Raw genomic sequence first — 56,624 nt, 5'->3', positions numbered from 1 at the left:
CACAGACTCCCGCACCCCCTCAACTCCCCCTACCCGGAGGGGGTGCGGGGCCATGCCGGGGGCGCCGCCAGGCCGGGCGGCGCCCCCGGCCTGTCCGTGACCTGAAGGAGAGGACGAGATCGTGAATGCAGAGGAGATGACCAAGGCCAGAGTCGAGATGACGGTGACCGAAGAGGTGACGGACGACTTCCCGGCCACCGTGGAAGTCCCCACCGACGTGGCCGACGATCCGCAAGCCCTGACGGAGTATCTCGCCGACAACGAAGACCTGTGGCTCGACGACCTGCCGATCACCGGCGGCATCAACGTCTCTCTGGCCGTGAACGAGCGAGACGTCGAGGAAGTCAAACTGCTTGACGAGGCGGAGTGATCTCTGTGACCGCGTTCACCACATTGACGCCGGAACGGTTCGACACGCCGCTGTACGAACTGCCGCAGGAGGAGTGGTCCGAGGAACCCCGGGACTACACCGTCACCGTGGCCGGACCCGAGCGCTACGACGGCGAGCAGCCGTACACATACGTGGTGCGCGACCACAGCACCGAGCAGGCCTGGATCCAGGCCCTGACCTGGCACATGCGGGAGAACGAAACCCTGGATGCCCACGTGGTCGCCGCCGAATCGCATGCAGGGCTCCCGCCTGACGACGCGGGATACCACTGGAACGACCTGCGGCCGGAAGCAGAGCACGCCGAGCTGATCAAGGCTGTCGAGCAGGCCCGGGACTTGATTGACCGGTACCAAGCGGCCATCGCCCGCTTCCGCACCGAGGACGGCGACGACATCGATCCCGAGTGGTACGGCCGCTACGACGAAACCCGCGCCGACTTCGCCGAGGACGCCCTGGACCTGGTCGGCAGCCTCGCCATAGCGGCATGAGCCGTCACAACCCGCTGCGCAGGCGTGCGAACGAACTGACACAGCGTGAGTGATCACGGTTCGAGCCGTAGCCCGAACTCAGCTTTGCGGCATCGCCCATTGAGCCCGCCACTGACCAAGGAGGTAACGCATGCCCCACAGCTCACCGATCGCGACGCACGACCAGTTCACCGTCTGGGACATTGCCCGCGCTGCCCTTGCGGGGCTCGACGGGCAGTGGAGTGCCGAACCCGGCCCCTGGTGGGTCAGCAGCAAGGTCCAGGACACCGCGGGCCACTCATTCACCGTAGGTGTGGACGACGAAGGCATCCTCTACGTCTGTCCTGAGGGCTACGTGTTCGACAGGAATACCGCCTTCATGTATCGCCTGACCAAGGACGACGGTCTTGCCGTAGCCGCCGAAGCCGTAGCTGACGCCATCCGCAGGCTCCTTCCTCTCGTCTGACTGTCCCTGGCTCGGCCCGGCGGTCCGGCCGCTGGGCCAGCGCCTGGGGGAGCGGACCTCATTCCACTGCCGGTCGAGCAGGTAACGACCCGGCAGGCCCACGGGAGGTCAGGCCAGATCAGTCGACGCCGCCAGCGCGTGGCAGCCGTACGCCGCGCGCACGCCCCGAACCGAGTCCCTCTGCGACCTGGAGGTGTTTCGCCGTGACCATTGCCAGCAGGGCAGCATCTGCCAACGCCTACGTGCGGCAACACTCCACCCATCCACTGATATCCCGGCGGAAGGCTGCAGACATCGCCCGGGCGGCTGTGCGCCTGGCGGCGCTGCTGGGCATCGACCCAGTGCACGTACAGCCGGACCACAGCTGGAATTACCTGTCTCTGCCGCTGGCTCCCCTCACGCTGCACGCGAGTGACCCGGACGATCCGCAGCAGGTCTACACCTTCTGGTACCGCGATCCGCTCTATGACGACGAGCCGTTCTACCTGCTCGGCCCTTGCCCGGTCTGCGAAGCCATGGTGCCGCTCGCCGAGATCCGCAGCTTGGCGGACCTCGGAGCCTTCGCTGCCGACGGCCCGGCTCCCCTGCCGGGCAACGGAATTGTGCCCAGCAGCTATCCCGACGAATTTGACCGGAACCCTGCCCATTCCTCCACCTGCCCGTTCTGGGATTCAGAGAGCTAACCCCGAATCAGGTCACAAGTCCTGTCTCAAGATCGGTACTTGGTGGCTTTCCGGAACCGTATGTGACTGAGTTGCCACGCAGGCCAAACGCGGAATACGCGCCAGCGAACCGTCGCATGACAGGCAATCAGCGCATCCGAAAACCACCTCTTCGAGTGTGAACCAAGCCGACGCGGTCGCCGGTCCCGTACCGGGAAATGGCCATGCCACGTTTCCCGTCTGCGAGCACCGCGCCCTGTCCGCTCATTCGGCAGGTGGTGCAGTCCCGCGATCCGCACACGGAACTTCCCGGCAGCCGCGGCTCCCGTATTCCGGCCGTCGGCCTATCGCCCCGGTCTCACCGGACGACGGCCGTTCATCCGGCAGGCCATGCCATCGCCGGTCCCTCCAAGGGCGCCACGGGGCGTGGCCGTTCACGATCCGCCGGCCGCCGATGAGGACGACCGATCTCACCCCACACGCGCCGGAGGGAGGCACGTCGTGATCTCTGTCAACGCGTCGGAGGAGACGCGCGAGCACTACGTACGCAACATCATCACTACGTGGCGGGCCGCCACTCCGGAGCAAATGCAACGCGGCCGTACGTGGTACCGCACCGCCCACGACCTGGCCTCGCTGATCACCAACGGCGACGCACGCACCGGTGCCGGTGTGATCGCCGCCCTGTCCGCGAACAAGTCCTGGTCGGAGAACAGCCGGTTAGCCCGCCAGGCATACGAAACCGGCGTCCCCTCCGGCCACTTCCAAGACGCGCTGACCAAGGTCGCCAAGATCATGGCGGGGGCAGACCCCGTGGAGGTACTGCCCATGGAGCGTAAGACAGGGATGTTCTTCCGCTGCATCGCCGACCCGTCCGACCCCGATGCGGTAGTGATCGACCGTCACGCCCACGATGTAGCGGTGGGCGAGACCTATGGGCAGCGTGACCGGGGCTTGGGAAGCGCTCGTCGGTACGCGCTGCTGGCGCACTGCTATCGCGAGGCCGCTCTGCGGCTGGGCGAACTGCCCAGCACGGTGCAGTCCGTCACCTGGGTCGTCCACACCGAACGCATCGCGGGCACCAGTACTCGCGGCCCCCGCCGGGCAACGTGACTGGCCCCACCACCCGCTGCTCCGCACGCGGCACTGTAGGCTCGCATTTCCGATGTCCCTTTCTCATTGACGGTGGCCCTCTTCTGGCCCAAGGGACAGGACAGTGAGACGAACTCCGGTCTGATCGTTCGCCCGCAGTAGTGCTGATCCCGGTGTCGATCTGTGCAACGGCACGGACGAGATGATCGACGAGGCCCGGGCCTGGCCGACGACGGGTGCCGATGTCTTCGAGACCTCGGTGCTGTGGCGTACGTTTCGCTGGCGGTGCGGCCTCGGTGCGGCTGCGGACGTGGTGCCACCGCTGCCGTGCGCCGTCCTGGCAGCAGCCGCTGATCGCGTCGGCGGCGGACGCTACGCACAGCTGCAGCTGTATGCGCGCCAGGTCGACGTTCGTGAGCAAGGCGTGGTGCACGGAGCGCATGGCCTGGTAGGCAGCCTGACCCTGGAGTCCCTCGGCCGCCTGGTCCAGGTGGTGCTGGATCTCATGCGGGCAGTGCCCGGCGGCGGGGAAGAGCGCCTCTTTGCTGGGGACGAGGCGGAACAGGTGGGGCTGCGGAATGCCGGCGCGTGCGGCAGTCGCGATGGTGCGGGTGCCGTGGTGGCCGCCGTGCGCACACTCCGCCACCGCCGCACGGCTGACCGCCTCCCGCCGCTCGTCTGCGCTCGCTGCTGCGGCTGTGCCGGCCGCGGGCGGCGCGGGGTGAGGAGTGCGGGCTCTTCATCGGATCAGGCCGAGGTGATGGCCGGGGCGGCGGCCTCGTCGACGCCGTGGGCGGCCAGACGGACAAGGGTGTCGTCGATGGCCCTCACGTCGTTGAGGTAGGCGTGGAAGGCCACGATCTTGCCGTTGCGGAGGGTCAGGATGTGGGAGCCGGTGTTGGTGTAGGTGCTGCCGTCGAGCAGGGTCGCGTGGTTGGTCCACTCCACGCCGACGGTGGTGTGCCACGGCCAGCCGTCAACAGCGACGGCTCGGACCTGGAATTCCAGGCCGGGCAGGATCCGGTAGAGCCGGGCCAGCCATGCGGCTACGGCGTCGCGGGAGGTGCGTTCTCCGCCGAGGGCGCCGCGGCCGGCGAAGGTGTGGTGCACATCCGGTGCCATGTTGTCGATCAGCGACATCTCTCCCCGGGACAGTGCGGCGAAGGCCGCGCGGACGTTGCGACGAACGAACCAGCGGTACATGGTTCCCCTACCTTTCTGGGAGGGATTGGGAGGTGGTCGGCGGGCGCTGCCCGCGCCGGCGGGCCACGGTGAGCAGCCGGCGGATGCGTGCCTGCTTCCACAGGAGCAGGCCGGTCAGGCTCACCACGGGCACCACGGCCAGCTGCAGCCAGGGCCGCAGCGCGAGGGCGAGATCGGCAGGGCCGTAGACGTACAGCAGCAGCACCCCGGCGGCGCCGAGATGGACCGCGCGTGAGGCGTCCCGCAGCCCCGCGGCGACCGGCCGCGACGCCCCGGAGGACGCGGGGACCGAGCAGGACGGACTGCCATGGTGACTGACGAAACCGGCATGACAAACTCCCTTCTTTGACACTGTCAAAGTAGATTGCTACCACTGTGTCTCGATACTTTGACGATGTCAAACTGATCTGCGAACATTTCCTCATGCCTCCTGCGTCCGACACCTCCTACCCCTCCGACGTGCGTGCCGCGCTGCTTGCTGCCGCCCGCGCCGAGCTGCTGGAACACGGCACGGGAGGGCTCAGCCTGCGGGCCATCGCGGCGCGGGCCGGGGTATCACGGGCCACCCCCAAGTGGCATTTCGGCAACCGCGCCGGTCTGCTCACCGCCCTCGCCGTCGAAGGATTCGCCGAGCTCCACAGCGACCTCCGTGGCGCGATCAAGGACTCCACCGATCCCGCGACACGGTTCACCGCCCTCGGCCGGGCCTACATGGACTTCGGACTCCGCAACCCCGACCTCTTCGAGCTGATGTTCCGATCCGCGGAACTCGACCGCGACGACCCCACCCTCATCTGCGCCCACCGTGAAGCGTTCTCGACCCTGGTCGACACCGCAGCCGAGACCACAGGCGAGACCGCCGCACACGGCAGCGACGCCTCGGCCGTACCCGGCGACATCCCGCTGCTGGCCTGGGCGGCCGCCCACGGGCTCGTCCTCCTCGTGCACGGCGGCACACTCCAGACGCTCGCCGGCCTCGCCACCCCAGAGGAGGCAAGCGCACTCGCCCACCGACTCGCCCACACCTTCACCGAGATCATTCCGGCAAGCCCGTGAGCCGCGAGGTCCGCTGCAGCCGGCCACGACGTCACGCATGCGAGATTCAAAGAAGCGGGTTTCTCGGGGCAGCTTCACTGCCATTCCTCACGAACCAATACCCCGCAGGACCAGCACGGGACGAAGCGGACTCCGACGAGGCCCCACGCCTCATGCGCCGCGTACGCCCGGGTCGCGCCCCGCTACACGTCCACAACGTCCGCCTTGTTGATGCCACCGCCCACAGCGCAGGCGAGACCATCACCCGGCAGAACCTCGCCAAGACCCCGCCCGGTCACGCTGCGGAGCAAACGTACACAGGCAGACGAGCCCTCAGGGGACAAGACCGTGAGACAAAATGCCGTGACCCCTCAATGAGACAGCCGGAAAAGCCCAGGTAGCCATCACGGAACGGGACATTCCAGACGCGAGTCTACAGGCACGCCGAGCTGGGCATGACCGGGTTGTGCCCCAGGCGAGGCGCAGTGGCGCTCTGAGCGGGGCTCAAGGCGCCCAAGAATCGGTGGCCATATTTCACTGAAGATCGGTAATTGGAGGCTTTTCTTCGCCGTATCTAGGTGAGCGTTCGGTGCGCAATGCGACGCAGCAGTTGCTGCTCGGCTCAGTAAAAACGAGCGCCGACAATCCCAGTTTCACTGCCGCGCTCCGCCCCCATTCTTTTCGGTGCGGGGCAGCCTGCACGGTTGCGTAGCTCAGTTGGTAGAGCGCCGGTCTTATAAGCCGTTGAGGTCGCTGGGTTCGAGTCCCGCCGCAACCACCACCCGACCACCGATACAGCGGTCAGCCGCATTGACCGAAATTCCCGTCCCCTTCCACGTGCGCTCCGGAGGGGGTCGACCGCATGTCCCGTAGCGCCCCACGCCCGCACGCCTGCCCCGTGCCCTCCCCACACCGACGGGGCCGGGCATGCGGGTCTGCGGCCCTACGGGGCCCGCTCTGGCCCTTTCGAGTCTGTGGAGAGGAGGCCACCAGGCATGGCCAAGAGCGCGACCGCCCTGCTCCGGGAGGCACAACAGCTCGGCGCGGTGATCCGAGAGACCGTGTCGAACGCTCCGGTGCGCTACGCGCCCCGGAGCGCCCACGATCCCCGCCCCTGGGTGATCCACGAACCCAACCTCGACCGTGACTTCCGGCTGACCGGCCGTGAGTGCACCGCCACCTTCCCCGACCAGGCCCGCACGGTGCCCGCCGATCTGCCACCGGCCCCGGCCAAGCAGTCCACATCCGCCTGACGAGGTCACTCAGGTGGCCCTCGGTAACCACATTCTCAAGCAGATCAGGAAGGAGTCGAACCATGACGACTGACGTCAACGCCGCGTTCGCGCAGGAGAAGGCGGACCAGATCGGGGCCGTGCGTGAGGAGGCGCGCGCGTTCCAGGAGCGCCTCGATCGGGGGGAGATCGCGCCGATCGGCGGTGACCGATACCGCGTCCTCACCGGCTGGGACAAGGGCGAGACCTTCACGGTGCGACGCAACACCGAGGGGCGGATCGAGCAGATCCTCGCCCAGCACGGGCTGGACACCACTACTGGCGGGGCCGCCCTCTACACCACTACCCCGGCCTGGCACGGCCTGGGCGCCGTGATCCCCGGCGGGACCACGGACATCGACGAGGTGGTGAAGCTGGCCCGGATCGACTGGGAGGTCAGTAAGCGGCCCGTGCTGTACGAGTGGGACGACGGCCCCCGCGCTGCAGCCGACCGCTACGTCACCGTCCGCAGGGACACAGGCGACGCCCTCGGCACGGTGGGCGATCGGTATGAGGTCTTCCAGAATCGCCGTGTCTTCGAGTTCCTGCAGGACCTGGTGCAGCGCTGCGACGCGGTCTGGGAGTCGGCTGGCGCGCTGCGCGGGGGCCGGAAGGTCTTCGTGACCATGCGGATCCCCCACTCGATCGTGATCGACCGCGGCGGCCTGGACGACGAGATCGTCCTCTACCTCGTCGCGATCAACTCGCACGACGGGACGTCCTCGGCCGAGTCTGTCGTCACGCCCTGGCGGATCGCGTGCGGCAACACCGAGCGCTTCGCGACCCGGGACGCCGTGCACCGCTGGGGCATCCGGCACACCAAGGGCGGCCTGTCTGCCCTGGAAGAGGCCCGCCGTACGCTCGGCCTGACGCTCGACTACGCGAAGGCCTTCGAGGCCGAGGAGAACCAGCTCGTCCGCACCGGCCTGCTGATCGACGATTTCCACAAGCTGATCGACGGCCTGTGGGCGGTCGACGAGGACGCGAAAGACCGGGCCAAGGCCTTCGCCCGGCAACGGCACGACGAGCTGGAGGGCATGTTCCACGACGAGGCCCGGAAGTTGGGACGCACCGCGTACGCCGCAGAGCGCACCATCACCGACTATCTGGACCACCGGATGGGGGTCGTGCCCCGCAACCTCAGCGAGGACCTGGCGCGTGCACAGCGGTCGCTGGAGGGGAACAGCGACGACCTGAAGTCCAAGGCCCACCGCAAGCTGCTGCTCCTGGCGCGGTGACCCAGTCCGCGGCGCCCGTCCGGGACGTGCCACCGGACAGGGGGCGCTACCACGCGCGCGGTGGCCGTAGCCCGTGCTCCGCTGCGAATTGCCCCTGCAGCTATGCCATGTTGGGCTAGGTTCCAGGAGTCTCGACACGTGGGGGAGGGTTCGGACACATGGAACCGCTGGGGCTCGGTGATCCCGCCGAGATCGGGGGCTATCGCTTGCGAGGCCGGCTCGGCGTGGGGGGCATGGGTGCCGTCTACCTGGCTCACACGCGCGCCGGGCAGCCCGTCGCGCTGAAGGTGATCCGGGACGAGTACGCCCAGAACCCCGAATTCAGGCGCCGCTTCGCCCGGGAGGTGCATGCGGCCCGCCGGGTGCAGGGGCTCTACACCGCGCCCGTCGTCGACAGCGACACCGAGGGGCCGCAACCCTGGCTCGCCTCGGCGTACGTGCCCGGACCATCGCTGTCCGCAGCGGTGGCCGAGCGGGGTCCGCTGACCGTACGGACCGTCCTGCAGCTCGCGGCCGGAGTGGCCGAGGCGCTGTCGGCCATCCACGCCGTCGGGGTGATCCACCGGGATCTGAAGCCCTCCAATGTGCTGTTGGCCGCGGACGGTCCACGCGTCATTGACTTCGGCATCGCGCGCGCGGCTGACGCGACTTCGCTGACCAGCAGCGACGTACGTCTGGGCACGCCTGGGTACATGGCACCCGAGCAGATCGCCGGAGGTGTCGAGCCCGGACCGGCCATTGACGTGTTCGCCCTGGGGCTATTGGTCCACTTCGCGTCCACGGGCCGTCATCCCTTCGGGGAGAGTTCTGGCCCAGTGCTGCTGTACCGGATCGTCGCCGAGGAACCCGATCTGCGCGACTGCCCTCCGGAGCTGCGGGAACTCGTCGACCGGTGTCTGACGAAGGAACCGTCACAGCGCCCGTTCCCCGGCGAGGTGATCGACCTGTGCCGGACGGCGGCCGGAGACGGACTGCTGGACCGCGACGGCCGTGGTTGGCTGCCGGAACCGGTGGCGGACCATCCACTTCCCCCGTCGCCCGTACCCCCGCAGCCGACGGCGGCGCCGACGCATTCGCCTGAGCCACCGCCCAGCGCCTCAACCGTAGGTCTGGCCGCGCCGGCCCGTCCTCTACGCCCCCGGCGCCCGGCGCGTGTCGCAGGGGCGGCGGCCATCGCCCTGACGGTGGTCGCCGGAGCGGCGTTCGCCGTCACGCAATGGGGCGACGGCGCGGGCGACAGCGGCAAGAACTCCGGCGCGCCCTCCGCCCGCCCACTGGGCGACATCATCGTCGACGGCAAACCGGTCACCGGCTACGCGAAGACTCCCGACAATAACCGCTTCGCAACCAAGCGCACCTACCCGAACGGCCCCATGTGGGCCCCCGTTACCGGATACACCTCGCGGGCCTTTGGCACCAGCGGACTTGAGGCGATCCACGCGGACATCCTCGGCAAGCGGGAGACTAAGGGCGGCCAGGTCGTCACCACTCTCGACTCCGGCGCCCAGAAGGCGGCCTTCGAGGGCCTGGGCGACAGGAAGGGCGCGGTTGTCGCGCTTGACCCGAAGACCGGCGCGATCCTGGCCCTGGCCTCCACCCCCTCGTACGACCCGGCCTCCTTCGCCGGCAACTCCTCCAAGGACTCCGACGCCTGGAAATCGCTGACCGAGGACAAGGACAAGCCGATGCTCAACCGGGCGCTGCGCGAGACGTACCCGCCCGGCTCCACCTTCAAGGTGGTCACCGCCGCGGCCGCTCTGGAGAGCGGGAATTACGACATCGATGAACCGACCGGAGCCGGTAACGAGTACCAGCTCCCGCTGTCGACCGTCACTCTGAGCAACGCGAATACGGGCGCCTGCGGCGACGCCACACTTCAGGAGGCACTGCAGTGGTCCTGCAACACCGACTTCGCCAAGGTCAGCGATGAACTGGGCAACGAGGAAATGATCGAGCAGGCCGGGAAGTTCGGCTTCGGAGAAGAGGTCCTCACTCCGGTCCGCGCCACTGCCAGCTCCTACCCGAAGGACGAGCGCCCGCTGAACGCCTTGGCCGGCATCGGACAGGCCTCCAACCGGGCCACTCCGCTGCAGATGGCCATGGTCGCCTCCGCCGTCTCCAACGACGGCAAGCTCATGAAGCCGTACATGGTCGACGAACTCCGCGACCCGGACCTCAAGGTCATCGAGCGGACCTCACCCGCCACGATGAACAAGGCCGTGTCCACCGAGAACGCCCGGAAGCTCCAGCAGATGATGGAGACGGTGGTCGCGAAGGGCACCGGCAGGTCGGCCGAGATCCCAGGCGTCACGGTCGGTGGCAAGACGGGCACCGCCCAGTCCGGCGTCGGGAACACGACACTGCCCTACGCCTGGTTCATCTCCTACGCGAAGGACGACAAGGGCGAGTCCGTCGCGGTGGCAGTCGTCGTCGAGGACCCCGACGCCGACCGCGAGGACATCTCCGGCGGCGGCGACGCCGCCTCGATCGCCAAAGACGTGATGAACGCCTCGCTGAGCCGTAAGTGACCTGGCTCAACACTCGGGCCCGTACGCATACGTATGGGCCGGGCTTCGTCGTCACAAGTCGTCGTCGAGCTCCCCGCAGGCGTGGTCGCCTTCGGCGAGGGTGTAGTCGCAGACCGCGAACTCCATGGAACCTTGCGTCAGGGCGCCGACGCCGAGATCGAGCGTGCCGGTGGAGGCGACGGTGGCCCAGCGGGTGGTGTAGGTGCTGCCATCGGGCAACAGGAGGCGGTACCGAACACGCAGGTGGGCCTCTCCGGTCTCCGGGCACTCGTCTGTGACGTTGATGGCCCAGGTGGCGACAGCCCCGCCACCCACGGGGGTGTTGACGCTGGGGACGTGAACCGTGCCCCTGGCACTGGAGCAGCCGGAGGTGCTGCGGCCCCACACGTCGTAGCTGTAGTAGCCGATCAACGTGTCGGCGGACGCCGAGGTCTGAGCGAACCCCAGTATCAGAGTCGCCGCACCGACGCAGGCCGCCATCTTCTTGCCGAACCGTGTGAGCACACCGTCTCCCTCTGCCCCGCTGTACGCAGTCTGCGCACCGGGCGAAGCTAGCGGCCCGGTTGGATCGCCGGAACCTGAAAATACACAGGGTCAACCCGTGGTGGCTCCGGTAACTATGCGGTGATGACAGGTGCTTCGGGTTCGTGCTGCTGCCGAGCCTCGTTGAGGCGCGTGAGCCGGTCCGCAACAGCTTCGTGTTCCGCAACGCTGAGAGCCAACGACTACGGACAGACTCCGTCACCACCCGCCGAGCCCGCGGACACCTCCGCACCGCTCAGCTAAGAAGAGCCAGCAACGACCGTGCCGGCGCTGGCTGGAGGCGCACGCCGATCCGGCCGACACCGTACTGCACGTCGGCATCGACTGGTCCGAGCAGCGTCGCACGTCCGCAATCGAACGCGGCTGGGCACCTTGGACCGTCACCTTCCCGATGTGCAACCCGCCGCACCTGACCAAGGACGAGATGCTCGACCAGGCCCGAGCGGCCGGTCTCGAACCACCCCGGCTGTATGAGCTCGGCTTCGGGCACAACAACTGCGGCTCGCTGTGCGTTCGCGGCGGCCACCGGCACTGGGCCCGCGTACTGGAGGTCTTCCCCCAGCGGTACGCGGAAGCCGAACGCCAGGAGCAAGAGTTGCGAGCCGAGCTCGGCGACGTGGCGTTCCTGCGGGACCGATCCGGCGGCCGGTCCCGCCCGCTGACGCTGACCGAATTCCGGGAACGCCAGGAAGCCTTGTGGAGCGCCTCGGCGGCGTGAGACCTGGCCCCGGAGCCTCCGTGAAGCAGAGCAGCGCCGAAATACCCGAAACCGAGCTCGACCAAGGCGGTCGTGGCAAGCCATTCGGTCTGCCAGTTGAGAACTCGGGGGACTGGCCAAAACGGGATCCGGCGGGAATCTCTGCGTGATCGGTAATCGGCCGGATCCGGGCGACGTATTTGGGTGAGGCGCACCACGTCGGTACGCCACCCACGGATTCACCGCCCACTTAGCTTGCCGCCTGGTCAGCCGTCCGCAAGACCTCGAAATCATCCACGTACTCATTGACTGCACACAGGGACCACCATGGCGTACACGAAGCAGCACTCGATGCGACGCGTCCTCCACCGCGAAATCGCGGGCACCATCGGCCTGCTCACCGACGAGCAGGACTTCACTGCCATGCGGCGCTACCGCACCTTCCCTTTCGACGACCACGAGTCCTATCTACGACAGGTGGAAGACATGCTCCGGACCCGCGCAGATGAAGGCAGCCACACCACCGTCGCCCTCTTCGACCCCGAGGAATACGCCGAGTTCTGCGCCGAGAGCGGCCTTGACCCCGACGCCCCGGCCAGTCGCACCCGCTTCACCGCCGAACTCGCCACCACGGGCCCCACCCTCTCCTATGAGGGACAGCCCCTCACCGAACTCGTCCCTGACCTCGTCGACGAGGCTGTCCGCAAGGCCACCTGGGAGTACGCGTCCAGCGTTCTCTCCCGCATAGGTCCCTGCGCCACCTGCGGCGAAGACATCGGCCGCGCTGCCTTCGACCGCGCCTCGGACCTGCTGCTGCGCATCCTCGATGCCGCGGGCACCGGCGAGCACCACCTCGTGTGCAGCGTCTCCGCCGAGCCCGAAACCCTCGTCGCCGTCCTGAACGCCGATGACAATGCCGAGGGCGACACACGACTCGACGAGGCCGAAGCGCTGGAGTTCACCACGGTCCTCGCCCTCGGCGTCGCGACACACAGTGCCGGAGCCCTCGTGATGCGTACCAGCGCTCCGGGCACGAGCGACCGCGTCTACGGCTGGCGACTGCGCGGAGACGGACTCCAGCCGCTTACCGCGGGCGAGGTGTTCGACGCCTACTGCACCGACACCGAATCAGGAGACATCGTCTCCCCGGAATCGGGTGTCGACTACATCGAGCCACCCGACCTAGGAGACGCGGGACAGGTGGGCGGACACACGCACTGAACGCGCGAGGGGCGGCCCCGCAGGCGGAGCGCCCCGTTGGATCACCCCGCCGGTCGGGCAACTCCCAGGCCCGACCGGGACAGGCACTCGTCAACCGCGCTGCGGGTCTCATCTCGCAGCCGATCACTCGGCCCTGAACCGCCAGGGTCGTGCGGACCTGTCTGTGATCTACGTCGAACAGTTCTGGGCGCTGTCCGCCCGCCCCTCACCATGCAGCACCTCGGCAAGCTCGCGCGGCAGCTCAGGCACCCTGCCCACGACGCCGGCGATCAGACCCCGGCGGCGGCTTTGTCTGCATTCCCCGCCGCCGGTCGCGCCCTCTCCCGGCCATCCCGGCCCGGGAGAGGGCCACACAGGGCCATGCGCACTCGTCTTCACGCATTTCACGGGCTATCGCTCGATGACGGCACTACCGGCACTGAGCGGGTCAGACCCATCACCCCATCGCCACAGGAAGGAGAGCGCTGTGGACTCATTCGTCCTGCACGAGGAAGCCGTCCGTGCATGGCTGACCGAACTCGTCGTCGCTTACGAAGTCGACGCGAGCTTTGGCTGCGACGTCTCTGTCCGCAGCGGCGATTCCCCACCGATCGGGATGGCCTGGGACCCCCGGCAACCGGGCGAGGAGGACGGCGTGTCCCTCCTGGTCAAGGCCGCTCAGGCCGCCGGCATGGTCGGCAAGCCGGAGGAGATGACCATCACCTTCGAGTTTGTGGATGCCGGGGACGAGGGCGTCTACCGCTGGCTGCTGGACATCGCGAACCCCTGCCCGTTGAAGGTCGCGACACGGAGTGAGGCGATGGCGGTGCTGGGAGAACCGGAACTCCACAGGGCGGGGATTGAGGTCGCCGTCGCTATCTTGCGGGAGACCGTCAAGGCAGCCAATCAGCTCGTCAACCAACTGTCGGACTACATCGAGGCCACCGTCGAACGGGGCGGCAACTGACCTGCCGTCCGGGGCTCCGCAGGCGTCCCGGATGCGGGAGACTGCCGGGGGAGCCTGGAGGTAGGGACAGTGAAGATCGATCTGGCTCAAGCCCGAGCCACGGTGAACGAACTGGCCGAAGAGCTAGAAGCGCTGGACGGGACGGAAGTGATTGAACGGCTGAGCCGTGCAGCGCGTCGCCAGAACAGCCACACCAGCTGCACGCTGCCGCGCCTGGCCCACCTCGGTGATCGCATCTCCGTGGAAATCATGGGCGTGTACCACGACTTCAAGCTCCGGGATAATCCGCCGCAGGGAAGTGACCACTGACGTGAACCCGGACACCGAGAGCCTGCTGTTCGACGTGGCCGGCCGACTGGAACGGGCCATCCTCGGGCGGGACTGCCCGGCGATGGTGGCGTTGCAAGGCGACCGTACTCTCGTGCTGTCCGACTACGACTATCTGCGCGACGAGCCCGCCGCCGCGGCGTTCGAGCAACGGGCGGCCGAGAAGGCCCGGGAGATCCATACCTCCCGCTTCGTTTTCGCCGTCCCGCAGGTCTGGGTCGACACCGACGACACGGTCCAGGCACGAGCGGTGTCCAACCACCCGCTGCGCGAGGGCGAACGTGAAGTGATCGCCTGGATGAGCTACGACGCCCACGACGGCGTGGACTACGGATTCGTGCCGTATGTTCGCCGGCCCAATGGCGAACCGATTTTCGCCGAACCTGAAGTCTTCACAACCGCCGTCCGTCCCCGTGAGCAAGCGCCGGGCTGGACCCTGCTGCGCGCCCTGACGCAGGACGGCGCCGAGCCGACCGGCACCTAGCCGCTCGGCGCCCTCCCCGCCACGGCGGGCCATAATCCAGCCGCAGGCACCCGAGGGCAACTCTCCGCGCGCGACCTCACAGAACCCGGACCGTCCGACGAGGCGCGAGTCGCACCTCGCATCCGCACCACCATGAGCGTGCCATGGGCAACGGTGCTGTCGCTGTCCCCTCACCGCTCGTCGGCCATGGCCCTGGCTCAAGTCGGCCCCGCCCTGCGGACGACGAAGAACGGTGCGAGGACACCCCGCGCGCCGACAATCCAGGAGACGGCGGAGTCCCCCTGGGGGTGCCCAGCGCTCGCGGTACATGTCAGTGCGGACCACCGGTGCCGCGTGCTGGACGAGACGATCGCCTTCCCGAGATCGGTATTCGGGACGTGCCACGCCCCGTATTTCCATGAAGGGAAATTTTTCGGAGAGATTCAAGGAGCGGCTATGAAGAGCATGCGCTGGTTCATTACAGGATACGAGCGAAACGGCAGATTCGAGGCGTCGGCCACCGCCGGCCCCTCTGACGATGCCGGATGCGGCAAGCAGTTCGATGATCTGCTCTATAGCGACGAAGCTCAGGATGACGGCATGCAGGATCCGTTGTACTGCGTCCGCGATTTCCAGGCTCGTGTCCTGAATACACAGCTCAACCACGAACCCAACACGTCCGAACTGGACCGGGAGATCGAAGCGTTCGCCCTCGACATGCAGGCGAGCGATCCCGAGTCCAATATCTGGAAGTCCTTCGCGGCCGGGTACGAGAGTGACCGCAACATGGCGCATGAACGGCGCCCTGCCCAGGGCAGCGCGTACCTCACGACCGACATCCGTGGCGCGCGGGGCGAAGTCCCGTACCTGGCTCGTGACATCGGTGAGAGCTGCACCTGGCGACCGACCATGAGTGAGGAGGGGCAGGCGTGAGCACGCTCAGCATCCACGGCAGCCGCGGGCGCGGGCTGCACGGCCAACTCGTCCAGCAGCTGGGCCAGATGATCGTCTCGGGCGACCTGGGCGCGGACCGTCCGCTGGTGCCCGAGGAGATCGGACAGCGTTTCGAGGTCTCCCGCACCGTCGTCCGTGAATCCCTCCGTGTCCTGGAGGCGAAGGGGCTGGTCAGCGCCCGACCGAACGTCGGAACGCGCGTGCGCCCTGTCAGTGACTGGAACCTTCTCGACCCCGACATCATCCAGTGGCGGGCCTTCGGCCCGCAGCGCGACGACCAGCGCCGTGAGCTGAGCGAGCTGCGCTGGACGATCGAGCCGCTCGCCGCTCGCCTCGCCGCAGGACACGGACACGGCAAGGCACGACATGAACTCGCGGACAGAGTCGCGGGCATGGGGCATGCCGTCGGGCAGGGCGACGCGATCGCCTTCTCGCGCGCCGATGCGGAGTTCCACGCCCTGCTGATCCAGATGGCTGGCAACCGCGTGCTGGAGCACCTCTCCAAGATTGTGGCAGCCGCTCTCCAGGACTCCGACGACCTGCCCAGCGGCTGCACCCCTGGCAACAGGGCCTCGCCAGCGCAGCACGCTCAGATCGTCGACGCCCTCGCCACCGGCAATGGCGCGGCGGCCGAAGCAGCCATGCGTCAACTTCTCACCGACCACACCGAGGCAGACCCGGATTGCCCACGTTACGCAAGCCCTGACGTGGGTCCGGTGGCGCGCCCCGGACCCGTTAACGCGTCAGAGGCCGCTCACGGGCCGGGCCATGCGACTCCTTCCCGTCCTGCTCGCGTTCAGGATTGTTCCTGCTCCTGACCGGAGCCTTCCCATACCTCCTGACGGAACGAGCAATACGGTCCAGGGTTCCATCACTCGAACATGCGTTCAGATCGCTGGTGGAGTGTCGGTATTCGGGGGTTGCAGTACTCGCGCGGATGGCACTACCCGGTGTGGTCACGTCTGCGGTGACAGGCGTACAGCTCTCACCGCAGCGGGCGCTGTCTGCGCGAAGACGCCGAATCAAGAAGAAGAGACCGACCTCTTGCGGTGAACTCGCGCCGGCGCCCGCGCTCTGGTGCGGGCCTTCGCCCTCTGCCACCGCGCCGTACGGGCCCCTCCTGGCAGCGGCAAGCCCGCACGAGAGGAGGCTCACCCGGCGCCACGAAGGTCACGGCGCCGGTACCACGCCGATGTGCTGCATCACCCCGAGCAGGTCGGGCCGGCGCCGTTCGCCGACGATCCGGCCGTCGGCCAGGTAGGACAAGTCCACGGCCTGCACCGAGATCTTGTTGCCAAAGTGTCAGCTGATGACCACCAGGTGACCGCTGCCCGCCGGGCGGGTTGTCGGATCCCAGGTGACGATGGGGGAGCGTCACCGCGAGCGATCATCCGCCGACACGCCGCGCGAAACACCGAACCACCGGAAGGATTCTCACGTCATGGCCACGACCGTTCCCAAGGCTCCGACTGCACCAGGGGTGCGGTCCTGGTGGGGGATCCCGTACGCCACCGCCGAGCGGTACCGCCGCCCCGTGGTCGCCGCCTTCGCCCCGGACCGCCCCTATGACCGCAAGGGCGTCGTCTCTGTCCAGCCCGACAGCGGCGACTGGCTCGAAGCGGACAGCGGGATGGGCGAGGACTGCCTGAACCTGAACGTGTGGGCTCCCGAGCAGCCGGTCGGCAAGGCGCTGCCGGTGGCCGTGTACATCCATGGCGGCGGATTCGAGTACGGCGCGAACACACAGATCACCTCGAACGCCGCCGGTCTCGCCGCGTCGGGGCGCGTGGTGGGTGTGTCGGTCAACTACCGGCTCGGCGCACTGGGCGCGCTCTCGCTCTCCCAGTACGGCGGAGCCCTGGCCGAGGCCAGCAACCTCTTCCTCCAGGACATCATTGCCGCGCTGACCTGGATCCAGCGGAACATCGCCCACTTCGGCGGCGACCCCGACCAGGTCACGGTCTACGGTCACAGCGCCGGCGCTTATACCACCTTCGGGCTGCTCGGTGCCGCCTCCGCCGACGGCCTGTACCGGCGGCTGGCCGGGTTCTCCGGCGGGCCCGCCCGCAGCATTCCGGCCTGGTGGGCCGAGGAGCTCGCGCACCGGTTCGTCACCGAACTCGGCGTCGCGGACAACCCGGAGAAGCTGCTCGACCTCGACGCGGTCTCCCTGAGGGACGCCCTGCGCAAGGTCGCCCCGACGGACCTCGGAGTCCGCGGCGGGGTGGACAACAAGGCCACCGGCGTCGTCCTGGACATCGGGCAGCCCGGCGCGGTGGTGCACGCCCATCCCATGAACGTCCTGGCCTCGGGCGCGCACCGCGATGTCGATGTGCTGCTGAGCATGGCCAGTGACGACATGGGCTGGTGGGTGGCGAACGACCTCGACCGGTTCGACCCGGGCACCGTCGACCGCGTCGTCGACGAGGTCGCGGGGTGGCGTATTTCCCGCTCCCGCGCGCAGAAGATCGTCGATGCCTACGAGCAGGGCGGCCGTACCCCGGCCGAGGTCCGCGCCGCGGTCATGGCGGACTACCTCTTTGCGCTCCCCGCCGCCCGCGGCGCTCTGGCGCACGCCGCGGCGGGTGGCGACGCCCATCTGATGGTGATCGGGCCCGCCGAGGGCGCGCCCGCTGTGCACGGCGGCGAGATGTACGCCCTGGTCGGCCAGGAACAGCCGGGCCGCAGCGCCGAACAGGCCGAGCGTGACACGCGGATCCGCGACATCGTGCTCGACTTCGCCACCGGCGGGCAGACCCGGCTGTGGCCCGCTGTCACGGAGCGGCCCATCTCGGGGAGCGTCGGCAACCCGCCCTTCGAGGCCACCGCCCACTACCAGGCGGCGCTCGACCTGTGGGAGGGCATCGACCGTCCCTGACGGTCGCCGCGCGATCCCGAGATGCAGAACGGTGCAGGGTCACCACTGACTGATCACCCGGGCACCTGTGCCTGGAGCCCCGGCTCCGTTTTCACATTTCCGGGGGACGAACAGAACAAGGAGCTCGGCATGAGCCAATCGACCGCAACCGGCGGCGCCGGACCGGCGATGATGCGGGCCGTCGTCGTCACTAGGCCCGGCGGCCTCGACGCACTGGAGATCAAGGACGTGCCGGTGCCGGTACGCAAGCCCGGCTGGGTGCGGATCAGGGTGAAGGCGTTCGGCGTCAACGAGTCCGAGGTCACCACCCGCAAGGGCGAGTCGGACGCGGTGGTCACCTACCCGCGTGTGCCCGGCATCGAGGGCGTCGGCGTGGTCGATGAGGCCGACGAGGACAGCGGGCTGCGGCCGGGACAGCAGGTGGCCACGATGATGGGCGGCATGGGCCGCTCGTACGACGGCGCGTACGCCCAGTACGTCACCGTCCCCGCCGGGCAGGTCATCCCGTTCGAGACCGGCCTGCCGTGGGAGGTCGTCGGTGCGCTGCCGGAGATGTTCCAGACCGCCTACGGATCGCTGACCACCGGCCTGGACCTCAAGGCCGGGCAGACGCTGCTGATCCGCGGCGGCACCTCCACGGTCGGGCTGAGCGCGGCCACGATCGCGAAGGACCTCGGCGCCACCGTGCTGTCCACCACCCGCAGCCCGGAAAGGGCCGGGGAACTGCGGGCCGCGGGCGTCGACCATCCCCTCGTCGACAACGGCACCCTCGCCGACCAGGTGCGCGAGCTGATCCCAAACGGCGTCGACGCCGCCCTGGAACTGGTCGGCTGCTCGGTCCTCCCCGACACCCTCAACGCCGTCCGCCGGCACGGCACGGTCTGCTTCACCGGAGCTCTGGCGGGCCAGTGGTCCATCCCGGACTTCACCCCGTTCATGATCCCCTTCGGGGTACGCCTGACCTCCTACGGCGGTCAGGCCGCCGACCTGCCGGCCGACGTCTTCGCCCACCAGCTCCAGGCCATCGCCGCCGGACGCCTCAACGTCCCGGTCGCGAAGGTCTACCACGGCCTGGAAGAAGTCCGTGATGCCCAGGCCGACCTCGAATCCGGCACCGCGCCGGGCAAGCACGTCGTCGTCCTGGACGACTGAAAGAAACACATCCCCTGGTTCGCCGACAGGCACCGGCTGGGGGGTGCACAAAGAAATAGGGAGGATGCCGTGGGCGTCAACAAGGAAGAAGTCAGCAAGACCCTCATCGAGCTGGAGAAGTCGTACAACGAACGCTTCAGCGCCGGCGACCCGGGCGGCTACCTGGACGGTTTCGCGGACGAGGTGAGCTACTTCGACCCGATCCTCGAGAACATCGTCGTCGGCAAGGAGAAGACCGTCGCGTGGCTGTCGTCCATCTACTCCAACCCGCACATCGTGCGCAGCGAGTACCTCAACCCGAGGGTCCACGTCGGCGACAGCGGCGACTTCGCCGTCCTGGCCTACAACCTGAAGACCTACGTGCTCGACGAGGACGGCAAGGAGAAGCAGCGGCGCGCCTGGAACGCCACGCACGGCTACCGGCTCGTCGACGGCCAGTGGCTCATCGTGCACTCCAACTGGGCGTTCTCCCAGACCGTGACCGAAAGGATCGCCTCCTGACCGCGGCGCAGCCTGTGGTCCCCAGCCTGACCGGGTTCCTCCGGCATGGGCAAGGCGCCTGTGCCGGGTTTGCGTCACGCGCCGGTCCTCGCCTCGCGGGTGGCGAAGGCGGCCGGGGTGAGGCCGGTGCGGTCGCGGAAGAAGCGGCCGAAGTTCGCGGGGTCGGTGAAGCCGAGGTGGACGGCCACCGTCCGGGCATCCCACCGGGCACCTCCCAGCAGGCGCCGGGCTTCCAGGAGGCGGCGTTCGTCGATGAGTTCACGTACCCCCTTGCCGGTGGCGGCCCGGGCGGCGCGGCTCAGAGTGCGGACCGAGCAGCCGAGCAGCTCGGCGTAGTCCGCGGCTTGGTGCAGCTCCCGGAAGTGCAGTTCCAGGGCGTCCAGGAAGCGTCCGTACCGGTCGGAGCGGCCCGTGTCGGCCGTGGCCGTGCCGGTGGGGGTGATGCCCGGGACGTTGGTCAGGCGCAGCAGCAGCGATTCGAGCAGGCTGCGGCGCAGGGCGTGGTGGATGTCGAGGGGGCGGCGCCCCAGTGCGCGGTGTTCGTCCAGGAGCTGGAGCGCCGTCTGCTGGAGCCAGGCGGCGTCATCGGCTTGCGGACTGAGCACGGCCGGGGCGTCGTGCGCGGTGAGCGGGGCCAGCAGACGGGCGATGTCGGGCCGCAGTACATCCGGTTCGAACAGGACGAACGGGCCGCGGGCGGAGCCGGGCGGATGAAAGCACAGCGTGTGTCCGGGACGCACCCACAGCCACTGGCCGGGGGCGACGGTCCGCGTGACATGGTCGACGTCGTGCCGCAGCTCGCCCTCGGTGACGGCGATGAGGTAGTGGAAGGTGGCGCGGACCGGACGGGGCGGGTTCCACGGCCAGTCGTCGTGCTGGGCGAAGAAGTCCTCGATGGTGTTCACCTCCAGGCCGTACGGAGTGCCGACCGGGGGCTGGAAACCGTACAGCGGAACCGCGGCCGGTTCAGCCTTCCTGCTCGGCCCAGGGTGTCGCTCGTCGACCATCATGTGTCCGCAGCCTACTGCCCTCTTCGGCGGCTTCGGCGGAAGAATGGGACGTGGCGACGCGAGCACGGTGCCCGATGTGCCGCGAGCTTTCCCGTGAACGGTTGAGCCCTCGCTCGTCAGCGCCCACGGCGGGGCTCGCCCGTCATGACAGGCCCGCCTGCACCCCGGGAGACCGATGCAACCGGCCTTCGAGCCGGTGTCGTCCACCTTCTCCAGCGTGACCGAAGTACTCCAGGCCACCTATGGTAAGTCGACCGACTTGCCATAGGTCGACGCGGGAGCTACCTTCAAGTGGTGAGTCTATCGACTTACCTTACGACTCGGCAAGGAACAATCAACATGAATCGTCTTGCGGGCAAGCGCGCCCTCGTCACCGGCGGCACGAGTGGGATCGGTCTGGAGACCGCGCAGCGTTTTGTCGCGGAGGGCGCCGATGTGCTGGTTACGGGGGTCACCCCGGCCAGCATCGAGAAGGCGCGGCAGATCCTCGGGGACAAGGTGCCGGTGGTGCAGGCCGATGCGCGCGATCTCGATGCGCAGCGCGGCCTGGCGGAGCGGGTGCGTGAGCACTTCGGCCAGCTGGACGTGGCGTTCCTGAACGCCGGCGTCTCGGACTGGCGGCCGTTCGAGGACCACACGGAGGACAGTTTCGACCGGCTCTTCGACATCAACGTCAAGAGCGTCTTCTTTCTCACCCAGGCCCTGGTGCCCGTGATGGCCGACTCGTCCTCGGTCATCCTCAACGCGTCCAACAGCGCGCACGGCGGCTACGGTCAGTCGAACGCCTACGCCGCGACGAAGGCGGCTGTCGGCTCCCTGATGCGGTCCTGGAACGCGGACCTGCTCAGGTCGCACGGCATCCGGTTCAACGCGATCAGCCCCGGCCCGGTGAACACCCCGCTGTACTCCGCATCCAAGCTCGGGATCGAGGATCCTGCGCAGCAGACGGCGGTTCTGGAGGCGATCAGCTCCGGCATCCCGCTGGAACGCATGGGTATGCCCGGGGAGATCGCGGAAGCCGTCGTGTACCTGGCCTCCGACGGCTCCGCCTTCACCGTGGGCCAGGACCTTATCCTGGACGGAGGCCAGACCGTCCTCTGACAGCGAGGATACGGCTGGGAGACGGGGCGAAGGGCGTGGGCATGTCGGTGGCGGACCGTGACCGAACGGAAACCAGTGGCGACACGTCCCAGGCCGGGTATCACGCACAGATCAAAGCAGAGAACCGCGCGCGCATCATCCGCGCCGCCCGCGACCTCTTCCTCGCCCGGGGATACGACAAGACCTCCCTGGCCCAGATCGCCAAGGAGGCCCGCGTCTCCACCGGCACCCTCTTCAAGCGGTACCCCACCAAGGCCGCGCTGTTCGCAGCCGTCACCTCCGAACAGTGGCAACTGGACGTGCAGTACGCCGCACCGCCCCCGCCCGGCGATCCCCGGTACGGCCTGGACCACATCGGCCGCGACTACGCCTGCCTGATCGGGCGGCCCGGCACGGCGGCGCTGTGCCGCCTCATCATCACCGAACTTCCCCAGATGCCGGAACTCGCCGACATCGTCGGCACCGGCTTCGCCATCGACCGCGGACCCTTCTTCGACCGGCTTCGCGACTACCTGGATACCGAAGCACAGGCCGGCACACTCGACTTCCGTTCGGCCGACGGACAGACACAGCCGACCTCCGCAGTGGCCGAACAGTTCCTCGGCATGATCTGCGGCCAGCTCCTGTGGCCCCAACTCGTACGCACCGACTTCGTCCCGCCCGACCCCACCGACACCACGATCGTGGACGAAGCCGTCGCCCTCATGCTCACCCGCTATCGCACCGGATCCTGAACCCCGCACCACCAGTTCACGCTCCCAGGACCCCGATATGTCACCCCTACCGGGATAGGCACAGGTATGGGTGACTCGACCGACAACGAAAACGGGCGAGCGCAGCCGTCCTCCCGGTAGGCAACGGCAGCCCACGGCTCACTTCCTGTTTCTCAGAGTGCGGCCTGAACACGCAGGTCGCAGGACCGATTGTGAGAAGTGCTCCAATGCCGAGCCCGGGCCCCGACGACGCGGCTGCTGCCAGCGGATGCCGTAGCGGTGGCGTGCGGTTTCGATCTCGTCGTGGTGGTCGGTAACCCATCGGGCGAGGGCCAAGACCGTTTCGCGCAGGCTTTCCCCGAGCGAGGCCAATGCGCATTCGACGCGCGGCAGGACTTCGGCATAGGCGGTGCGGGAGATGATGCCCTCGCGTTCGAGGTGGCGCAGGGTCAGAGTGAGCATGCGCTGGGAGACGCCCGGGACCCGCTGGTGCAGCGTGCGCGAAGGGCAGGGGGCCCTGGCTAAGGAGGCCGATGACCAGGACCGACCACCTGTCGCCGATCCGGTCCAGGGTCTCGCGACCCACAATAATTAACGCTTCCACGGCCGGGACGCTGCGAGGTAGTCGTCGCCGCGGTGCCGATACGGCTCCAGGCGCACCACCTCGCCGGGCCTCGGTGCGTCGATCATGTAGCCGTTTCCGACGTACAGGCCCACATGGTGCACATTCGACGGGCTTCCGTAGAACACGAGGTCGCCCGGCAGCAGCGGTTCCCCAGCCGGCACACGAGGGCCGGCATCGTATTGGTCCTGAGCGACCCGCGGCAGCGTGATCCCCGCCGCGGCGTATGCCGCCTTCGTCAACCCAGAGCAATCAAAACCACCCCTGACCTGGGTAGCCCCCGAAGGAAGTTCAGTCAACGAGGGGCCGTTGCCGCCCCATTGATAGGGGAGTCCGAGCTGGCCTTGGGCGTAGTTGATCGCCTGCAGAGCGGTGGCGGTGGGGGCGGTGTCGGCACCGAGGTCTGCACCGCCGGCATAGGCCTGGGCCTGGGTGAGGACTTTCGAGACGTACCAGTCGGCGGGGTTGTAGGCGTACACGGCGGCGCGCAAGTCGCGGCCGTTGCGGGCGCCGGAGTCGCAGAGGTATGCGGCTGCGGCGTATATGGCGTCGTGCGGATCGTAGGGCGAGGGGGGAGTGGCACCCCCCTTCGGCAGCCGGTGCCTGGCGACGACGCTCTGGAAGGTGGGCAACAGGAACTGCATAGGGCCCCGAGCCCCCGCATAGTTGGCGCCGCTGTGGACGCCGGGGAGCGTAGATCGTCCGTGGTCCGATTCGGTCTTGCCGACGGCGGCGAGGACGGACCAGTCCAGGCCTGGGCAGGTGGTGGCGGCGTCCATGTACAGGGCGAGGTAGTCGGACGGGATGTCGGTGAGTGCGGTCCTGCTGGGCTTGGTGGAACTGCTGTCGAAGGCGGACAGCAGGTTGCCGGCCCCGGCGCCGCCGAGGACGGCGATCAGTATCAGCAGTCCCAGGGCCGCGGCGGCGATCTTTCCCATGCTCGCTCACCGCTGGGGGCGTCGGTCCGACGGGGCGGGCGGCAGAGGGGACGGCGGCAGGAGGCCGTCGGTCATATCGCCGCTGGCCTGTGCGGGGTCACTTGAAGAACTGCCCAGCGGCGCCAGATGCGGCCAGGCGCGGGCGAGTTCGGCGAGGTGTAGGCGCCGGGTGGAGGGCTGCCGGACGTCCAGCGGCTGCCATCGGGCCGCCGTGGGGGCGTTGTCCTGGCCGTCGAGGAAGTCCGCGCTGGAGGTGGCCACGGGCACCAGCGAGGGGTCGTCGAGGTCGGTCAGGGCGGCTGCCAGGGCGCGGCGGATGCGGGCTTCACGGCGGGCAGTTGGCACCCAGACCAGGACGGGCGTGGTGATGCCGGTGGTGGCGGCCAGCTTGGCGTAGCCGGTGAGTTTGCGGCCGAGGCGGTCCGGGCGCTCGGTGCCGAAGTCGAACTCCAGGAACCACTCCAGCGCCGCGGGCACAGGGCTGTGCTCGTGCCAGAGGCCGTAGGCGTCGGGGCGGACGATGTCGCCGAAGTGCCTGGCGCAACGGCTCTCGGACCACCAGGCGGTGAGCTGGCCGGTGGTGTCCGGGCGGCGGGAGCGGGCGACGAGGGCGCTGAAGAAGCCGTTGGTGCCGACGGTGTGGGCCAGGTGCAGGGAGTAGGCGATGCCGGTCGCCCGGTCGTGCCGGTAGTCCAGGTCGCGCAGGTCGAGGCCGTCCTCGCGGGCGAGCAGGGAGGCTCCGGCGAGGTCGAGGACGTAGTGCATGGGGGCGGTGCCGTAGGTGACGAAGGGCTGGAACCGGTCGATCAGCCGCCACCGGTACAGCCGCAGCAGCCGCAGGTTGGCGGCCCGTACCGACGGCCAGGCCATCTCGACGATCTGGTGGGTGGTCAGCACCCGGTGTTCGTAGAGCATGCGGGCCAGCCACCGGTCCCGCTCGGTCAGACGGGTGGCGAGGTGGGCGACGTAGCCGCTGGTGATGGCGGTGCGCTGGCTGGGGCGCTGGGGCTGGTGCCCGCGCAGGGAGCGCTGGGGTGTGGGATTGGTGATCAAGGCGGTGCACCTCCGGAGCGAGAAGGGATCGGATCGGGGAGCGGCGGCCCGGCTGGCCGCCGCACGCGGTGGGCGGCGGGCGGGAGCCTGGGCGCTCAGCTGGGGCGGCGCGGGTCCGCTGTCTGCTCACCGGCCACCTGACGGGTGGAGGCCGGCTGGGGGCGGGCGTTGCGGCGGGCGGCGGCGCGGATTTGCTTGGCGCGGCCCGGTACCGGCGGCGGGAGCGGTTCGGTGACGGCGGTGAAGGCGGGCGCTTCGGCACCGTGCAGCACCGGGCGGACGACGGCGTGGAAGGCGTCGAGGTTCGACAGATCGTGTGCGGTCACCCGGGGCTCGGTGTGGCGGGCCAGGTGGCGGGCGTCCTCGGGCGAGGCGTTGAAGAAGATCTTGGTGCGGGCGTTGGTGCTGATGCCCTCCTCCAGTTCCTTGGGGAGCTGGCGCAGGTACTGGTGGGCGAGCGTCATCGACAGCCGGTAGCCGCGGGCCTCGGCGAGCATGTCCTCCAGCGCGTAGGGGAGGTTGAGGAAGTTGTGCGCCTCGTCCAGGTACAGCCCGGCGTCCGGGCGCTGGCCCTGGGCGATGTGGGCCCGGCGGGTGGTGGCCTGCCAGGTGCGGGCGACCACGATGGAGCCCATCAGGTGGGCGGTCTCGGTGCCCAGGGCGTCCTTGGCGATGCGGACCAGGCAGATCCCGCCGTCGAGGACGGCGTCCATGTCGACGGTGGAGGTCCCGCCGGCGAGGGCGGCACGGACGAAGGGGCGCAGCAGGAAGCCGCGGAGCTTGTTCATCAACGGCGCGGTGACCTGGGCGCGGGCCGGGCCGGACAGCGCGTCGTACCAGGACCAGAAGCCCCGCAGGATGTCGTCGTCGATCTGGTCGACGGCTCGCTGCCGAAACGAGGGGACCGCCAGCAGTTTGGGCAGGTCGGTCAGGACGGGGATGCCGCCCTGGGCGCGCAGGGTGAGCAGCCCGGCCCGCAGGATGTCGTCGGTGCGCGGTCCCCAGGACGAGGCGTAGACGCGGGAGAAGATCGACACCAGGTTGTCGACCGTGCGGGCCACATCGTCGCCTTCGAGGGGGTTGAGGATGGGCGGGCGGGCCTTGCTGTCGGCATCGAAAAGGATCACCTTGTGCCCGAGCTCTTCCGGCAGCCTCATCAGCACGTCGGTGATCAGGTCGCCCTTGGGGTCGATGGCCACCAGGCCGCGTCCGGCTGCGGCGTCGGCGAGGATCATTCGCGCCATGAGCTCGGACTTACCCGAGCCGGTCGCGCCGAGGATGTGCAGGTGCTGGCGGGCGTCCGGCACCCGCAATCCGACGGGGCGGGGACGGCCGGTGTCGGTCAGTCCGATGGGCCTCACGGCCGGGCCGGTGGTGGCGATGCCGGGCGGAGGCGGCACGGCGCGGGCGCCGGCGCGTTGCAGGCCGGGAATGGCTTCGTCCCACGGCAGGTGCGCCACCGCCGCCAGTTCCGGGATCGACAGCAAGTCCCCTGAACCCAGACGGCGTTCGGCAACGTACAGCCGAAGTCGGCGGAGCTTGGCGCGGCGGTAGTAGTTGTGCTCGGTGAAGGTGGCGAACGCGCTGGCAATGGCGTGGCCCCGGCCGCGCAGCCGCTCGCGGATCGCGGCCCGATGCTCGGAACTCGCCTCGCCGGGCATGCTCGCGGTGATCGCGTAGCGGATGCGGGTCTCATACGGGGCGCCGCGCTGTTTGGCGACGATCACTTTGTCTTCGGCGGACGCCTCCAACGCCGTCTGGTGATCCAGTACTGGGGCGGCGTGGCGGGAACGGGGAGGGCGGTAGCCCGGGGTGAGCGCGTCGAGCAGGCGGCTGAGGGGGCGCACGGGGTGTCCGGCGCGCGCCCGCCGCGCCGCCCGGCGGGCCTTGGCGATCCGCCGCCCGGTGACGGGCCGGGCCAAGACCTGGACCACCGCCTGTTCGCCGGCGCCGAGGCCGACCGGCGCGCCGAGCAGGGCGCGGATCGGGTCGGCGGGGAAGGCGGTGCGGATCGGCAGGGCCTCGGGCCGGGCCAGGCGGAGCTCGCCCCCGGCAACCTCGGTGTGCGGCCCGGCGAGGCGGGCGGGCGGCGGTGCGGGGGCGGCGCGGGTGTGGGCGCCGGGCCAGGCGGCCTCGATCGCGCGCTCGACCATGCCGGGCGGAACGACGCCGGGCACCCACAGGCGGAGGCGGATGGTTTCGCGGTCGAAGGCGTACTCCCACGCCAGGTGGGGCTGGCCGGTCAGGCGGCGGCGCCAGGCGGGCCGCAGCAGCCCGAGCAGGTTCGCCCACAGTGCTTCGGCTCCGGCCGGGTCGGCGGTGGGCGGCGGCAGCACGCTGACGATCCGGGCGTCGGCGTTCAGCATGCGGCGGCAGCGGCGGCGCCACCACCAGCGCGCCCAGCCGAGCCCGGCGGCAGCGAGCACCAGTGCGGGGCCCGCGACGGGCCCCCAGACGATGCCCCACTGCGCCACGTGGGACAGCGCGGCGCGCAGGGTGCCGCCGGGATCGCGCAGATAGGTGACCAGCGGGGAGTCGGGGCTGGCCGGGGCGGCGAGGAGGATCGAGGACGGCGAGAGATAGCCGAGGAGCATGGCAGGGGTCTCCAGAAGCGAGATCGCGAAGAGGTCGTCAGGCGGCGCGGCCGTGCCGCTGCGTGGCGGGCACCTGGCCGGATCCGGCCGATGCCGATGGCCCGGGCGGGGTGGCGCCGTGTACGAGCCGCAGGCCGCCGGGCGGGCGGCGCTGGGCATGGCGTTCGGCGTCCACTTCGCCTTGCCAGGAGCGGAACGTGCGGCCGGCCAGCCGCTTGAGGAAATGCGGGATGCGGTTGGCGGGAATGCCCACCAGGCGCGGGCCGAGGACGGCCAGCAGGTCGCTGGCCTCCTGCGAGTGCCATCCGGCGGCGGCGATGGCTACTTCGTCGGGGAAGACATCTGCCACGCGGTCACGCTCGATGTCCAGCAGCGCGTCCTGGGTTCCGCCGAAGCTGTAGACCCACAGGAAGTTGTCCGGTGCGTCGGGCTCCACCAGAGCCCGGAACCGGGCGACTTCCTTGGTGTAGGCGTAGAAATTCGTCTCCGGCCGGGCGCGGACAATCCGCAGCCACGCCAGCAGGTAGGCGTGAGAGAAAAAGTCGCCGCTGTCGTGGATCCTCACCCACGTCCCGCGGAACTTCCGCCTCCCGAGCTCGGCGAGCATCGCCTGCTCCCAGCCGGGCAGATCGTCGAGGACGAAGCGAAGGTTGGCCTGGTGCTTGGCTTTCACCGTGGGCCAGGTGTACGTGCCAAACCGGGCGTAGCAGACGTGGCGGCAAATCCCGGCCGACGGACAGGTGTTGTAGGTATTCCCGTCCGGGAAGCGGCCGGCCCAGGCGGGCAGCGTCCAGTTCCAGACGCCGATCGCGCGCAGTTCACGGTTCTGGGTCAGCAGCCGCGGAGGCCGCCGGGGAACGAGAGCGGGCACCGATGCGTGAGACGACATGGATGGCCTCCCAGACGAAAATCAGGAGAGCTACGACGGCCCCCCTCTGCGCAGGACCGGCGCACAGATCGCAGAAGGGGTGATGAGGATCGTTCAGCTGACGTCGAGATCGACCTCGCTGCCGGAAACGGCGTCATAGGCGTCATCCGGAGGATCGGCCGCGTCGAGATCGAGGAACGGGCCCTCGGTAGGCACAGCGGTGCCGCTGTCCGCGTAGGCGGCCAGCTCGGCCGGGTTCGTGGTCACCAGGTAGTGCTCGGTGGGCGAGGCCACGGACGCGAACGCGACGCGCTGTGTTCCGGCGGACAGCAGGCCTTGGCCGCGGTCGGCGGTCAGCAGGAACTGCCGCTCGCCCTCGGACAGATCGAACGTCCGGGTGATCTCGTCGATGGCCTGCGGGGCCTGGCGCAGCAGGATCTGGGTCGCGGCGTTGGCCACGACCGCCTTGCCCAGGTCGGAGCCGAGCACGTCCGCGGTGTCCTGGGTGGCAACCGTCAGCCCGGCCCAGTGCTTGCGAGACGCCTTGGCCATCCGGAACAGGAACTGTGCCCCGGCCGGGGCCTGCATCAGCAGCCACGCCTCGTCCACGGTCACCAGCCGCGGTCGGCGCAGCGCCGGATTGGACACCCGGCGCCAGATGGTGTCCAGCGTCAGCAGGGTCCCGATGCTCTTGAGTTCGTCCGGCAGGTCGCGCAGAGAGAACACCACCAGATGGCCGTCAGGCCGGGTGGTGGTGGGCCCGGCAAACAGCCCGGAGAACGCGCCCTTGGTGAAGGGGTGCAGCCGGGCCGCCAAATCCGTCGCGGTCTGGTTCTTCGAGGCGTGCAGGGTGGCGGCGAGGTCGGCCAGCAGCGGGGCGGCCCGCGTCCAGGTACGCGTGTCCGCGGTGATGCCGGCCTGCTGGTACGTCGCGGCGATGGCCTGGTCCAGCACCGCCCTCTCCGCCGGTGCGAGCTGCCCGCCGAGCAGCACGGCCAGCACGGTGTGCAGGAACAGGGCGCGCCGGACCAGGGCGTCCTTGGGCGCGGTGCGCCGTCCGTCGGGCCGGGTGTGGAGGGGCAGGTCGAAGGGGTTGAGGCGGACGTCCTCGGCGCCGAGGTGGACGTAGGTGCCGCCGACCGCGCGGGCCAAGCGGGCGTATTCGTCCTCGGGGTCGATGACGTAGTTCTCGATGCCGCGGTAGAGCGAGCGCAGCAACTCCAGCTTGACCAGGTAGGACTTGCCGGCGCCGGAGCGGCCCAGGACGACGGAGTTGTGGTTGTCCAGGGCGAAGCGGTCCCAGTGGACGAGCCCTTGGCTGCCGACGTTGTAGCCGTAGAGCACGCCGGACGGGGCGGCGACCGAGGTGGGGTCCGGCGGGGGCAGGTCGGGGCTGGTGAACGGGAACGCGGCGGACAGCGCGGCGGTGTCGAAGGTGCGGCGCATCGTCACCAGGTCGAGGCCCATCGGCAGGCAGGTGACCCAGCCCTGGAGGCTGCGGTAGGTGGTGGGCTTGGCATCCAGCAGCAGACTGGCGGCCAACGCCCGTACCGCCGCGACCTCGTTGGCCAACTCCTCGCGGCTGGTGGCGTGGACGGTCAGATACAGGCCGAGCCGGTAGAGCTTGCCCTCGCCGCGGGCGACCCGGGACGACAGGTCGTAGGCGTCCTCGGTGGCCGCCTCCACCTGCGGGTCGATGAGCCGGCCATGCTCCTCGGTGTGGCGGCGGCCCGATTCCAGCTTGGCCAGCTGGCGCTTGAGCCGGGTGGCGGCGGTGACCGGGTCGATCGGCTCGATGTGCAAACTGACGTCGACCCGGCCGGGGTAGGTCAGCAGCGGCTGCAGCCACCCGGGATGCACCTCGCGCGGGTAGCCGGTGACCGCGAAGGAGGCCACCCACTCCGCACCGACCTCCAAGTGCCGGGGCGCGACGGCCAGGGAGTCCGGGGCGAACGCCCCGGCGTCGGGGGCGGGTGGCGCGGATGCCGGGTGTCCTGTCTGCCGGCGGGAGCGGTTCACAGCGTGTCCCTCCCTTCCCGCTCGGTCCAGGACGACGACGGGTCATGAGGCCCGTCCTCCTCGGTCGCGGCGGTGGTGATGACGTCGTCGGCGCCGGCGAGCGCGGAGGTGGGCGGCAGAAAGCTGTCGGGGTTACAGGCGGCGGCCAGCACGGCGGTGGCCTGCCCGGCGTCCAGCGGGGTGACGACGACACCGAGGGGACCCAGGAGCTCGACGGCCTCGCCGATCCGGCGGATCAGACGGGCCTCCGCGGCGCGCCGGACAGCGTGATCTTCGACTCCGCCGCCGGACGGGGCTTTCCTGCGGTGGGCGAAAGCAGCCAGGGGCGAGCCGCCGCTCAGCGCATCGGCGGGAACGCCCGGACCGAGCGGCTCACGCAGAACGAGCAGGACCTGGCGGCACAACAGGTCGCTGCTCTCGCCGAGTTGCGCGAGGTAGTCGGCGTGCTCGCGGGCGGCGGCTTCCAGCGCCGGGTGCGGCAGCGACGGGGCGCGCTGGCGCAACTCGCCGATCTGCGCCGACAGATCCAGCCGCTCGGTACGGATAAGGACCTGGACGGGTGCGGTGAGCGAGTGCAGGTACCGGCCGAACGCGGCCACCAGGGAGTCCTGTTCGGCCGGGGTGCGCAGGGCAAAGTTGACAGTGCTGCACACCGCCACCACCGCGACCCCGTCACTGCCGAGGTCGATCACGCCGGTCTCGCTCACACCTTCGGCGGGCAACTGCAGCGCGGCGGGAGCCACGCCGCCGGTCGGCTCCTCGGGTTCGGTGACCTGCCGGGCGAGCCAGGCCGGTGCCGGGCGGATGCCTTCGGGGGCGGCGACCTGGTGGCGGGGCGTCATGTGCTGGCGCAGGGCGGCCAGCATCAGCCGGTCCAGCGGCATCCCGTCCCGTTTGCCCAGGGCCAGGAAGACAGCGGTGGCCCCGATGGGCACGGCGGGGATCAGGAACACCGGCAGGGGCACGAACGCGCGGGTCAGGGACCAGAGGCCGTACAGCACGATGCCGGTGACGGCCAGGATCATCAGCTGGCGGGCGGTCAGGCTGGCCAGGACGGTGTCCTCGCGGTCGACGTCGGCGGGAATGCGCACAGGCTGGGTCACGACGGATCACCTCCTTGGCGGCTGCCGCCGGTACGGCGCGAGGGTGGCGGGGTGCGCCTCGCGGGCGGCGTGCTGGTGGGCGGTGGGGAGCTGAAGACGGCCGGGGGCGGGGCGTTGGTGCGCGGCTGCCGCACGGGAGTGACCCGGGGCTCGGGCACTGGCGGCCGGAAGGCGGCGGGTGCGGGCGGCCGGGTGGTCTGCCAGGACGGAGTGCGGGGCTGTGAAGTGGGCTGCTGGAAGCGCGGCCGGGCCGATCCCGGCGGCCTGCCGGTCGCCCTGGCCGGCGTGGTGGACCCGGCGCCGCCGGGCGCCTGGAACACCGGCAAGCCGGGCGGGCGCGTCGGCCGGGCCGACGGCATGGCCGTCCGGGCAGGGGACGCGCCAGGGGGCGGGCCCCCGGGAGCCCGGAATTGCGGCATCGGCGGAGGTCCGCCAGCAGGGCCGGTCGGCTGGCTTGCTCCGGGGATCGTGGGAATCGGCTGGAGGAACAGCGGTGGCCCCGGCGAGCGCCGCGGGCCGCCCGTCGGCCCGCCCGGCCTGCTCGGTCCCGCAGGCGAGGGATTCCCGCTGCCGCTCCGGCGGCCCGCGCCGCGCGGAGACGGCCCAGGGCCGGACGGCCGGGGAGAGCGGGATGTTCCGCCCGGCCCTGCGGAAGGAGGTGTGCGGCGCGCCCCGCCGCGCGAAGCGGCGCCCGCCCCGCCCCCGCCGCGCAGCAGTCCGAGCGTCTTGTACATCACGTAGGCGCGGGCCACACTGCCGACGAACGACCGGCCATTACCGAAGCGAATCGACCCCAGGATCCAGAACGGGATCTTGAAGACGACGTACATCAGCGCCAGCGTGACCAGCACGTTGACCAGCCCGTTGTCGGTGAGCCCGAACAGCCCGGAAGGGCCGAACCCACCGGGAGTCAAGAACACCCGCACCCCGGTGATCAGGGCGAGCGACTGGGCGACCTGGATGGCCAGCACGCCGCCGAAGGCCTTCCACCACCAGCGGGCGACGCCGTCGGTCTGCGGCAGGGCGTGACAGATCAACGCCAGGGGCGCGGCAACGATCAAAATGATCGTCAGAGCCACGCGGACGACGAACGTCAGCAGCAGGGCCACCAGAACCCCGATGACCACGAGCCACATCAGGACGAGGAAGATGCTGCCGCTGTCGGAGCTGAACGAGCTCAGCACGAAGTCGCGCAGCGCGGGCCCGGCGGCATCGGCGTCGACGCCGCCGCCCATGGCGGCGCGGGAGAGAGCGTTGGCCAGGTCGACGGCCTTGCCCGCGAAGAACAGCGACAGCGCGGCGGCGAGGAACCCCAGGGGAATCCGGGGCGCAATTTCCTTGATCGAGTAGCGGGTCTGCACCGTCTCGTGACTCATCACCACGATCCCGGCGATGGCAACCAGCAGGGCGTAGCAGGCAACAGCGATCTGCCAGGAGTTCGTCCACAGTTCGCCCACGCGCGGCATGGACTCCGGACTCGGCGTGGTCAGCAGCGTGCCGCTGAGCAGGTCCAGCAGCGGATTGAGGGCGAACTTGATCACCGACTTGAAGAAGCCCGTGATCGCGCTGCCGATGCCCTTGGCGATCCACCCGGATATCCCGCCGGTGCCGTCGCCGCCGGGAACCTCGGCCGGAGGCATGGTTCCGGCGGTGGGCGCCGGGGAGGCTGATGTGCTGGGCTGCGGGATGCAGTCCGACGCCGAGCACGAGGACGCGCTCGCCGAGGGGGTCGGTGTGGGCTCGGTGGAGGCGGTCGGGGCCGGCGCCGGGCCAGGGCTCGGACTCGGGTCGGCGTAGGCGGAGAACACCGACGCCAGCACCGCCAGGACGAGGGTGGCGAGGACCAGGGCGCGGCGCCGGCGGCGCCACCGGCGACGGCGGCTCGGTTGCGCCGGGCGCCCGGCCCCGGTCCGGCCGGAGACAGTCGGACCGGGGAGCCGGTGTGTCAGGGCGGTGGTGGCGTGGGCCGGGGCGGTGGTCATCAGGCCCCCACGATCCCTTTGAGGATCTCGACCACCAGCGGGGCCAGTGCAGCCAGCCCGTAGCCCCAGCCGGCGCTCTTGAAGGCGGTCTTGGCCTTCTCCACCTCCCCGGGATCACCCCCGGCCATGACGTAGCGCACGCCGCCGATCGACAGGAACACCGTGGCGAGACTCGCCAGGATGCCCATGATCCAGTTGCGGATGTTGTCCAGCACCGCGTTGACCGACTCTGCGAGGGCCAGGACGTGAGCCGGCTCGGTGGCCTGCGCCGAGGTGACGACGACGGCGAGCACCAGCACGGTCAAACCGATCAGCAGCAGCACCCGGCACAGCCATCCGCTGCGAGGCTCCTGCCCGGGGCGACGGTGGGCTGCGGCGTCCGCAGGGGTGCGGGCGCGGCGGCAGGGCAGAGGGATCAGGCGCATCGAGGGACCTCCGGAGACACGCGGGACGCGAGGGCGGGTGTGGATCCCCCGCATCCGAGAAGGCCGGAATCAGCGCCGGATTTGGACACCACCGCCGCGGATTTCTCACCGGGCTGTGCCGGGCCGCCCTGCCCCGCTGTGGTGACGCAGGGTGATCGCCCGGTCGGGCGGGACGGCGGGGTCTGCGGGGCCAGATCGTCGGCGAGGCAGGAGGCGACCGGGTCGTCCGGGTCGGCGGCCGCGGTCTGCTCGCGCAGGAAGGCGACCAGGCGACGCTCGGCACGCTGGCGGGCCTTGTAGGCCGCCTCATGGGACATCTGGTGGTGGTCGGCCCAGTCGGTGATGGACGTCTCGTCCAGTCGGGTGGCACCGATCAGGTCGGCCTCGGTCCGGGTCAGGACCGCCTGCCGGACCGCCCGCGCCAGCACCAAGTCGGGGTGACCCCACGGCGGCTTCGGCGGCCCCGACCGGAACGCGCTGGCCACCGGCATGGGGGCGTCCAGCGCTTCGGACAGCGCGGTGAACCCGGCGCGGTAGGCCGCCCAGCGCAGTCGGACCAGCACCCGCGGTCGGTCCACATCGATCGTTGCGAGGGCGCCGAGGAACCCGGAGAGCACCTCGCCATGCAGGTCGACCACATCGTCGGGGAACCGGGCCGCCAGCCAGCTGGATACCCCGGCCAGCGCCGGCAGCGCCATCCCCGCGCACGCCAGCGTCCACGTCGCCCCCTGCTCCCGGGACTGGCGCACCAGATGCGCCCAGACCTCGTCGCGGGTACGCCGCGGGCAGCGGCGGCGCAGCATCCGGTCCCGCAACTCATCTAGCGGGATACGCCGGTTGGGCAGACCCGGGTAGCCCCGGCCATCCAGGGACAACGGCTGCGGGCCGGTCACCAGCAGCGTGAAGCATTCCCGTGCGGTGTCCAGCGGCGACGGCTGCCCGGTGGCGCGGGCGCGGTGGGCGGTATGCCTGTCAGCCATGTCAGGCAACTCCTTCACGAGGCGGAAGAAACGACGCCTCAAGGAATCCAGACACCCGACAAGAAAACGACAAGAAAAGAACAAGGAGGTCCCCCTCCGGGAATCTCCTTGATGCTAAAGATTACTTAAAAGTGGTTCTGGTCTGGGAGGATTCAGTGACGGTAGGAACCGGCTGACGGCTTGGCTCTTAGTAGGCCTCTAGTGGAGACTCGATGGCCGGTGACCTGCAACTTTAGTGCTGTCTTAGTAGGTCTTTAGGTGTCTCGGCGGACGCGTCACGCCGACGGAGTGGCGTCTTGTCGCAGCTGCTTGGCGGTCGGCAAAACGCCGTAACCGACAGGATGAGAAACGGTCGTCGGCCAGACCAGCCCCCGCCTCCCGGGGCATGACGGCGTCCTTTCGGAAAGCCACACGACCTGCTTTAGGTGTGCGTCCAACGGTGGGGAAACGGCGCCGCCCAGCATGGGGCGGCGACGAATCTTGCCGTGCGGTGTCCAAAACAGCCCCGCATCCCGGCCTTCTGTGGTGACAGCGCACCACCCGGTCACCACAGCACCCAGGAGAATGGGCATGACACCGCCCCGCCCGCAGTCCCCGCACCGCGCCCCCACCCCGCCAGACCAGCACCGGCCGTGGCCCATGCCGGCGTGCCGCAGTGCACGCATCCACCGGCTCAGGCGTCCCCGGCGCCCGGGCTCCGTCTGGCCGGTCGCCCAGCACCCCAGCCACCCCGACGCCCGCGTGATCGAACCATGGCTGACGGAGGCCATCATCCAGGTCGTTGCCACCTACACCCGGCCCAGCCACCGCGTGCTGCTCCTCGCCCCGCCCACCGCCCCCGGCACCCCCACCCCCGACCGGGCCACACCGGGCACCGGGACCGAAGACGGACTGCTGCCCGCATTGATTGAGGCGGCCGGGACCGCAAGCCGACTCGGCCGCACCCTCGAAGCCGCCGCCACCGACCCCGACTTCGACACCCGCACCGCCGAGGACGCCGCGTCCCCGGCGTGGCAGTCGGTACACCGACTGCCAGCCGAATCGGTCCCTCCCGCACCGACCGGCCACCGACCAATCCGGCGACGCCGAGGACCGACCGCAGTCGGCCCGGACCGCTACCACGCGGTCATCGCTCTCGTCGATCCACACCACCCGCAATGGGTCCACGACGTCTCGTGGGGCAGGCTGCTGACTCCCTCAGGAGTTCTCGCCGTCATTACCCACAGTGACCGTCGGCGGGGCAGGCTGATCGACCCGGGCGGCCTCGTAACACGTGCCGTCGGCAGCGCCGGACTGGCGCCGCTCGACCACATAGCGCTCCTTCAACTCCCCGTCCGCGATGGCGCCCTCGCCCCCGAGCCGGACCTGTCGGCCGTCCTTCCCTCGGACGCCGCTCCCGGCGTTACGACCCCGCGGCACATACGGGTGCACGCCGACCTCCTGCTGTTCGCCCGCCCCCCGCACGCTTCCGACCCCATAGGAGAGGAGCGCCGATGACCGCCCGCTTCCCGCAGCCCCTCGCACGGCCCCGCCCGCTCCTCTCGGTCTGGCCCACCGGACAGCTCGACACCCACGCCCAACTCGCCGAAGGCCGCTACGTTCCTGAGACCGGCCAGGACTCCGGCCGGATGCCCCCGGCCGTCGCCGCCCACGCCATCACCACCTACACCCACCCCGGCGACACCGTCCTGGACCCGGACTGCGGCGCGGGCACCGTGCTGACCGAAGCCCTGCGCTCCGGCCGGCACGCCATCGGACTGACCGGCCAGCCCCGTTGGTGGCCCGTCGCCCGCGCCAACATCACAGCCGCCAAGTACGACGGCGCCACCCCAGACGGCATGGTGCTCGACCACTCGCCCGCCTCCGCCGCTACCCGGCTGGCCGGACTGCCCGGGCACATCACCCTCATCCTGACCGCCCTGCGCCCCACCGCATCCGCCCACCAGCCCGGTCGGCCGGGCAACGGCGAAGCTGAATCGGACGTCCCGGCCACCCGCCTGCATCAGGCGCTGATCGAGTGCCGGCCCCTGCTGCGCCCCGGCGGCCACATCGTCGTCACCGTACGGCCGCACCGACAGCACAGCCGGCTGCTGGACCTGACCGGGTACGCCCACGACGCCGCGCGTAGCGCCGGACTGGTGCCCGTCGACCGGTGTGTGGCCCTGCTGGCCGAACTCCGCGGCGACCGCCTGCTCGTTCCGGCATCTATGGCGCAGCGCCGGTGCGCCGCCCGCCACGAGCGCGCCACCGGCCATCCGATCACGCTACCCGCCCACCATGACGTTCTGATCTTCCGAGCCCCGGACGAAGCGGCCGCAGCCGCCGTTCTTCGCCCCCCACACCCGCTGCAGCGGCCCTCCGTCGAAAGGCAGGCGGCTCACGACGCCATGCCACAGGAGGTGGCATGATCACCCCGTACTTCGCCGGTGACGCCGTCACCCTGTACACCGGCGACGCGGTCGAGGTCCTGCGCGAACTCCCCGACAACGCAGCGGACTGCGTGGTCACCTCACCCCCGTACTGGGGACTGCGCGACTATGGCACCGGCCAGTGGGTCGGCGGCAACCCCGCCTGCACGCACTCCACCGGGCGGGGTACCAGCACTGCCCCGCCCAGCCATCCCCGCACCTGCCGACGTTGCGGCGCCGTCCGCCAAGACCGCCAGTACGGACTGGAGGCCCCCCGAGGACTACGTCGACGCCCTGCGCGGCGTGTTCGCCGAGCTGCGCCGGGTGCTGACGGCCACCGGCACGGTGTGGCTCAACCTCGGCGACTCCTACAGCACTACGCCGCCCGGGCGCGCCAGCGACCCCATGCGCACCAGCACTGCGCGGGGCCGCCGCGCTCTGGGCAAACTGCGGGAGTCCGTCCAGCGCGCCGGGGCCGACCGCACCCAGGCCCTCCCGCGCAAGAACCTGAGTGGGATGCCGTGGCGGGTGGACTTCGCACCGCAGGCTGGCAGCTGGATCCTCCGACACGCGCTCGCATGCGTTGACGCAGCCTGCCCCGCTGACATTCACGCCATTCACCCCGTTCTCGTGGAGGCAAAGCGGCCGACTGCTGGAGGTTTCCGTTGACGAAATCCCCCCGCTCCTCTGAGCGCTGGCTGACAGCGCAGGAGACGGCCGACCGCCTCCGTGTGAAACGCAAAACGCTCTACAACTGGGCGAGCACCTGGGATGTGGAGCACCGGGGACCGGAACCGCACCGCATGGGCAGCAGGTCGCTGCGCTATCGGGAGACGGATGTCGACCGATGCATCGAATCGCAATCGCGCGCGGTCTGACACGCCACAGATGCAGATCTAGGAGGTACGCGCGTTGGCCAAGGAGGAAATTTACGACCGCTGGCACAAGTCCCGACCGAAGAAAGGCGAACCAGGATGCCCCGAGCACCCGGGTCTGGTCCCCAGTGCCGACCACGGCTGTGAGAAGCGATGGCAGGCACGCTGGCGGGACCACGACGGCCGTCAGCTGACCAAAACCTTCCCGAAGAACAAGAAGACCGCTGCCATCGCCTATCAACGCAGTCAGCGAGCGGCCGTTGAGGAAGGTCGCGACCCACTTCCGAATCGACGGCAGAGGAGGTCACTCCAAGTGCCGACGATCGCCGAGTATGTGGCGACCTTCCTCGAAGAGCACGACGTGCGCAGCAGCACGATCGAGGGGTATGGCTTCCGACTGCGCGGGTATGTAGTGCCGCGCCTTGGGACCCGCCCCATTACAGAGGTGCGGAGGTCTGAATACAAAAAATTCTTTGCAGCGCTGCGAGCCGACGGGATGATGAATAGTTATCGGCATCAAGTGAAGAAGGCGCTTTCCTCCATGCTGTCTGCGGCACTCGACGATCCCAATTTTGGTCACCTGATGCCAGGGAATCAGGTAATCGGCATCAAGCTTTCTTCGGAGCGTAGGCAGAAAGCCAGGCTGACTTGGGAGCATGTGGTCGCCCTGGCCGAATATATCGATCCTGCGTTTGAAATACTCATCTGGTATGGAGCTCTTCAGGGTTTGCGCAGCATGGAGGCCGCTGCGGTGCGCAAAACCGACATGAAGTGCCGCTTGGAGAAGATGGAGGTGTCGGAGCAGCGTCAGCGCGGTAAAGCGGTACCTCTGAAGACCGCGCACAGCTACTTAGTGATCCCCATGGGGTCGTTCCTCGTGGAGACGTACGCGGCACACATGGAGCGGCGGACGGCACCCCTGTCTGCTCGTGCACTGCGTCATCGCAGGACGAGCGGTTGGACTCCCCGTCCCGAGGAGTACGACCAACTCGTCACGGTGACTCGGCGTGGAACGCCGCTCGCACGGAACACGCTGTCCGAGGCATTCAACCGAGCGAAGGAACGGGCGCGCGCCAACGGAGTCATGGTTCCTGCCACGGCTACGTTCCGCGACCTGCGGGACTTCATGGACGCTGTCCTGATCGCTGCCGGGATTCCGCCCCGGAGTGTTCAGGCGCGGATGAGGCACGGCACGCTCGCCGAGACGCTGGAGACGTACGGCTTCGCCTTGGAAGTGGACTGGGAGAACGCACCAGCCTCTTTCGAGGAGTTGTACGGCATCCCGGCGCCTCCCGGTTTGCCTGAGGCGGCTTTGGCGCCGCGCTCACGGCGGAAGAGACATCACGCCGACCTCACGCGTGACCACCGACCTGGTGCACGAAGGAAACGTGCGCCAGGTCCATCCGTCACTGGCCGGAAGAGCAGGAGAAAGTCATGATCTCGGAACTCATCAGGCAAGCGGCCACCGCTCCGCAGTTGGCCGCCACAAGTGTGCAACCGATGTGCAACGGCTTTCGCCAAGCGAGGCTGCCGCGCAGGTCAGAGCGGGTTCACCGCCACGAACGAGCTGTCCTGGCGGAAGAGATCCGTGCCGTCCGACGGGTCCACGCGGAGTTGGTAGTTGTAGTGGCGCAGGTAGTAGCCGGGGTAGTTGTACGACTCCAGGCGCACCGAACCGCTCGCCGTACCCGTGCGGGCGACGAACGTGGCGTCCCTGGCGAACGTCGACGAGCCGTCGTTCGCGTCGAAGCGGGCCCGGAAGTCCCAGTGGCGTAGGTAGTTGCCGGCCGCGTTCCGGAAGGAGTAGCCGTTCCCGTCGGCCAGCCCCGCCACGATCGTGAACGTGGACGCCTGCCTCTCCGCGGCGCTGCTGGAGCCGGACACCACGGGGAGGTTGAGCAGGGCGGACTGGTCCTGCCAGTGGCGGGTGGTGAGGTTGGCCGAACGGAACGAGCGGGTGACGCCGGTCGGCAGGGTCACCCCGCCGGAGACCGTCTCCTTGATCACGGTGAAGTGGCGCGCGGTGCCGGAGATGCCCGGCAGCTTCTTGGGCGCGCTCCAGGTGGCGAAGGTGTCGTAGCTGTCGCTGTAGTAGTAGCTGCTGTCGCCGTATCCGTCGAAGAAGATCCGCCACGCGCCGTTGTCGAGCTGTATCAGTGCGGCGCCCTCGCGGGTGCTGCCCCAGCCCGCCCAGTTCCCGGTCCTGCGGATCGTGTACGGGCCGGCGAGGGCGGTGGCGGTGGCGTACTCGATGTACTTCGACGTCTCGTTCTTCGTGAAGGCGTGGTAGGTGGAGCCGATCTTCACGACGAACGTGTCGATGTGGTTGGCCCCGATGCCGGACAGGGCGACGGGTGAACTCCACGCGGTGAGCGCGGAGTTGGTGGCCCTGAGCAGATACGGCGTGAAGATCCACTGGTCGTTGGCGGTGGAGCAGGACACGAGGATGTTCACGCTGCCGTTGCTGTCGACGAAGAACTCCGGGGCCCACGCGCGCGACAGGTTCGCGATGGGGACGGTGTAGTCGTACAGGAACGTCCAGTTGAGACGGTCCGAGCTGCGGGCGAAACCGATGGTGGTGCTGGTGTCCTGCCAGGTGTGCGTGGTGTAGGTGATGTAGTAGTAGCCGTCGGTGTGCTTGATGATGCTGGCGTCGCGGATCCGGTTGGCGGGCGGCGTGTACGCGGACGCCCTGAGGAGCCGGAAGTCCGTGGCATCGTCGGACTGGTAGACGTTGACGGTGCCGTCGGTGCTGTTGAGGAACGGCACGATGGTGTAGCGGGTGGCGGAGCCGCGGGGCGGTGCCGCCGCCGCGGCCGTGTCGAGCAGGCCCGGCAGTCCGCCCAGGACGACCGCCGAGACGGGCAGGGCCGCCATCGCCCGCAGCAGGCTGCGGCGGGACGGGGTGAAGGCGGGGGAGACGCCGGTTTCGTCCGGCGCGGCGGTGGGTCTGTCTGCTCTGTTCACGTGCGGCTCTCCTTGTTCCTGAGTTGTGCCAGGTCCGGTGGGGCCCCGGGGTCGTCCGTCCCGGGGCCCCACCGGTGGTTCAGAAGCGGGCTCCGACAGCGGCGCCGTTCTTGGGGACGAGGAAGTCCCGGGCGGCCGGCAGGGAGCCATCGGACGTACGCGGCCCCGTGATGGCGGCCGTGCCCGTGCTCACGACCGACGACTCGTTCCAAGTGCCGCCCAGATCCCAGGAGTTGCCCTGGGAGCTGGTGGCGGAGCCGAGTGCGGCGGGGCTTGCGTCCGCGACGGAGAGGTTGGCGGTGAGGACGGCCTTGCCACCCGCGCCGTCGACGTCGAAGCCCGTGCCCGCGTTGCCGTAGGTGGAGTTGCGGCTCAGGGCGAGCGCCCCCGGGTTGCTGTTGTCGGTGACACCGTGTTTCGCGTTCTTGAAGGCGACCGAGTTGCGCAGCGTGTGGGCGACCGCCGGCGCCGGGCTTCCGCCGCCCATCTTGAAGCCGTTGCCGTCGCCCGCGAAGTCGGGGAAGTTCCACCGGTTGAAGCCGTTGCCGTACGCGATCGTGTTCTCGACGAGGACCGGCGAAGCGAACTTCCAGGCGTCGTAGCCGTCGTCGACGTTGTTCCACAGCCGCGCGCCCCGCACGACGTTGCCCGTCCCGCTGCCTTCCTTGATGGCGAGCCCGTCCGCGCTCTCGCCGTTCTTGCGCGGGTCGCGGTTGCCGTAACTGTCCAGGTTCAGGATCTGGTTGTTGCTGGAGGCACCCTGGAGCTGGAAGCCGGACTCGTAGTTGTCGTGCGTGGTCAGCCGGGAGAACACGTTGTTGTTGCAGCCGTCGCAGTAGACGCCGTACGGCCCGTTGACGATCTCCAGGCCGGAGACCTTCCAGTAGGAGGCCTCCTGGTGGATGGCGCCGCGCTCGGCGCGCGGGATGCTGCCGCCGACCGGGGTGTGGCTGGCGGGCAGCCGCTCTCCGTCGATCACGACCCGCTCGCCCTGGTAGGCGCCGAGGGAGATCGGCTGCGACGCCGTTCCCGAGGTGGTGATGGTGATGTTGTCGGTGAGGGCGTACGTACCGCCCCGCACCGCGATGACGTCACCCGGCTTCGCCTTGTCCACGGCCTTCTGGATGGTCCGCAGTGGCTGAGCGAGGGTGCCCGCGGCGGAGTCGTCTCCGTTCACGGCCACGACGATGGTCGTCGCGGCCGACGCCTGCGTCGGTACCGCCACCGCCACCGCCGCCAACACGGCACTGAGTGCTGTCCCGGTGAGCATGCCCGCGATGCGCACGAGGCCTCCTTGGTTGCCGATCCGAACGTTGTCGCGGGTCAGTGGTCGCCCACTCCGGGTTGGTTGCCGGGGTGCGGGGTTGCGGAGCGGCTGCTCGATATGTCGAACGCGGTTCGGTAAATCGGTCAGACCGTAGGATGCGGGCGCGAGCGCGTCAATAACTTCGACACGCTTCCGTCACTTCCTGCTCGACGTGCGGTGCGGGACCCCGGACCGCCCCGTGAGCTGCGCGTGAGGCGTCGGCGTATTCAATGAGATTATGAATTGCAAAAGTCAGCAATTCGCTAGATGCTGTGGTGGCTGTGTCCGCCGGTGGTCGTGGGGTACAGCCTCCGCAGAGCACCGGGACGGACGTCCGGGATGGGAAGTCGAGGGGTCGTGTCGGTTCCGCTGTACGAGGCCAAGGCCGAGTTCTTCCGCATGCTCGGGCATCCGGTGCGCATAAGGGTCCTGGAGCTGTTGCAGGACGGGCCGATGCCGGTACGCGACCTGCTGGCCGCCATCGAGGTGGAGCCGTCCAGCCTGTCGCAGCAACTCGCCCTACTGCGGCGCTCGGGCATCGTCACCTCGACGCGGGACAGGTCGACGGTGGTCTACGAACTGGCGGGCGGAGACGTCGCGGATCTGATGCGGGCGGCGCGGCGGATCCTGACCGAGATGCTGGCGGGGCGGGATCAACTCCTGGCGGAGCTCCAGGAAGTCGAGGTCGTCGCGCGATGACCTCGGGGATCGGCCGGGTGTGGGCCCGGCTCGCTGTACTGCTGCCTGCCCGCGCCGACATGACGGAGATGGGCCGTAGCCCTCGCCGGGATCTGCTGGCCGGGCTGACGGTGGCGATCGTCGCACTGCCGCTGGCACTGGGTTTCGGGGTCTCCTCGGGCCTGGGTGCGGAAGCGGGGCTGGCGACCGCGGTCATCGCCGGCGCGCTCGCCGCGGTCTTCGGCGGGTCGAATCTGCAGGTGTCCGGGCCGACCGGGGCGATGACGGTCGTCCTCGTGCCGATCGTCGCCGAGCACGGGCCCACCGGCGTGCTCACCGTCGGACTGCTGGCCGGCCTGATGCTGGTCGCACTGGCGGCGCTGCGGGCCGGCAAGTACATGCAGTACGTGCCGGCGCCCGTGGTCGAGGGGTTCACCCTCGGCATCGCCTGCGTCATCGGCCTCCAGCAGGTGCCGAACGCGCTGGGCGTGGCCGCGCCGGAGGGCGACCGTGTGCTGGTGGTCACCTGGCGGGCGGTCGAGGAGTTCGCCCGGCAGCCGAACTGGACCGCCGTGGCCCTCGCGGCCGGCGTCGCCGTGGTCATGCTGGTCGGGGCCCGCCTGCGGCCGACCGTCCCCTTCTCCATCGTCGCCGTCATCGCGGCCACGGTCGTGGCCCAGCTGGCGGATCTGGACGCGGCCGCGCCGATCGGCGACCTGCCCTCCGGACTGCGGGCGCCCTCGCTCGGCTTCCTCGACGTGAGCGCGCTCGGTTCCCTCCTCGCCCCCGCTGTCGCGGTGGCGGCGCTGGCCGCGCTCGAGTCGCTGCTGTCGGCCTCGGTCGCCGACGGCATGACGGTCGGTCAGAAACACGATCCCGACCGGGAGTTGTTCGGTCAGGGCGTGGCCAACATCGCGGCGCCGTTGTTCGGCGGGGTGCCGGCGACGGGGGCGATCGCACGGACCGCCGTCAACGTCCGTACGGGCGCCGGTTCGCGACTGGCCGCCCTTACCCACGCCGCGATCCTCGCCCTCATCGTCTTCGCCGCGGCCCCGCTGGTGTCGAAGATCCCGCTGGCGGCGCTCGCGGGCGTGCTCCTCGCGACCGCGATCCGCATGGTCGAGATCGGCTCGCTACGGGCGATGGCGAGGGCCACCCGCTCGGACGCGGTGATCCTCGTCCTCACCGCCGTCGCCACCCTGGCACTCGACCTGGTCTACGCCGTGATCATCGGCCTGGTCGTCGCGGGCGGCCTCGCCCTGCGCGCGGTCGCCAAGCAGGCCCGCTTCGACCAGGTGCCGCTGGACCGGGGCGACCACAGCGCCGAGGAACACGCACTGCTGGCCGAGCACATCGTGGCGTACCGGATCGACGGGCCGCTGTTCTTCGCCGCGGCCCACCGCTTCCTGCTGGAGCTGACCGACGTCGCCGACGTACGGGTCGTGATCCTGCGCCTGTCCCGGGTCAGCACCATGGACGCCACCGGCGCGCTGGTCCTCAAGGACGCGGTGGAGAAACTGAACCGGCGCGGCATCATCGTGATGACCTCCGGGATCCGTCCCGGCCAGCGCCAGGCCCTGGACTCGGTCGGCGCGCTCGGCCTGCTGCGCAGGGAGGGCCGTGAGTACGCCACCACCCCCGAGGCGATCAACGGGGCCCGCGACCACCTGCGGTCGGCCGGCCTGCTGCCCGTCGTCCCGCGATCGAAGAGCGTCCCGGACGCCCGCACCGCGAACGAGGAGGCGGTCCGATGAGCGGCGCCGGCCCCGCCGCCCCGCGCACGGCCGCGGTGAAGGCCTGACGGCCATGACCCTCGAAGCTCTGCCCCACCGCCACGTGCTGACCCTTCCCGCGGTGCCGTCCGCGGTACGGATCACACGTGAGACCGCCGAACAGATCCTCAAGGAGTGGGGAATCAGCCTTCGCCACCCCGCGGTCGATCCGGCGCTCCTGATCCTCGGCGAACTGGTCACCAACAGCGTCCGGCACGCCGCCGCGCTCTCACCGCAGCTCACGGTCATCTACGCGGCGGGCGCCGACTGTCTGGCGTTCGCCGTCCACGACCGTCACCCGTACCAACCGTCCCTGCTCGGGATCGCGGCCGGCGCCGGTGGGCTCGGAACCGTCATGGAACTCACGCTCGGCCTCGGCGGCACCGCGGTCGTACGCGGCGACGCCGACGAGAAGGGCAAGAGCATCTGGATCACCCTGCCCCTCTGAGTCGGCCCTCCCCTCTGAGCCGCATGGCAGCGGGGACCGGCCCCCCTTGGGCGACGGAGCCGCCGGCCTCAGGGAGGATGGGCCGTATGTGTGTGACGAGTGGGTGGATGCTGTGCGCCGAGGACCGGCCGGGACGGTCGTGCGGCCCGGTGGGGGAGAGGGCGGCAGCATGAGTACGCCGCTGTACCAACTCAAGGCCGAGTTCTTCAAGACGCTGGGGCATCCGGCGCGTATCCGAGTGCTGGAACTGCTGAGCGAGCGGGAGTACGCGGTCGCGGAGATGCTGCCCGAGGTGGGTATCGAGCCGGCGCATCTGTCCCAGCAGTTGGCCGTGTTGCGACGCGCGAATCTGGTCGTGACCCGCAAGGCGGGCTCGACGGTGTACTACTCGCTCACCAGCCCTCACGTGGCGGAGTTGCTGAGAGTCGCGCGGACCATCCTGTCGGGGGTTCTCGCGGGCCAGGCGGAACTGCTCGCCGACCTGAAGGCCGCCCGGCCGGGCGGCGAACCGCCGTCGTAGAGACCGGTCTTGGGCCGGCGGGATCCGTCGGCTCCGCAGGCTCTGTGCAGATGTTCGCCGGGAGCATCGTCGCCTTCCGCGGCGGAACACGCCCGCCGGCGCATCCCCGACGTGAGGGTCTCCACCGAGCCGGTGCCCGAAGACCGGTGCCGGAAGAGGCGATGTCTCGCGGGTGCGCGCCGGCCGTGGTGCGGGCCCGGCGCTGCCCCGCGCACGAGCGCACCGGCCATCCGATGCTCGCCGACGAACCGGCGCCGTACACGCGGCGCGGGCTTCGGTCCCGCTGGACGGGGTACTCCACGACGCGGCCGAAGACCACCCGGCCGTCAGGGTGCCCCGCGCCAGGGGCGAGGGACCGGCCCGCAAGGCCCTGCCGCCCGACAACCTACGGAGTACTCATGACCGTGCCAGTCCGAGTGGGCACCAACCACGGCGACCTCGTCAAGGACTCCGGCCGCTACGACAAGTGGGGCTGCGGCAACCGACCGCCGGACCTCACCGGCCACGTGGCGGAGCGGCCGTGAACCCCCGGCCCGCCCCGTCCGGCAAGTCCCCCGGCGGGCTCGCACCCGCGCTGCGGGACATCCGGGCCGTCGTCCTCGACACCGACGGAGTGATCACCGACTCGGCCCGGGTGCACGCAGCCGCCTGGAAGACCGCCTTCGACGCGTTCCTGCGCGACCAACCGCCCGAAGACCCCGACCAGCGGCGCCCGTTCGACACGCACGACGACTATCTGCGGTACGTGGACGGCAAGTCACGCCTCGAGGGCGCCGCCGCCTTTCTCGCCTCACGCGGCCTCGACCTGCCCGCCGAGACGGTGCGCGAGGTCGCCGCCGACAAGGAGCGGCTGTTCACCGAGCGGCTGCGCGAGGAGGGCATCGACGCCTACCCGGGGACGGTGCGGCTGCTGCGAGCGCTGAGGCGCGAGGGGATGCCCCTCGCGGCGGCCTCCGCGTCCCGCCACGCCGGTGAACTCCTGACCAGGGCCGGCGTACGCGACCTCTTCGACGTACTGGTCGACGGCGGCGAGGCGGCCCGGCTGGGCCTGCCGGGCAAACCGGAGCCCGACCTGTTCCTGGAGGCGGCCCGGCGGCTCGGCATCCCCGTCGGCCGCACCGCCGTCGTCGAGGACGCCCTGGCAGGAGTGGAGGCGGGCCGCCGGGGAGGGTTCGCTCTGGTCATCGGGGTGGATCGCACGGCCGGTCCGGGTACCCGGGAACGACTGCTGCGGCACGGCGCCCACCTCGTCGTCCGCGACCTGGGAGAACTCATCGAGGAGACCGAGGAGACCGAGGAGACCGAGGAGACCGAGGGAGGCGTACCGACGTGACGGGCTGGACCTGGGACTACGAGGGCTACGATGCCGCGGACGAGAGGCTCAGGGAATCCCTGTGCACGCTGGGCAACGGCTACTTCGCGACCCGCGGAGCGATTCCCGAGTGCGTGGCGGACGACGTGCACTATCCGGGCACGTACGCGGCGGGCTGCTACAACCGGCTCACCTCCGAGGTGGCGGAACGCCGGGTCGAGAACGAGGACATGGTCAACCTGCCCAACTGGCTCCCGCTCCGCTTCCGCCTGCTCGGCGACGGTGACGGAAACGGCGGCCAGGGCCCGGGAGCGTGGCTCACCCCCGACACCGCGACGGTCCTCGACCACCACCAGACCCTCCACCTGTCCACCGGCCTGCTGGAGCGCCGTACGCGCTACCGCGACGACGAGGGCCGCACCCTGGCCGTGCGCCAACTGCGCATCGTGCACATGGCCGACCCTCATCTGGCGGCCCTGCGCACCGAGTTCACGGCGGAGAACTTCTCCGGCGAGATCGAGGTCGAGGCGGCCCTCGACGGGGCCGTCGCCAACGGGGGCGTGCCCCGCTACGCGGACCTGGACGGCCGCCACCTGACCCACGTGCACACCGACACCGCCGCCCCGGACACGGTGTGGCTGCGCTGCCGTACCCGTACCTCGGACATCCGCGTCGGCATGGCGGCCCGGTTCACCGCGGACGCGCCGGTCACGACCCGGCACGGCCCCCTGCGCGCCACCCAGCGCACGCGCCTCGACCTGGCTCCCGGCCGCACCGCCACCGTCGACAAGTGCGTCGCCCTGCACACCTCGCACGACCCGGCGATCAGCGACCCGCTGTGCGCCGCGATCGACCGGGTGAGCGAGGCGCCCGGCTTCGACGATCTGCTGGAGTCGCACAGCACGGCCTGGGGCCAGCTGTGGCGGCGAGCCGAACTGGAGGTGCCCGGCGAGGCGGGCAGCATCCTGCGGCTGCACCTCTTCCACGTCCTGCAGACGCTCTCCCCGCACACCGCCGACCTCGACGTGGGCGTACCGGCCCGGGGACTGCACGGCGAGGCGTACCGCGGGCATGTCTTCTGGGACGAGCTGTTCGTCCTGCCGTACCTCGACCTGCACTTCCCCGAGGTGTCCCGCGCGCTGCTCCACTACCGCCACCGGCGCCTCGAACAGGCCCGCTCCGCCGCCCGCGCCATCGGCCGCACCGGTGCGCTCTATCCCTGGCAGAGCGGCAGCGACGGCCGCGAGGAGACCCAGGAGCTGCATCTCAACCCGCGCTCCGGGCGCTGGCTGCCCGACCACTCCCGGCTCCAGCACCACGTCGGCTCGGCCGTCGCGTACAACGTGTGGCAGTACTGCGAGGCGAGCGGGGACGCCGAGTTCCTGCACACCAAGGGTGCCGAGATGCTGCTGCAGATCGCCCGCTTCTGGGCCGACTCGGCCAGCTACGACGAGAGCCTGGGGCGGCATCGCATCCGGGGCGTGGTCGGGCCCGACGAGTACCACGACGCCTACCCCGGAGCCGAGGTACCCGGCCTCGACGACAACGCGTACACGAACGTCATGGCCGCCTGGGTGCTGACCCGTACGCTCGAAGTGCTTCAGGCCCTGCCCGAACCGCGTCGGCGGGAACTCGTCGAGCGGACGGCCCTGGACGCCGGCGAGCTCGAACTGTGGGAGGAGGTGTCCCGCACCCTGCACGTGCCCTTCCACGACGACGTCATCAGCCAGTTCGAGGGCTACGGCGACCTCGTGGAGCTCGACTGGGACGGCTATCGCGAGCGGTACGGCGACATCCGGCGCCTGGACCGGATCCTGGAGGCGGAGGACGACACGGTCAACCGCTACCAGGCGTCCAAGCAGGCCGACGTCCTGATGCTCGGCTACCTCTTCTCGCCCGCCGAACTCGAAGGCCTGTTCCGCCGGCTGGGCCACCGCCTCGACGCGGACACCTGGCGGCGCACCGTCGACTACTACCTGCACCGCACCAGCCACGGCTCCACCCTCAGCGGCCTGGTCCACGGCTGGGTGCTCGCCAGGGCCCGGCGCGCCGAGGCGTGGAAGTTCTGCCAGGAGGCACTCCAGGGCGACATCGCCGATCTGCAGGGCGGGACCACGGGGGAGGGGATCCACCTGGGCGCCATGGCCGGCACCCTCGACCTCGTCCAGCGCGGACTGACCGGCCTCGAAACGCGCCAGGGCGCCCTGTGGCTGGACCCGGTCCCGCTGCCCGAGCTGTCCTCCTACGGCTTCGCCCTCCGCTACCAGGGCCACTGGGGCGTACGGCTGCGCCTGGAGCGGGGCAGCCTGGAGATCGCGGTGCCCGCCTCCGACCGGTCGCCCATCGACGTCCGGCTGCCGGGCCACGCGGTCCGCGTGGAGCCGGGGGAGACCTGCCGGCTTGTACTGCCGGACTGACGACGACTGGTACTGCCGGACTGACGACGGTCACGAAGGGACAGCGGTGGCAGGGCGTCGGACAGCAGCCCCGTCCTACGGCCGGTGGCCGCCGTGGACCAGCACGACCGGTGAGGGTTTGGCGTGACGGTGTCCGGCTACCCGAACGACGTGTCAGCAACAGAGCAGCAGGAACTCGTCCGTTTCCTCGAGGATCGGTTCGCCTGCGCGCAGGCCTGCACCGAGTGCGCCCGGGTGTGCGCCCTGCGCGCGAGCCTCGCCGACCTCGACGGCCCCGATGATCAGCAACAGCTGCGGCGCAAGGGCATCCTGTGCGCGGAAGTGTGCGACGCGACCTGCCGCGCCCTCGCCGAGGAGACCGTGCAGAGCGACGAGGCGGGGATGCGTGCCCAGGTCGAGTGGTGCCGCGCCGTCTGCCTCGAAACCGCGCACGTCTTCGACCGCGGCCCCGGCGCCGAAGAGGGCGCCCAGGCCTGCCGGGACTGCGCGCGGGCCTGCACGGAGTTTCTCGCCCTGCTTGGCTGACGGCCCCGCCGGACCGACGACGATGGCCCGAGGACGACGGGCGGGAACGGTGGTCAGCCAGCCAGCCAGTGAGCGGGCCGAGCCTCGCCGCCGCACGACTGGAGCTGGAGGTCTCCTTCCCCGGCGTGAGCTGTGTGAGCTGCGTGATCAGCCGGTCAGACGGTCACTCCGACCGCACGCCCCGCCCCGCCGCGAAGCGCCACCCGGGCGTCATTCCCCGAGCGCCCGCCCCACCCGTACATTCCAGCGCCCGTCCCGTCCGCTGAACTCCGTCGCGGTCAGCGGCGGCACATCGATCCGCCAGAACGCCGACTCCGGAGCTCCGAGCGCCCCGGCCACCGCGGCGCGTACGACCTCCGGCTCGACGACGGCGACGATCCGGCCCGAGCCGAGCCCTGCCACCGATTCCAGCCACTTCGCGATCCGTTCGCACAGATCGCGTACCGACTCACCGCCGTGCGGGGCGGACGAAGGGTCCGCGAGCCATCGCGCCACCGCCTCCGGTTCATCGGAGCTCACCTCGGCGAGGGTCGCGCCTCGCCAGCGGCCCACGTCCAGGCCTGCCAACCCGGGCTCGGCGACCGGATCGAGGCCGAGTGCCACGGCCGTCTCCCGGCAGCGCACGCCGGGCGAGACGAAGACCCGGTCGGCGGCGGGCAGCGAGGCCGCGGCGGTCTCGGCGAGCCGCAGTCCGGCCGCTTCGACGGGGCATCCGTCATCGAAACGCGCTTCTCGCAGCGCCACACTCATCGCTGGTGAGATCAACATCACTCGGCTGGTCATCGGCCCACTCCCGCACTCCACACGTACTCAATACCCTTGCCCCGACCGGGATTTGGTGGCGTGACCAGGTGCCCGGCGCACGCCCGTCACCCCATGCGCCCTTGGCCGCGCCTCCGCTTCGCGGTACCTTCTCGTCGATATTGACGACGGTTCGACGGAAGCCGGTGGAAATCCGGCACGGTCGCGCCACTGTAAGCCCCGCACCAACCGCCCCCACCAGGAGCGGTGAAGGCCGGGCAAGTCAGACCCGTGGCCGTCGTCCTCATGCACCACCACGATGGGACGCGAGTTCCCCAGGAGGTCCTGCCACATGGCACAGTCCGTCGCTCAGCCGACCGTGAACACCCCTGCCGTACCCGCAAAAATGCCGATCGGCGCGATCGCCCCCTGGGCGGTCTTCTTCGGCGTTCTGATGCTGGTGCTGCTCTACTTCGTCGGCGCCGAACAGGGCGCCACCTCCCTGGTCTCCGGCGAGGGCGTGCACGAGTGGGTGCACGACGCCCGCCACCTGCTCGGCTTCCCCTGCCACTGACGGCGAAAGTGACCAAAGGGACCGACAGGACAACTCCATGAACTCCGTCACCGTCAGAAACCTCCTGGTGCGCGGCATGCTCGCGGGTCTCGCCGCGGGCCTGCTCGCCCTGGTCGTCTCCTACTTCCTGGGCGAACCCCGCGTCGACGAAGCCATCGCGTTCGAGGAGTCCCACTCCCACGAACACGGTGGGACCGAACTCGTGAGCCGTACGATGCAGTCCACCGGCGGCCTGTCCACCGGCGTGCTCGTCTACGGCGTCGCGTTCGGCGGGATCGCCGCCCTCGCGTACTGCTTCGCACTCGGCAGGATCGGCCGCTTCGGGCCGCGCGCGAGCGCCATGCTGCTGGCGACCGCGGGCCTGCTCGCGGTCTACGTCGTGCCGTTCCTGAAGTACCCCGCCAACCCGCCGGCCGTCGGCGACCCCGACACCCTCAACCAGCGCACGGCCCTGTTCTTCCTGATGGTGGCGCTGAGCGTGCTGCTCGCCGTCGCCACCGTGATCCTCGGCAAGCGTCTCGCGGGGCGTCTGGGCAACTGGAACGCCACGATCGCCGCGGGTGCGTTCTTCGTGCTCGTCGTCGGACTCGCGTACGTGTTCCTGCCGTCCTTCAACGAGGTGCCGAAGGATTTCCCGGGCACCCTCCTCTGGCAGTACCGCCTCGCCGCCCTGGCCATCCAGGTCACCCTGTGGACCGCCTTCGGGCTGGTCTTCGGAGTGCTCGCGGAGCGCGTACTTGCCCCCAAGCCGGCCAGGACCGAGGGGAAGTCGCCCGAAGCGCGGGCAACTCCCGTCGCACACTGAGCCGTTCACTCAGAGTCGCTCACAGAAGGGCCTCCGGACCACCGTCCGGGGGCCTTTCGCGTAGGTGCGTACGTCACCGGCATTCCCAATTTCTGCAACAGGTTCTACGGTGTGCGCCGTCAGTCCGGACAGCCGAAGCAGCAGGCCGGCAGCAGGCCAGTGGGATCCAGGAGGCGCCGTGCATCTCGAATACACGCCGGAGCAGCAGGAGTTGCGCACCGAACTGCGCGCCTACTTCGCCGATCTGGTGCCGGACCATGTGCATGCCCGGTACGGCGACCCGGCGACGCAGAAGCGCTTCTACCGTGACACCATCCGGCGGCTCGGCTCCGACGGCTGGCTCGGTGTGGGCTGGCCGAAGGAGTACGGCGGGCGCGGCCTGAGCCCGATGGAACAGTTCATCTTCTTCGACGAGGCCGCCCAGGCGGGCGTACCGCTGCCGTTGATGGCGCTGAACACGGTCGGGCCGACGATCATGCAGTTCGGCACGGAGGAGCAGAAGGCGTACTTCCTGCCGAAGGTCCTCTCCGGCGAGATCGACTTCGCGATCGGCTACAGCGAGCCGGACGCGGGCACGGACCTGGCCGCGCTGAAGACCCGCGCGGTCCGGGATGGCGACGAAGCCACCGGCCACTACACGGTCAACGGGCAGAAGATCTGGACGACCAACGGCGATACGGCGGACTGGGTGTGGCTCGCGGTCCGCACCGACCCCGACGCCCCGCCCCACAAGGGCATCACCATGCTCCTCGTACCGACCTCCGACCCCGGCTACTCCTGCACACTCATCAACACCCTCGCCTCCCACGACACCACCGCGAGCTACTACGAGAACATCCGCGTCCCCGCCTCCCGCCGGGTCGGCGAGGAGAACAAGGGCTGGCGGCTGATCACCAACCAGCTCAACCACGAGCGCGTCACCCTCGCCGCGCACGGCACCATGGCCATCCGGGCCCTGCACGACGTCCAGCGCTGGGCCATGGAGACCAAACTCGCCGACGGTCGCCGCGTCGTCGACCTGCCCTGGGTACGCCGTCGCCTCGCCCAGACCCACACCAAGCTCGACGCGATGAAACTCCTCAACTGGCAGATGGTGAACGCCGTCCAGGAGGGCACCTTGACCCCGCAGGACGCCTCCGCGGTCAAGGTGTACGGCTCCGAGGCCCGCCGGGACGCCTACGCCTGGCTCATGGAGGTCGTCGCGGCGGCCGGTGTCCTCAAGGAGGGTTCGGCGGGCGCGGTGCTCCACGGCGAACTGGAGCGCGGCTACCGCTCGGCCGTGATCTTCACCTTCGGCGGCGGGAACAACGAGATCCAGCGGGAGATCATCTCGTGGATCGGTCTGGGGATGCCCCGGGTGCGGCGTTAGCGCAGTTATGACGAGGCCTTCATCGCCAACTGCTTTGAGGCGATTGATCCTGAGAAGTTGATGCAGGCGGTCGAGGAACCTGTCGTGGACCGCTCGGGTTCTCAAGCCTCTGCGCGCGCGATGCTGCGGGCCGGGGTCATGGCGAACGGTCAGGTCCGTCGGCCGGTGTCCGGCACTCCGCGGGGCAGGGTGGTCTCCCCGCTGCTGACCAATGTCTATCTGCACCGGCTGGACCGGGTGTGGTCGACACGGGATCACGGGATCACAGGGTGCTGGTGCGCTATGCCGACGACGCGGTGGTGATGTGTGCCAGCGGCGAGCAGGCCGAAGCTGCCCTGGAGCGGCTGAAGGGCCTGCTGGCCGAACTCGGCCTGGCGCCGAAGGCGGCCCACGCCTTTGACCAGATCGGCTCGTACGCGCGGATGCGGATCGGCGGGTTCCGCGCCAAGAAGCACCGGCGCACCAGGAAGTTCGGCTGGGCGGTGGTTGCCTTGACAGCGAGCCTGTGCCGGATGTGTGGGCGGCCGGCGACGGTGCGGCTGTTCCCGATCTGGCTTCGCCCGTGCCGGGGGCGCACACGGTGCCCAACGCTCAGCACGCCGTGCGACAAGGCAGGCGCCTTGCAAAGAACATCGCAGCCGGCCTGCACGGAGGCAGGATCCGAAGCTACCGTCACAGCAGCCTGGGAGCGGTGGCGACGCTGGGACACGTCCTGGCCGTGCCCACCTGGGAACGGAAGGTCCGCGTCCTGTCTGTCTGGCTCACCGCGGCCCTGTTTCGGGAGGGATCTCGTCTCCCTGGCCTCTGTGCAGCACCCCCGGGCGGCGCTTGTCACGAGCGGCAATCCACAGGGCTCCGACGAGAGCCGGGGGAGCGACCACACGGCCGCCTGAGCATGCGGGAGTGGAAGCAGCGCGTATTCGCCGCCGCTGTGATGTGCCAGAAATCTTGAGGGTTGTTTCTGCTTCGTGGTCCGGTGACCCGTTCTGCCTTCGGCGCACTCTGGTGTCGTCCTCCAGCGCCTCCACGGGAACAGTGTCGAGTGAGGTCAACCGTGACTTACGCTGTCGCCGGTAGGCGCCTTTTCCGGTGCCGTGCCAGCCGGTACGGTGTGCCGCTCGACCGAGAGAGACCTGATGTCCCCGACGATTCGCAGGGCCGTGATCCCCGCCGCCGGACTCGGCTCCCGTCTGCTGCCCCTGACGAAGGCGACGCCGAAAGAGATGCTCCCGGTCGGCGACAAGCCGGTCATCGAGCACACCGTCCGCGAGTTGGTGGACTCCGGCATCACCGACATCACCATCGTCGTCTCCGGCGGTAAGAGCCTCATCCAGGACCACTTCCGCCCCAACCCCGCCCTCGTCGAAAAACTCCGCGAGGACGGCAAGACAGCCTACGCGGACGCGGTGGAGGAGGTCGCGGAGCTGGCCCGCCAGGGCCACATCACCTACCTCGACCAGTACGGCCCTTACGGCAACGGCACCCCGGTGCTGAACGCCGCCCGTTCCTTCGGCGACGAGCCCGTGTTGGTGCTGTGGCCCGACGACGTCTTCGTGGCCGAGGTCCCCCGCGCCCAGCAGCTGATCCGCGCATATGAGCAGACCGGCTGCCCGGTGCTGGCCCTCCTGCCGATGGATCCCGCCGACTCCCAGCGCTATGGCGTGCCCATCGTCAAGGAAGACCTCGGAGGTGGCCAACTGCGGATCACCGGCCTGGTCGAAAAGCCCGAGCCAACTGCCGCCCCGTCGTCGTACGCGGCTATCGGCGGCTATGTCGTCACCCCCGGCATCATCGACGAACTGCGCGAGCAGACCCGCCGCTGGTACGAGCACAGGACCGGCGAGGTCTACCTGACCGACGCCATCAACGCCTACGCCACCACCCGCGCGGTGTACGGGCAGGTCATCAAGGGCAGCTGGTACGACACCGGCAATCCGGCCGACTACCTGGTCGCCCAGATGGCGTTCGCCCTCGCCCACCCGGAGTACGGCCCCCTCCTGCGAGGCCTGGTCACCGGACTCGACGCCGACCGTACTCAAAACAACACCTGACCTGCCGCTTTACCGCGTCAATACCCCTACATGACCCGGCAACCACACCCATGACCGGAAGTCCGGCCGAAGGCCGCCCTGCTCGGGCGCTCACGGGGCGGGCGGACCAGCAAGATCCACCTTGCCGCCGACCGCAGGTGCCGCCCGCTGTGGATCGTACTGACCGCAGGACAGGCCGCGGACAGCCCCCGGTTCATCCCCGTGCCGAGCAAGGTTCGCGTCCCTGGTCCGGTCGGCCGTCCCCGCACCAGGCCGGAAGCGGTCGCCGGGGTTTCGGTGGCCCGCTGCCGCCCGGGGAGTGGGGATTGTGTGCCACCGGCGCCGGGCCGGCCCGCGGGCTCAGGTGCGGGCGGCCGCCAGGCAGGCGAGGGCGGCGATGATGACGGCGACGCGGACGTAGTGGAAGCGGTCCC

Annotated in this window: 55 protein-coding genes, 1 tRNA gene, 5 pseudogenes and 1 riboswitch; of the genes and pseudogenes, 43 read left to right on the top strand and 18 right to left on the bottom strand. The window is 69.8% G+C overall.

The features are described from left to right. Positions 1–121: 121 nt before the first annotated feature. The 5 genes from AB0I18_RS14775 to AB0I18_RS14755 all read left to right on the top strand — a co-directional run bounded on the left by AB0I18_RS14775 (position 122) and on the right by AB0I18_RS14755 (position 3,099). Complete coding sequence (locus AB0I18_RS14775; protein WP_363105831.1) at positions 122–370, top strand: hypothetical protein; 249 nt, start codon at positions 122–124, stop codon at positions 368–370. Continuing rightward, positions 367–879 carry a hypothetical protein gene (locus AB0I18_RS14770; RefSeq protein WP_363105830.1) on the top strand — a complete coding sequence of 171 codons (513 nt, stop codon included), beginning with the start codon at positions 367–369 and terminating at the stop codon, positions 877–879. Before AB0I18_RS14775 ends, AB0I18_RS14770 begins: the two co-directional genes overlap by 4 nt. 130 nt (positions 880–1,009) lie before the next feature. Beyond that, positions 1,010–1,324, top strand: coding sequence for a hypothetical protein (locus AB0I18_RS14765; RefSeq protein WP_363105829.1), 315 nt, complete (start codon positions 1,010–1,012; stop codon positions 1,322–1,324). Positions 1,325–1,527: 203 nt separating this feature from the next. Beyond that, the gene (locus AB0I18_RS14760; RefSeq protein ID WP_363105828.1) at positions 1,528–2,007 is read left to right on the top strand and encodes a hypothetical protein; all 480 of its coding nucleotides are present in this window, start codon (positions 1,528–1,530) and stop codon (positions 2,005–2,007) included. A gap of 480 nt (positions 2,008–2,487) precedes the next feature. Next, positions 2,488–3,099 carry a hypothetical protein gene (locus AB0I18_RS14755; protein WP_363105827.1) on the top strand — a complete coding sequence of 204 codons (612 nt, stop codon included), beginning with the start codon at positions 2,488–2,490 and terminating at the stop codon, positions 3,097–3,099. 726 nt (positions 3,100–3,825) lie between these two features. On the opposite strand, the gene AB0I18_RS14750 is transcribed toward AB0I18_RS14755, so the two are convergent. Together AB0I18_RS14750 and AB0I18_RS14745 are read right to left on the bottom strand one after the other, a co-directional pair. Next, positions 3,826–4,281 (bottom strand): nuclear transport factor 2 family protein, encoded by a 456-nt coding sequence (locus tag AB0I18_RS14750; RefSeq protein WP_363105826.1) that lies wholly within the window; start codon positions 4,279–4,281, stop codon positions 3,826–3,828. A gap of 7 nt (positions 4,282–4,288) precedes the next feature. Further along, the gene (locus AB0I18_RS14745) at positions 4,289–4,633 is read right to left on the bottom strand and encodes a hypothetical protein (RefSeq protein ID WP_363105825.1); all 345 of its coding nucleotides are present in this window, start codon (positions 4,631–4,633) and stop codon (positions 4,289–4,291) included. A 71-nt stretch (positions 4,634–4,704) separates the two neighbouring features. On the opposite strand from AB0I18_RS14745, the gene AB0I18_RS14740 reads away from it, so the two are divergent. From AB0I18_RS14740 to AB0I18_RS14715, 6 genes and pseudogenes are all read left to right on the top strand, one after another. Further along, on the top strand, positions 4,705–5,337 hold the full coding sequence (locus AB0I18_RS14740; protein WP_363105824.1) for a TetR/AcrR family transcriptional regulator: 633 nt from the start codon (positions 4,705–4,707) through the stop codon (positions 5,335–5,337). Between the two features lie 681 nt (positions 5,338–6,018). Then, a tRNA-Ile gene (locus AB0I18_RS14735) sits at positions 6,019–6,097 on the top strand. A gap of 214 nt (positions 6,098–6,311) precedes the next feature. Further along, positions 6,312–6,569 (top strand): hypothetical protein, encoded by a 258-nt coding sequence (locus tag AB0I18_RS14730; protein WP_363105823.1) that lies wholly within the window; start codon positions 6,312–6,314, stop codon positions 6,567–6,569. Between the two features lie 62 nt (positions 6,570–6,631). After that, positions 6,632–7,825, top strand: a complete 1,194-nt coding sequence (locus AB0I18_RS14725) for a DUF932 domain-containing protein (RefSeq protein ID WP_363105821.1) — start codon at positions 6,632–6,634, stop codon at positions 7,823–7,825. Positions 7,826–7,983: 158 nt separating this feature from the next. After that, positions 7,984–8,748: pseudogene (locus tag AB0I18_RS14720) on the top strand (serine/threonine-protein kinase); the annotation flags it as partial. 354 nt (positions 8,749–9,102) lie between these two features. Continuing rightward, positions 9,103–10,353 (top strand): annotated as a pseudogene (locus AB0I18_RS14715) (penicillin-binding transpeptidase domain-containing protein); the annotation flags it as partial. Between the two features lie 51 nt (positions 10,354–10,404). Here AB0I18_RS14715 and AB0I18_RS14710 read toward each other — a convergent pair. After that, positions 10,405–10,857: a hypothetical protein gene (locus AB0I18_RS14710; protein ID WP_363105820.1), complete on the bottom strand. Its 453-nt coding sequence runs from the start codon at positions 10,855–10,857 to the stop codon at positions 10,405–10,407. A 430-nt stretch (positions 10,858–11,287) separates the two neighbouring features. Here AB0I18_RS14710 and AB0I18_RS14705 point away from each other — a divergent pair, with 430 nt between their 5' ends. The 10 genes from AB0I18_RS14705 (at position 11,288) to AB0I18_RS14660 (ending at position 20,035) form a co-directional block, all read left to right on the top strand. Continuing rightward, a complete protein-coding gene (locus AB0I18_RS14705) occupies positions 11,288–11,614 on the top strand; it encodes a hypothetical protein (protein ID WP_363105819.1) in 327 nt (108 codons plus the stop codon). A gap of 306 nt (positions 11,615–11,920) precedes the next feature. Continuing rightward, positions 11,921–12,814, top strand: coding sequence for a hypothetical protein (locus tag AB0I18_RS14700; protein ID WP_363105818.1), 894 nt, complete (start codon positions 11,921–11,923; stop codon positions 12,812–12,814). A gap of 466 nt (positions 12,815–13,280) precedes the next feature. After that, complete coding sequence (locus tag AB0I18_RS14695) at positions 13,281–13,760, top strand: hypothetical protein (RefSeq protein ID WP_363105816.1); 480 nt, start codon at positions 13,281–13,283, stop codon at positions 13,758–13,760. A 69-nt stretch (positions 13,761–13,829) separates the two neighbouring features. Then, positions 13,830–14,069, top strand: coding sequence for a hypothetical protein (locus tag AB0I18_RS14690; RefSeq protein ID WP_363105815.1), 240 nt, complete (start codon positions 13,830–13,832; stop codon positions 14,067–14,069). Next, on the top strand, positions 14,059–14,571 hold the full coding sequence (locus AB0I18_RS14685; protein ID WP_363105814.1) for a hypothetical protein: 513 nt from the start codon (positions 14,059–14,061) through the stop codon (positions 14,569–14,571). The genes AB0I18_RS14690 and AB0I18_RS14685 overlap by 11 nt, the downstream gene beginning before the upstream one ends. Before the next feature lie 435 nt (positions 14,572–15,006). Beyond that, positions 15,007–15,483: a hypothetical protein gene (locus AB0I18_RS14680; RefSeq protein WP_363105813.1), complete on the top strand. Its 477-nt coding sequence runs from the start codon at positions 15,007–15,009 to the stop codon at positions 15,481–15,483. Further along, positions 15,480–16,322 (top strand): FadR/GntR family transcriptional regulator, encoded by an 843-nt coding sequence (locus tag AB0I18_RS14675; RefSeq protein WP_363105812.1) that lies wholly within the window; start codon positions 15,480–15,482, stop codon positions 16,320–16,322. The genes AB0I18_RS14680 and AB0I18_RS14675 overlap by 4 nt, the downstream gene beginning before the upstream one ends. A 623-nt stretch (positions 16,323–16,945) precedes the next feature. Further along, positions 16,946–18,382, top strand: coding sequence for a carboxylesterase family protein (locus AB0I18_RS14670; RefSeq protein ID WP_363105811.1), 1,437 nt, complete (start codon positions 16,946–16,948; stop codon positions 18,380–18,382). 171 nt (positions 18,383–18,553) lie between these two features. Next, positions 18,554–19,534 (top strand): zinc-binding dehydrogenase, encoded by a 981-nt coding sequence (locus tag AB0I18_RS14665; protein ID WP_363105895.1) that lies wholly within the window; start codon positions 18,554–18,556, stop codon positions 19,532–19,534. Between the two features lie 69 nt (positions 19,535–19,603). Further along, complete coding sequence (locus AB0I18_RS14660) at positions 19,604–20,035, top strand: nuclear transport factor 2 family protein (protein WP_363105810.1); 432 nt, start codon at positions 19,604–19,606, stop codon at positions 20,033–20,035. A 74-nt stretch (positions 20,036–20,109) separates the two neighbouring features. Here AB0I18_RS14660 and AB0I18_RS14655 read toward each other — a convergent pair whose 3' ends face one another. After that, the gene (locus tag AB0I18_RS14655; protein ID WP_363105809.1) at positions 20,110–21,045 is read right to left on the bottom strand and encodes an AraC family transcriptional regulator; all 936 of its coding nucleotides are present in this window, start codon (positions 21,043–21,045) and stop codon (positions 20,110–20,112) included. Between the two features lie 339 nt (positions 21,046–21,384). Between AB0I18_RS14655 and AB0I18_RS14650 the strand changes: the two genes are divergently transcribed. Further along, positions 21,385–22,146 (top strand): SDR family oxidoreductase, encoded by a 762-nt coding sequence (locus AB0I18_RS14650; protein WP_363105808.1) that lies wholly within the window; start codon positions 21,385–21,387, stop codon positions 22,144–22,146. A gap of 41 nt (positions 22,147–22,187) precedes the next feature. Further along, positions 22,188–22,880, top strand: a complete 693-nt coding sequence (locus AB0I18_RS14645) for a TetR/AcrR family transcriptional regulator (protein WP_363105807.1) — start codon at positions 22,188–22,190, stop codon at positions 22,878–22,880. A 138-nt stretch (positions 22,881–23,018) separates the two neighbouring features. Here AB0I18_RS14645 and AB0I18_RS14640 read toward each other — a convergent pair whose 3' ends face one another. The 10 genes from AB0I18_RS14640 to AB0I18_RS14595 all read right to left on the bottom strand — a co-directional run bounded on the left by AB0I18_RS14640 (position 23,019) and on the right by AB0I18_RS14595 (position 35,443). Continuing rightward, the gene (locus AB0I18_RS14640; protein WP_363105806.1) at positions 23,019–23,321 is read right to left on the bottom strand and encodes a helix-turn-helix domain-containing protein; all 303 of its coding nucleotides are present in this window, start codon (positions 23,319–23,321) and stop codon (positions 23,019–23,021) included. A gap of 129 nt (positions 23,322–23,450) precedes the next feature. Then, positions 23,451–24,419, bottom strand: coding sequence for a bifunctional lytic transglycosylase/C40 family peptidase (locus tag AB0I18_RS14635; protein WP_363105805.1), 969 nt, complete (start codon positions 24,417–24,419; stop codon positions 23,451–23,453). 6 nt (positions 24,420–24,425) lie between these two features. Next, positions 24,426–25,472 carry a replication-relaxation family protein gene (locus AB0I18_RS14630; protein ID WP_363105804.1) on the bottom strand — a complete coding sequence of 349 codons (1,047 nt, stop codon included), beginning with the start codon at positions 25,470–25,472 and terminating at the stop codon, positions 24,426–24,428. Positions 25,473–25,567: 95 nt separating this feature from the next. Beyond that, positions 25,568–28,066 carry a TraM recognition domain-containing protein gene (locus AB0I18_RS14625; RefSeq protein WP_363105803.1) on the bottom strand — a complete coding sequence of 833 codons (2,499 nt, stop codon included), beginning with the start codon at positions 28,064–28,066 and terminating at the stop codon, positions 25,568–25,570. Positions 28,067–28,103: 37 nt separating this feature from the next. Next, on the bottom strand, positions 28,104–28,955 hold the full coding sequence (locus AB0I18_RS14620) for a hypothetical protein (protein ID WP_363105802.1): 852 nt from the start codon (positions 28,953–28,955) through the stop codon (positions 28,104–28,106). Positions 28,956–29,048: 93 nt separating this feature from the next. Continuing rightward, positions 29,049–30,953, bottom strand: coding sequence for a DUF87 domain-containing protein (locus tag AB0I18_RS14615; protein ID WP_363105801.1), 1,905 nt, complete (start codon positions 30,951–30,953; stop codon positions 29,049–29,051). Beyond that, a complete protein-coding gene (locus AB0I18_RS14610; RefSeq protein WP_363105800.1) occupies positions 30,950–32,056 on the bottom strand; it encodes a PrgI family protein in 1,107 nt (368 codons plus the stop codon). The genes AB0I18_RS14615 and AB0I18_RS14610 overlap by 4 nt, the downstream gene beginning before the upstream one ends. Beyond that, positions 32,053–34,038, bottom strand: coding sequence for a hypothetical protein (locus AB0I18_RS14605; RefSeq protein ID WP_363105799.1), 1,986 nt, complete (start codon positions 34,036–34,038; stop codon positions 32,053–32,055). Before AB0I18_RS14605 ends, AB0I18_RS14610 begins: the two co-directional genes overlap by 4 nt. After that, entirely contained in the window at positions 34,038–34,463 is a 426-nt protein-coding gene (locus tag AB0I18_RS14600; RefSeq protein ID WP_363105798.1) for a pilin, read from the bottom strand. The genes AB0I18_RS14605 and AB0I18_RS14600 overlap by 1 nt, the downstream gene beginning before the upstream one ends. Then, positions 34,454–35,443, bottom strand: a complete 990-nt coding sequence (locus AB0I18_RS14595) for a hypothetical protein (RefSeq protein WP_363105797.1) — start codon at positions 35,441–35,443, stop codon at positions 34,454–34,456. The genes AB0I18_RS14600 and AB0I18_RS14595 overlap by 10 nt, the downstream gene beginning before the upstream one ends. A 570-nt stretch (positions 35,444–36,013) precedes the next feature. Here AB0I18_RS14595 and AB0I18_RS14590 point away from each other — a divergent pair. The 6 genes and pseudogenes from AB0I18_RS14590 (at position 36,014) to AB0I18_RS14565 (ending at position 40,164) form a co-directional block, all read left to right on the top strand. Then, complete coding sequence (locus tag AB0I18_RS14590) at positions 36,014–36,940, top strand: hypothetical protein (protein WP_363105796.1); 927 nt, start codon at positions 36,014–36,016, stop codon at positions 36,938–36,940. Continuing rightward, the gene (locus AB0I18_RS14585) at positions 36,937–37,851 is read left to right on the top strand and encodes a DNA methyltransferase (RefSeq protein WP_363105795.1); all 915 of its coding nucleotides are present in this window, start codon (positions 36,937–36,939) and stop codon (positions 37,849–37,851) included. Before AB0I18_RS14590 ends, AB0I18_RS14585 begins: the two co-directional genes overlap by 4 nt. Beyond that, positions 37,848–37,985, top strand: a pseudogene (locus AB0I18_RS14580) (site-specific DNA-methyltransferase); the annotation flags it as partial. The gene AB0I18_RS14585 and the pseudogene AB0I18_RS14580, both read left to right, overlap by 4 nt. Positions 37,986–38,154: 169 nt before the next feature. After that, positions 38,155–38,520 carry a hypothetical protein gene (locus tag AB0I18_RS14575; protein ID WP_363105898.1) on the top strand — a complete coding sequence of 122 codons (366 nt, stop codon included), beginning with the start codon at positions 38,155–38,157 and terminating at the stop codon, positions 38,518–38,520. Continuing rightward, entirely contained in the window at positions 38,517–38,729 is a 213-nt protein-coding gene (locus tag AB0I18_RS14570; RefSeq protein WP_363105794.1) for a helix-turn-helix domain-containing protein, read from the top strand. Before AB0I18_RS14575 ends, AB0I18_RS14570 begins: the two co-directional genes overlap by 4 nt. A 34-nt stretch (positions 38,730–38,763) precedes the next feature. Next, a complete protein-coding gene (locus AB0I18_RS14565; protein WP_363105793.1) occupies positions 38,764–40,164 on the top strand; it encodes a tyrosine-type recombinase/integrase in 1,401 nt (466 codons plus the stop codon). A gap of 101 nt (positions 40,165–40,265) precedes the next feature. Here the strand turns inward: AB0I18_RS14565 and AB0I18_RS14560 are convergent, their stop codons facing one another. Together AB0I18_RS14560 and AB0I18_RS14555 are read right to left on the bottom strand one after the other, a co-directional pair. Continuing rightward, entirely contained in the window at positions 40,266–41,603 is a 1,338-nt protein-coding gene (locus tag AB0I18_RS14560; RefSeq protein ID WP_363105894.1) for an AbfB domain-containing protein, read from the bottom strand. Between the two features lie 169 nt (positions 41,604–41,772). Next, positions 41,773–42,963: a right-handed parallel beta-helix repeat-containing protein gene (locus tag AB0I18_RS14555; RefSeq protein ID WP_363105893.1), complete on the bottom strand. Its 1,191-nt coding sequence runs from the start codon at positions 42,961–42,963 to the stop codon at positions 41,773–41,775. A gap of 393 nt (positions 42,964–43,356) precedes the next feature. Between AB0I18_RS14555 and AB0I18_RS14550 the strand changes: the two genes are divergently transcribed. The 8 genes from AB0I18_RS14550 to AB0I18_RS14515 all read left to right on the top strand — a co-directional run bounded on the left by AB0I18_RS14550 (position 43,357) and on the right by AB0I18_RS14515 (position 50,671). Continuing rightward, positions 43,357–43,698, top strand: a complete 342-nt coding sequence (locus AB0I18_RS14550) for a metalloregulator ArsR/SmtB family transcription factor (RefSeq protein ID WP_363105792.1) — start codon at positions 43,357–43,359, stop codon at positions 43,696–43,698. Further along, a complete protein-coding gene (locus tag AB0I18_RS14545; protein WP_363105791.1) occupies positions 43,695–45,431 on the top strand; it encodes a SulP family inorganic anion transporter in 1,737 nt (578 codons plus the stop codon). Before AB0I18_RS14550 ends, AB0I18_RS14545 begins: the two co-directional genes overlap by 4 nt. 52 nt (positions 45,432–45,483) lie before the next feature. Then, positions 45,484–45,897, top strand: coding sequence for an ATP-binding protein (locus AB0I18_RS14540; RefSeq protein WP_363105790.1), 414 nt, complete (start codon positions 45,484–45,486; stop codon positions 45,895–45,897). A 169-nt stretch (positions 45,898–46,066) separates the two neighbouring features. Then, positions 46,067–46,417, top strand: a complete 351-nt coding sequence (locus AB0I18_RS14535; RefSeq protein ID WP_363105789.1) for a metalloregulator ArsR/SmtB family transcription factor — start codon at positions 46,067–46,069, stop codon at positions 46,415–46,417. Between the two features lie 398 nt (positions 46,418–46,815). Then, complete coding sequence (locus tag AB0I18_RS14530) at positions 46,816–46,941, top strand: hypothetical protein (RefSeq protein WP_363105788.1); 126 nt, start codon at positions 46,816–46,818, stop codon at positions 46,939–46,941. Beyond that, entirely contained in the window at positions 46,938–47,750 is an 813-nt protein-coding gene (locus tag AB0I18_RS14525) for an HAD-IA family hydrolase (protein ID WP_363105787.1), read from the top strand. The genes AB0I18_RS14530 and AB0I18_RS14525 overlap by 4 nt, the downstream gene beginning before the upstream one ends. Further along, positions 47,747–50,146 (top strand): glycosyl hydrolase family 65 protein, encoded by a 2,400-nt coding sequence (locus tag AB0I18_RS14520; protein WP_363105786.1) that lies wholly within the window; start codon positions 47,747–47,749, stop codon positions 50,144–50,146. The genes AB0I18_RS14525 and AB0I18_RS14520 overlap by 4 nt, the downstream gene beginning before the upstream one ends. A gap of 150 nt (positions 50,147–50,296) precedes the next feature. Next, positions 50,297–50,671 (top strand): four-helix bundle copper-binding protein, encoded by a 375-nt coding sequence (locus AB0I18_RS14515; protein ID WP_363105785.1) that lies wholly within the window; start codon positions 50,297–50,299, stop codon positions 50,669–50,671. A 210-nt stretch (positions 50,672–50,881) separates the two neighbouring features. Here AB0I18_RS14515 and AB0I18_RS14510 read toward each other — a convergent pair whose 3' ends face one another. After that, positions 50,882–51,454 (bottom strand): histidine phosphatase family protein, encoded by a 573-nt coding sequence (locus tag AB0I18_RS14510; protein WP_363105784.1) that lies wholly within the window; start codon positions 51,452–51,454, stop codon positions 50,882–50,884. Between the two features lie 130 nt (positions 51,455–51,584). Further along, positions 51,585–51,727, top strand: a riboswitch (cobalamin riboswitch). A 37-nt stretch (positions 51,728–51,764) separates the two neighbouring features. Between AB0I18_RS14510 and AB0I18_RS14505 the strand changes: the two genes are divergently transcribed. From AB0I18_RS14505 to AB0I18_RS14495, 3 genes are all read left to right on the top strand, one after another. Further along, positions 51,765–51,986: a CbtB-domain containing protein gene (locus AB0I18_RS14505; protein ID WP_363105783.1), complete on the top strand. Its 222-nt coding sequence runs from the start codon at positions 51,765–51,767 to the stop codon at positions 51,984–51,986. A 37-nt stretch (positions 51,987–52,023) separates the two neighbouring features. Further along, positions 52,024–52,791: a CbtA family protein gene (locus tag AB0I18_RS14500; RefSeq protein ID WP_363105782.1), complete on the top strand. Its 768-nt coding sequence runs from the start codon at positions 52,024–52,026 to the stop codon at positions 52,789–52,791. Between the two features lie 178 nt (positions 52,792–52,969). Continuing rightward, entirely contained in the window at positions 52,970–54,160 is a 1,191-nt protein-coding gene (locus tag AB0I18_RS14495) for an acyl-CoA dehydrogenase family protein (RefSeq protein ID WP_363105781.1), read from the top strand. Positions 54,161–54,414: 254 nt separating this feature from the next. Here AB0I18_RS14495 and AB0I18_RS14490 read toward each other — a convergent pair whose 3' ends face one another. Then, entirely contained in the window at positions 54,415–54,615 is a 201-nt protein-coding gene (locus tag AB0I18_RS14490; RefSeq protein WP_363105780.1) for a hypothetical protein, read from the bottom strand. Between the two features lie 11 nt (positions 54,616–54,626). Between AB0I18_RS14490 and AB0I18_RS14485 the strand changes: the two are divergent. The 3 genes and pseudogenes from AB0I18_RS14485 to AB0I18_RS14475 form a co-directional block, all read left to right on the top strand. Continuing rightward, positions 54,627–55,053: pseudogene (locus AB0I18_RS14485) on the top strand (NAD(P)/FAD-dependent oxidoreductase); the annotation flags it as partial. 243 nt (positions 55,054–55,296) lie between these two features. Continuing rightward, positions 55,297–56,211: a UTP--glucose-1-phosphate uridylyltransferase gene (locus AB0I18_RS14480; RefSeq protein WP_363105779.1), complete on the top strand. Its 915-nt coding sequence runs from the start codon at positions 55,297–55,299 to the stop codon at positions 56,209–56,211. A 60-nt stretch (positions 56,212–56,271) separates the two neighbouring features. Beyond that, a pseudogene (locus AB0I18_RS14475) lies at positions 56,272–56,478 on the top strand (IS5/IS1182 family transposase); the annotation flags it as partial. Positions 56,479–56,624: the final 146 nt, after the last annotated feature.

The sequence above is a fragment of the Streptomyces sp. NPDC050704 genome, assembly GCF_040654355.1.
Classification (GTDB): Bacteria; Actinomycetota; Actinomycetes; order Streptomycetales; family Streptomycetaceae; genus Streptomyces.
This window is presented reverse-complemented; position numbering and strand designations above follow the sequence as displayed.

Coding starts and splice junctions, on each gene's coding strand:
- AB0I18_RS14765 (WP_363105829.1), top strand. CDS start 1,010: ATGCCCCACAGCTCACCGATCGCGACGCACGACCAGTTCACCGTCTGG.
- AB0I18_RS14750 (WP_363105826.1), bottom strand. CDS start 4,281: ATGTACCGCTGGTTCGTTCGTCGCAACGTCCGCGCGGCCTTCGCCGCA.
- AB0I18_RS14740 (WP_363105824.1), top strand. CDS start 4,705: ATGCCTCCTGCGTCCGACACCTCCTACCCCTCCGACGTGCGTGCCGCG.
- AB0I18_RS14730 (WP_363105823.1), top strand. CDS start 6,312: ATGGCCAAGAGCGCGACCGCCCTGCTCCGGGAGGCACAACAGCTCGGC.
- AB0I18_RS14725 (WP_363105821.1), top strand. CDS start 6,632: ATGACGACTGACGTCAACGCCGCGTTCGCGCAGGAGAAGGCGGACCAG.
- AB0I18_RS14705 (WP_363105819.1), top strand. CDS start 11,288: ATGTGCAACCCGCCGCACCTGACCAAGGACGAGATGCTCGACCAGGCC.
- AB0I18_RS14700 (WP_363105818.1), top strand. CDS start 11,921: ATGGCGTACACGAAGCAGCACTCGATGCGACGCGTCCTCCACCGCGAA.
- AB0I18_RS14680 (WP_363105813.1), top strand. CDS start 15,007: ATGAAGAGCATGCGCTGGTTCATTACAGGATACGAGCGAAACGGCAGA.
- AB0I18_RS14670 (WP_363105811.1), top strand. CDS start 16,946: ATGGCCACGACCGTTCCCAAGGCTCCGACTGCACCAGGGGTGCGGTCC.
- AB0I18_RS14665 (WP_363105895.1), top strand. CDS start 18,554: ATGCGGGCCGTCGTCGTCACTAGGCCCGGCGGCCTCGACGCACTGGAG.
- AB0I18_RS14655 (WP_363105809.1), bottom strand. CDS start 21,045: ATGATGGTCGACGAGCGACACCCTGGGCCGAGCAGGAAGGCTGAACCG.
- AB0I18_RS14650 (WP_363105808.1), top strand. CDS start 21,385: ATGAATCGTCTTGCGGGCAAGCGCGCCCTCGTCACCGGCGGCACGAGT.
- AB0I18_RS14645 (WP_363105807.1), top strand. CDS start 22,188: ATGTCGGTGGCGGACCGTGACCGAACGGAAACCAGTGGCGACACGTCC.
- AB0I18_RS14640 (WP_363105806.1), bottom strand. CDS start 23,321: ATGCTCACTCTGACCCTGCGCCACCTCGAACGCGAGGGCATCATCTCC.
- AB0I18_RS14635 (WP_363105805.1), bottom strand. CDS start 24,419: ATGGGAAAGATCGCCGCCGCGGCCCTGGGACTGCTGATACTGATCGCC.
- AB0I18_RS14625 (WP_363105803.1), bottom strand. CDS start 28,066: ATGCTCCTCGGCTATCTCTCGCCGTCCTCGATCCTCCTCGCCGCCCCG.
- AB0I18_RS14620 (WP_363105802.1), bottom strand. CDS start 28,955: ATGTCGTCTCACGCATCGGTGCCCGCTCTCGTTCCCCGGCGGCCTCCG.
- AB0I18_RS14605 (WP_363105799.1), bottom strand. CDS start 34,038: ATGACCACCGCCCCGGCCCACGCCACCACCGCCCTGACACACCGGCTC.
- AB0I18_RS14600 (WP_363105798.1), bottom strand. CDS start 34,463: ATGCGCCTGATCCCTCTGCCCTGCCGCCGCGCCCGCACCCCTGCGGAC.
- AB0I18_RS14595 (WP_363105797.1), bottom strand. CDS start 35,443: ATGGCTGACAGGCATACCGCCCACCGCGCCCGCGCCACCGGGCAGCCG.
- AB0I18_RS14590 (WP_363105796.1), top strand. CDS start 36,014: ATGACACCGCCCCGCCCGCAGTCCCCGCACCGCGCCCCCACCCCGCCA.
- AB0I18_RS14585 (WP_363105795.1), top strand. CDS start 36,937: ATGACCGCCCGCTTCCCGCAGCCCCTCGCACGGCCCCGCCCGCTCCTC.
- AB0I18_RS14560 (WP_363105894.1), bottom strand. CDS start 41,603: ATGGCGGCCCTGCCCGTCTCGGCGGTCGTCCTGGGCGGACTGCCGGGC.
- AB0I18_RS14555 (WP_363105893.1), bottom strand. CDS start 42,963: ATGCTCACCGGGACAGCACTCAGTGCCGTGTTGGCGGCGGTGGCGGTG.
- AB0I18_RS14545 (WP_363105791.1), top strand. CDS start 43,695: ATGACCTCGGGGATCGGCCGGGTGTGGGCCCGGCTCGCTGTACTGCTG.
- AB0I18_RS14540 (WP_363105790.1), top strand. CDS start 45,484: ATGACCCTCGAAGCTCTGCCCCACCGCCACGTGCTGACCCTTCCCGCG.
- AB0I18_RS14535 (WP_363105789.1), top strand. CDS start 46,067: ATGAGTACGCCGCTGTACCAACTCAAGGCCGAGTTCTTCAAGACGCTG.
- AB0I18_RS14530 (WP_363105788.1), top strand. CDS start 46,816: ATGACCGTGCCAGTCCGAGTGGGCACCAACCACGGCGACCTCGTCAAG.
- AB0I18_RS14510 (WP_363105784.1), bottom strand. CDS start 51,454: ATGACCAGCCGAGTGATGTTGATCTCACCAGCGATGAGTGTGGCGCTG.
- AB0I18_RS14505 (WP_363105783.1), top strand. CDS start 51,765: ATGGCACAGTCCGTCGCTCAGCCGACCGTGAACACCCCTGCCGTACCC.
- AB0I18_RS14500 (WP_363105782.1), top strand. CDS start 52,024: ATGAACTCCGTCACCGTCAGAAACCTCCTGGTGCGCGGCATGCTCGCG.
- AB0I18_RS14480 (WP_363105779.1), top strand. CDS start 55,297: ATGTCCCCGACGATTCGCAGGGCCGTGATCCCCGCCGCCGGACTCGGC.